Consider the following 57,671-nt stretch of genomic DNA (forward strand, 5'->3'; position numbering starts at 1 on the left):
ATTCCGATGACAGGCCGCAACCCAGATCAACCCGGCATATTCAAAGCTATCAGCCGCGCCCTGCTTCGCCTGGCGTATGGCGCTGCCGCGGCGCTATCCGGCGGCTGCACGGGGATCCAGTCCGCTTTTTCGGCTTTCGGCATCGAGGCGGAATCAACCCGCGCCCTCACCTGGGGCATGACCGCCGCCGCCACCGTGATCACGATCGGCGTGTTGTGGCTCGCGTGGCATGCCGCGCGCGCACCGGCCGGCCGGCTCGATCATCAGGGCGGAATGCGCGTGATCCTCTGGCTGGGCGCTATCGGCCCGACTGTGCTCCTTACGGCGCTGCTGGTGTCCTCGCTGACGAAAATGCGGACCCTGCCGACGGGTGCCGATGATCTCAAAATCGCCGTCGACGGCGAACAGTTCTGGTGGCGCGCGCGCTATCTGCCGGCCGGCGGCCAGCCCGTGGAAACGGCCAACGAAATCCGCGTGCCCGTAGGACACACCGTAACCTTTGCTCTGACGAGTCCGGACGTCATCCACAGCTTCTGGATACCGGGCCTGGCCGGCAAGGTGGACATGATTCCGGGCCGCACCAACGATCTGGTCGTGCGCGCCACCCGGACAGGCGTCTATCGCGGCGCCTGCGCGGAATTTTGCGGACTGAGCCATGCCCGCATGGCGTTCGACGTGGTGGCGATGGCGCCCGCCGATTTCGACCGCTGGCTGGCCGGCGCGGCGCGCCCGGCAGCCGGTATCGACAGTCCGGGCCGGCACTTGTTCGAGGAATACGGCTGCGGCGGCTGCCATACCATCCGCGGCCATGCCGAAGACAGCACGATCGGGCCCGATCTCACTCACGTCGGATCGCGCCTATCCCTGGGCGCCGGCACGCTGCCGATGACCCGCGACGCTCTCAGCCGCTTCATACGCGACCCAGCCTCGGTGAAACCCGGCGCCCTGATGCCGAGCTTCAAGGACATGCCCGGCAAGGACGCGGACGCGATTTCCAGTTATCTTGCGGAGCTTCGTTAAATGTCCGTCGCAGCGAACACTCAACCCGATCAGAACGACCCGGCCGTCCGCGCCGCGCAGGAAGAGCGGCTGCGCGCCGTATGGAGCCCGCCCAGGGGCTTGTTCCTGCGCTGGACCGATACCAACAACAATGCGGTCGGCATCTGGTACACCCTCACCGCCTTCGGGATGCTGCTGTTCGCGGGCGTGCTGGCGCTGATCATGCGCGCCCAGCTCGCCGTGCCCGAAAACGACCTCGTTTCCGCGTCGACGTTCAATCAACTGTTCACGCTGCACGGCTCGATGATGATGTTCCTGTTCGCGGTACCGATGTTCGAGGCGGTCTCGGTGCTGATCCTGCCGCAGCTGCTGGGCGCGCGCGACCTGCCTTTTCCGCGCCTGTCCGCTTTCGGCTACTGGAGCTTCCTGATCGGCGGCGTATTCGTGGCCGGTTCGATTTTCTTCGACGCCGCGCCGGACGGCGGCTGGTTCATGTACCCGCCGCTGTCTACCGAGCCTTCGACCGCGGGCATCGGCGCGGACATTTGGATGCTGGGCCTGTCCTTCATCGAGGTGTCGTCGATCGCCGCCGCGGTCGAGCTGATCGTGGGCGTGCTGAAATGCCGGCCGCCGGGCATGCGGCTAAACCTGATGCCGCTCTATGCCTGGTACATTCTCGTGGTGGCGGTGATGATCCTGTTCGCCTTCCCACCGCTGATCGCCGGCGACATCCTGTTCGAAATGGAGCGCCTGCTCGACTGGCCTTTCTTCGATGCGAAGCGCGGCGGCGACCCTTTGCTCTGGCAGCATTTGTTCTGGATTTTCGGCCATCCGGAGGTCTATATCATCTTCCTGCCCTCGATCGCGATTTTCGCGATGGTGATCCCGACCTTCGCGCAGCGCCATCTGCTCGGCTATCCCTGGATCGTGCTGGCGGCGGTCGGCACCGGTTTCCTGAGCTTCGGCCTGTGGGTGCACCATATGTTCGCCACCGGCATGCCGAACATCAGCCTCGGCTTCTTCTCGGCCGCGTCGGAGGCCGTGGCGATTCCGACCGCCGTGCAGATCTTCGTGTTCATCGCCACTATATGGGCGGGCCGCGTCGTCTGGTCGACGCCGATGCTCTACGGAGCGGGCTCGCTGGCGATCTTCGTGATCGGCGGGCTGACCGGCGTGATGGTGGCGGCGGCGCCGTTCGACTGGCAGGCGCACGACACCTATTTCGTCGTCGCCCATCTCCATTACGTCCTGATCGGCGGCTCGGTGCTGCCGCTGTTCGCCGGCCTGTATTATTACTGGCCACTGGTGACCGCCAAGAAACTGTCCGACCGCCTCGGCCGCATCGCCTTCTGGATGATGTTCGTCGGCTTCAATCTCGGCTTCTTTCCGATGCACATTTCCGGGCTGATGGGCATGCCACGCCGGGTCTACACTTATTCGGAGGCGCTCGGCGTCGGTACGCTCAACCTCCTGTCCACGCTCGGCGCCTTTCTGTTCGCGGCGGGCGTTGCCGTGGTGGTGGTCGATCTTTGCCTCTCGCCCCGGCGGCCGCGCGTCCCGCGCAACCCCTGGAATGCGGGCACGCTCGAATGGCTGGAGTTTTCGCAGCAGGAAAACTGGGGCGTTCGCTCGGTGCCGCTGATCGAGAGCCGCTATCCGCTCTGGGACCAGCCCGGTTTTCTCAGGCAGGTCGACGAGGGCCGCTACTTCCTGCCCGATGCCGAGGAAGGCTATCGCGAGCTGATGATCACCTCGGTTCTCGATGGGCGCCCGCTCCAGGTCGCGCGGATCGGCGGACCCACGCCCATTCCCATGCTGGCGGCGATCGCGCTCGGCGGCGTCTTCATCCTGACCACCTATCACCTCTACTGGAGCGCGTTGGCAAGCGGACTGGCCGCCCTGGCCGTGATCCTGTGGTGGCTCTGGACGGGGACTAGCCTCATCCCCGAAAAGCCCGAGAAGCACGCCGGCCTCGGCGTCGTGCTGCCGCTCTATGCGTCCGGCCCCGCTTCATCGGGCTGGTGGGCCATGTTCATCACCATGATCGGCGATGCGACGGCCTTCGCCGGCCTGATTTTCGGCTATTTCTTCTTCTGGACAGTGCATGCCGATTTCCCGCCTGAACCGCTGCCCGGCCAGGCCGGGCCCGGGGCGTATTGGCCGATGGTTGCGCTTGCCTTGATTCTGGCCGGGTGGGTACTGACCATCGCCGCGCGCGAAACCAATGCGCGCGGCCGGGTCGGGCTTGCCCGCGCCGCACTGGCCGTAGCGGCCGCGGCGACCGGCACCGGCGGACTGGCGGGGCTGGCCGGGCCATGGCGCGCCGGACTCGATCCCGCGCTGCATGTCTATCCGGCGATCGTCTGGGTGCTAGTCATCTGGACCGCGGTCCATGCGGCGTTTGGCGTCGTCATGCAACTTTTCGCGCTGGCCCGCAGTCTCGTGGGGCGTATGACCCCGGTTTATGACGGTGATGTGCGCAATATCACCGTCTACGGGCATTTCCTGGCGTTGAGCGCGCTCATCACGTTTCTGGTGATCGGTTTTTTCCCGAGGTTGGCATGATTCGCAAACTCCACAAACTCGCGCAACGATTGAAATCGTCTTTATGGATGCTGGTCGTACCGCCCACGGTCTGGGCGCTGCATTTTCTGTTCTCCTACGTTTACGCCGCCGTCCGCTGCGCCAAGAGCGGGTCGGCCGAGGTCATCGTCGACATCCGCACCGGCATCGCCGCCGCGACCGTTGTGGCGCTGCTGTTGGTCGTGGCTTTTGGCTATATCGCCTGGGCCCAATCGCGAATTCAGGGCGATCTGCCGCCGTATCAGGACAGCACCGACGAGGACCGGTTGCGTTTCCTCGCCGTATCGACGCTGCTGCTGGCGGGCTTAAGCTTTGTCGCCATCCTGTTCACGGCCCTGTCGGCTTTCGTCTTTGAGGATTGCAGATGAGACGCCCGGCTTTCGTCGCCGGCGTTGCCGTGCTTGCGGCGGCTTGGGCCACCGCCGCGTCGGACCATGGCATGACCGCGCATATGGCGGCGCACATGGCGGCCGTGGCGGCCGCGGCCCCGCTCATGGCGTTGGGGCTCGCCGGTACGCGGGCCGATCCTGCTTCGCGCTGGCCGCGGGTTGTCGCGCCTTTGCCGATGTCGCTGCTCGAACTGCTTGTCGTCTGGGGCTGGCATTGGCCGGCCGCGCGCGCCTTTGCCGCGGGCAGCGCGATCGGTCTGGCGCTGGAACAGACGATGTTTCTGGCCGCCGGCCTGCTGCTGTGGAGTGCCTGCCTGGAAACACGCGCCGCCGGCATTGTCGCGCTGCTGCTGACCACGATGCACATGACGCTGCTGGGGACGCTCATAACCCTGGCCCCGCGCACGCTGTTCGGCACGACCGGCTTTACCGGCTTCGGTGTCACGCTGTCGCCGGTCGCCGATCAGCAGCTGGGCGGCGTCATCATGCTGCTGGTAGGCGGCGGCAGCTATCTGTTCGGCGGACTGGCGCTGCTTTTCGGTCTGCTGCGGAGCAATCGCCCGGCGGGGGCGCGGCAATGGTCCTGAAGATTACCTGGAAGCGGGCGCTTGCCGCGGCGGCGGCGCTGTTCATGCTCGCCCTGGCGATCGCCTGGTCGGGCGTTCTCAACATCGGTGCCTCGACCGGCCATTGGGCGATCACCGACTGGTTTCTCCACTGGTCGATGCGCAACACGGTCCGCACCTATGCCGCGCTGACAGTGGACGAGCCCGCGGCCGACGCCGGCGGCCTGACCTCCGCCGCCGGCCACTACGCCGCCAATTGTGCCTTCTGTCACGGCGCGCCGGGCGAACAGCCGGCCCGGGTCATGAAAGACGCGACACCGGCGGCGCCCGACCTGGCCGCGACCGCTCATTCCTGGACCGACCGGCAGCTTTTTTGGATCGTGAAGCATGGCGTGAAGTTTACCGCCATGCCCGCCTGGCCCGCGCTGGACCGGGATGACGAAATCCGCCGCATGACCGCCTTCGTGCAGCGGCTGCCGGGCATGACGCCGGCCGAATATCGCGCGCTCGCCTATGGACCCGACGGGCGCGTCGCCGGCGGCAAGCCGATACGGTTGGAAGATGCCTTACCCGACTGCGAGCGCTGCCATGCTGACGACGGGCGCGGCCAGCCCGACATTCCGATATTAGCCGGACAACAACCAGCCTACCTGTCGGCGGCGCTCCGCGCCTACGCGGCGGGCAGGCGATCCAGCGGCGTGATGGGAGCGGCCGCCGCCCGGCTGGACCCCGATCTCATGCAGGCGCTGGCGAAGCATTACGCCGGGCTTCCTGGAGGGCTGACCAAAGCCAAGACTGCCGCTGCCGCCGACCCGACGGCGGATGACCGGCTGGCCGAACGCATCTTCGCAAACGGTTTGAGGGAAGCCAATCTGCCGCCCTGCTCCAGATGCCACGCACCGGGCAAACGCCCGGACTATCCGACGCTGGCCGGCCAGAAGCCGGAGTATCTCGCCGCCCGGCTCCGCCGATGGCGCGGGGACGGAACCATCGTCGATGCGCGCAAGCCGAATTTGCTCATGCCGGTGATCGCGCGCCGCATTCCCGAACGCATGATCGAACCCCTGGCTCGCTTTTTCGCGCGGCAGAGCGCCGTGCCCAATTCCGCAGCAACAGAACGATGAACACGTCATGGGAGTTATTATGAATTGGCAGACACAACCACCACGCAACAGCGACTCGGCACCCGACAGCCCAAACCGGCCTGAAGACGGCCAGCCGGAGAAACCGAAGGGCATTGGACAAATGAACATTCCGCCGCGCAAGACCTGGATGACATTCCTGGCCATCCTGCTCATCAACTACCTGCTGATGAGGATTATCTTTCCGGAAGCCGGCGAGTCTGTCACCATCCCTTATACCACCTTCAAGGAAGAGGTCGCGAGGGGCAACGTCAAGGCGATTTACAGCCACGGGACGAGCATCGAAGGCCGCTTTGTTGCGCCGGTTACCTGGCCGCCCGAAGGCGAAGACGAGACGGCCTCCGGCTCACGGCGCCCTCGACAACCCGAGCCCGGAACGGCGGACACCTTCACGACTGAACTGCCCGCGTTCGTGGACCCCGGACTGGAGGCGTTCCTGATCGACCGCAAGGTCGAGATCAGCGCGGTGCCTATCCGGGAGGGCGGCTTCTGGGCCACGCTCCTGTTCGGCTTCGGCCCTGCGCTGCTGATCATCCTGTTTTATGTATGGCTCTACCGTCGAGCCTCGCAGCAGGGTGGCATGGGCGGCATGGGCGGGCTCATGGGCATCGGCAGGAGCAAGGCGCGCCTCTACGACCAGACGGCGGGCACAAAAGTCACCTTCGACGATGTGGCCGGCATCGACGAAGCCGAGAACGAACTGGTCGAGATCGTGGATTTTCTGAAGTCCCCGGATAAATACACCCGTCTGGGCGGGAGCGCGCCGAAAGGCGTGCTGCTGGTCGGCGCGCCGGGAACCGGTAAGACCCTGCTGGCGAAGGCCGTCGCCGGGGAAGCCGGCGTGCCGTTCTTCTCGATGAGCGCCGCCGAGTTCGTGGAGATGATCGTCGGCGTGGGCGCGGCGCGCGTGCGGGATCTGTTCAAACAGGCGCGCGAGCATGCGCCGGCGATCATCTTCATCGACGAGATCGACGCCATAGGCCGCGCACGGGGACAGGTGGCGATCGGCGGTGCCAGCGAACACGAGCAGACGCTGCAGCAGATCCTCACCGAGATGGACGGTTTCTCCGGCCGCGAAGGCATCATCGTGCTGGCCGCGACCAACCAGCCCGAGGTACTGGACCGGGCGCTGCTCCGGCCCGGGCGCTTCGACCGGCGCGTGGTGGTGAACCTGCCGGACAAGACCGGCCGCGAGGCGATTCTCAAGGTCCACACCCGCCAGGTGCCGCTCGCCGGCGACGTCAGCCTGGGCGAACTTGCCGCGACGACGCCCGGCCTCTCGGGCGCCGACCTGAAAAACCTGGTCAACGAGGCGGCGCTGCTGGCGGCGCGCCGCGAGCGGAACGAGGTTTTTCAGCAGGACTTCCTGGACGCGCTGGAAAAGATCGTGCTCGGCCCCGAGCGCCCGCTGCTCCTGAGCCGCGCGGACAAGGAGCGCATCGCCTATCACGAGAGCGGACACGCCATCCTCGGACTGGTCGTGCCCGACGCCGATCCGGTGCACCGGGTCTCGATCGTGCCGCGCGGGCAGGCGCTCGGAGTGACCTATCAGCGTCCCCAGGCGGACCGTTACAACTATCCCGAAGCTTACCTGCGCGCAAAAATTGTCGGCATGCTGGGCGGGCGCGCGGCCGAGGAAATCGTGTACGGCACCCGGACCACCGGCGCCGAGAACGACATCGAGCAGGCCACCCAGCTGGCCCGCAACATGGTCACGCGCTGGGGCATGAGCGACGAGCTCGGGATGGTGCAGCTCGCGCCCCGCGAAAATCCCTACCTGAGTCCCATCGGTGGATACGGCGGCGCCAGGCCTTTCAGCGATGAGACCGCCCGCGTCATCGACGCCGAGGTGCAAAAAATCATCGACGAGAGCCACGCGCAAGCGACAAGTCTCTTGAAGGCGCATCGCCGGGAACTCGACGCGCTGGTCGAAGCCCTGCTCGCGCGTGAGACACTTAATGAGCAGGAAATCCTGGAAGTCACCGGACTGCCTCCCGCGCCCTCCGTGGAAAACCGGCCCTTGCCGGTTGCCGATGAAAACAAATGAGTGCACGCCTTTTCCGGAGCCTGGGGCCGCGTCGACAACGCGGTTTTGCAGGAGCGCGATGGGCCGGCACGATGCGCTATGCGCGGCGGTGCCGAGTTCGGTGCTGTGGCTGCGCGAGTTGAGCAAGCTGTTCACGTACGCGGGAAGACGAATATCGCGGCCGCCGCGGCCAAAAAGCGCTAGAGCGAAACTATTGCGCTGGTTGGGTTTCTTGAACGGGCACGAGAAGGCCGAAAAAGGTTGTGTGCGAATAAATTTGCACCTACAAAAGTGCGCGCTAGGAATGAGGACGACGCGTTGCGGCTCGCAAATGCGACCGATTACGGGTTCTCAAGCGCTGCTTATTGCGGCGACCTGGAGCGCGGTGTGCGCTTTGCGCAAGCGGTCGAGGCCGGCATGACCTGCGTCAACGACACGTCGTTGGGCGACGAGGCTCATGCGGCGTTTGGCGGCGAAAAAACTCCGGCATCGGACTGTTTGGCTGCGAGTGGATTATCGATGAATTCACTTCCACGCACTGGATTTCGGTGCAGCATACGCCGCGAGCCTATCCGTTCTGAATGCTGGCGCAGGATAACCTATGTCTTTCCGTTAACCTTCCATTATCCATAAGGAGCACGACATGCCCTCATCGATGACCCGTCAAGGCGTGCAGCGGACTTTCAAAGCCTGCGCCGTTCTTTCTCTCGCTTTGCTCTCGGCTTCTGCCTTCGCCAAAGACGGCGGCACTTGGGAAAGCGGGGAAGATGTCTACGCCAAGGTCTGCGGTTATTGTCATGACGTCGGGGTCGGCCCGGCGATCAAGGGCCGGCACTTGACGCCCGGGTATATCAGCGCCTGGGTCCGCCACGGCTGGGGGGCGATGCCGTCCTTTTCGGCCTCTTTTATTGATGATAAGGCTTTGCAGGACGTCGCCGATTATCTGTCCAAGCCCGCAGCACAGCAGAAATGAGGAGTCTGCCATGAATGTCTCGCGCCGCTTCATTCTCAAAGGTATCGCCCTGGGCGGTCTCGCCGGCATGACCCTGGGGCGCTGGAGCCTGTCCCTGGCCAATAACGCGGTCAGTGCCCAGGCCCAATCGACACTCCCCCTCCTGGTGCTGGTCAGCGGCGAAGCCGAACAGTCGGCTTTCCTTCGGGGCATCGCCGCGGCATTGCCGGACAAACGCCCGTGGGTGCAACGCACGGATCTCGGCATGGGCTTCGTGCAGGATTTCACCCGGCTGCTGCGCTCCGGGCCGCCGATCCGGATCATCGGTCTGGTCGATGACGCCAGCGCCGCGCTGATCGTCGAGCTGGCGCGTGCCTCGGACGCCCGTTTGCCGTGGCTGGGGTATCATTCGGCCAGTCCTGGACAATCCCGTCATCGCCTGCTCGGCGGCCAGGCGTCTTCTGAACTGGCGGCCCGGCTCGACTCGCGGCAGTGGACCGCGATCCTCGGTCTCGCCCTTGCCTCGCGGGGTTCCGCGCCCACGGGTCTGGCACCGCCGGCCGATGCCGCGCAGTCACCTTTGACCGGGCATTTCGTTTCTTTCGCGATCGAGACTTGAAGGAGTCCACCCCATGACCGAACCAAACCAGGCCATACTTCCGCGCGGAGTTGTGCAGCAAGAGTTTCAAAAAGCCATCGAGAAGTTCCGTAAACTGCTCGGTGCCGGGAACGTCCTGGACCAGGACGAGCAGCTCGTGCCCTACATGAAGATCATGATGCCGGTGGAGGAATCCAGGCATGCGCCTTCCGCCGCGCTGATCGCCACTAACGTGGAACAGGTGCAGGGCGTCGTGGCGATCTGCAACGAGCACAAGATCCCGGTGTGGACTGTGTCCACCGGCCACAACCTGGGCTACGGCTCGTCCGCGCCCCACCACCGGGGGCAGGTGATATTGGACCTGAAGAAGATGAACAAGATCATCGATGTCGATCCGGAGTTGTGCACCGCCCTGGTCGAGCCGGGCGTGACCTACCAGCAACTGGTCGATTACATCAAGGAAAAAGGCTACAAACTATGGGTCGATCCGCCGGCGCCGTCAGCCATCGTAGGTCCCGTCGGCAATACCCTGGACCGCGGCGTGGGCTACACGCCCTACGCCGAGCACTTCCTGTTCCAGTGCGGCATGGAAGTGGTGCTGGCCAATGGCAAAGTGCTGCGCACGGCCATGGGCGGCGTCAAGGGCTCCAATACCTGGCAGGTGTTCAAATGGGGCTACGGCCCTTATCTGGACGGCATCTTCACGCAGTCCAATTTCGGCATCGTGACCAAGATGGGCCTCTGGCTGATGCCGCAGCCGGATGTCTTCAAGCCGTTTGCGGTCAAGTATCAGAAGGACGAGGACATAGCGGACCTGGTGGAGCTGTTCCGCCCATTGAGCATCAACGGCATCATTCCCAACGGCGTGGTGTTCGTCGGCACGCTCTACGAGGCCAGCGCCACTGTGCGCCGCTCCGACTACACCACGGACAAAGGTGCGACCTCAAAAGAGACCATCCAACGCATCCGCGACGAGCGCAAGATCGGGGCCTGGACCGTCTATGGCGCCCTGTACGGCACGCAGGCGCATGTCGACATCAACTGGAAGATCGTCACCGAACTGGTTCAGGAATCCGGCAAGGGCGAGATCGTCACCGAGGAGCAGGCCGGCAGTGACCCGGCGTTCAAGTATCGGGCGGACCTCATGCGCGGCAACATGACCCTGACCGAATTCGGTCTGTACAACTGGCGTGGCGGCGGCGGTTCCATGTGGTTTGCGCCGGTGAGCCAGGCCAGGGGCTCGGAGACGCTCAAGCAGGTCGAGCTGGCGACCCAAATTCTCAACAAGCACGGTCTGGATTATGTCGGCGAGTTCATCGTCACTCAGCGCGCCATGCACCATATCATCGATGTGCTGTTCAATCGTACCGATGAAGAGGAGATGAAACGCGCCCACGACTGCTTCGCCGAACTGCTGGACGAGTTCGAAAAAAATGGCTACGGCGTCTATCGGGTAAATACCGCGTTCATGAACCGCGTCGCCGACAGCTATGGGCCGGTGCAGCGCGAAATCAACAAGACTCTCAAGCGCGCGCTCGATCCGAACAATATCCTGGCGCCGGGCAAATCGGGTATCGACCTGGACACGTAAGCGGCAAATCATGATGGCGATTCTGTCGCATTAACCGAAAAAATGTGGATTTCTGTCCCAGTAAGCAGCTTCGGGCCAAGTATGCTGCGTTTCAGGTGGCATCCAAGTCCTCTTGTTTTTTGGCCGTTGTCAGTTGCAGCATTAAATCGGCTGCGATGATGAATCGAACATTGACGCCACGCCTAACAGCTTATAGGCAGACTAATCGCCAAGTTGTTCTAAAAATTCAGCCAAGGCAGCCTGTTGAGCGGCGGCATGATCAGCAATGGCTATCGATTACGGCGGAATTTATTCAACGAAGTCATCCGCTGCCTTCATCGGCGCCTTTACGCCTTCAATGGCGCATTTGAATTCACAATTTCAATCAGGCGTCGATGAGTAACTCCAGCTGATTAATTTAACCACTATTTTATAGCCAGCATATCGTCCAGCGCTTTTTTAGCCAGCTTGGCGATATTGGCCGGCACGGAGATCTGGTTGACCACATGCCCGGCCGCCAGATTTTCCAGCACCCAGGCCAGATGCTGAGGATCGGTTCTGAACATGGTCGAGCACATGCACAGCATGGGCGACATGAAATGCACGTTTTTGCCCTGCGCTTTGCATTCCTCGCTCAAGCGATTGACCAGGTTCAATTCCGTTCCGACCAGCCAGCGGGTGTTCGGCTCGGCTTCACGCACAGTCTTAAGAATGTATTCCGTAGAACCGATGTAATCGGATTTCTGGCAGACTTCAAAACAGGCTTCGGGATGCGAAATCACCTTCGTTTCGGGATAACGCTGCAGGAAATTATCGATATGTTCCGGCTGGAATGCCTGATGCACGGAGCAATAACCGTTCCACAGGATCATTTTGGCATTGCGGATCTGCTCGACTGTCAGCCCGCCCATCGGCTTGGTGAAATCCCAGACGACCATTTCCTCCAGCGGAATGCCCATCCGGTAGCCGGTGTTGCGGCCTAAATGCTGGTCCGGGAAAAACAGGATTTTCTCCCGGCGCGCAAAGCTCCATTCCAGAATTTTCTGCGCGTTCGAAGAGGTGCAGACAATGCCGCCATGCTCGCCGCAGAAGGCTTTCAGATCGGCTGCCGAGTTAATGTAAGTTACGGGTGTAACCTGAGATTCCACATCCAGCACTTCCGCCAGCTCGTTCCAGCATTTCTGCACCTTGATCAGGTTAGCCATATCGGCCATGGAACAGCCCGCCGCCATATCCGGCAGAATGGCGATCTGTTCGGGCCTGGACAGGATATCGGCAACTTCGGCCATGAAATGCACGCCGCAGAATACGATGTATTCGGCATCAGACTGGGCCGCTTCCCTGGACAGCTTCAATGAGTCGCCGGTCAGATCGGCATGCTTGAAGACTTCATCGCGCTGATAATGGTGGCCGAGAATAACACAGCGTTTGCCTAACTTTTCCTTGGCCGCGACAATGCGCGCATCGCATTCCTCGTCGCTGAGCAATGCGTAATCTTGAATCGGTAATGCGGTATCGGTCATTTGAAGACAACCCTTAACAGAAAATAACTTGGTAATTCACCACGGACACGAGGGAACGAAGTGCTTAACTTTATAAGACACTTCGTTCCGGGTATAAGTTTTGTCTCCGCCGCATTATTTTGGGCGGAGGCAAAATAGTGGACAAGGCGGTTAAGACGCCTTGGCGGCAGTTGGTTTCAGCAAGCGGATGCCCAGCTCGCGCAGCTGCGTATCATCGACGGGAGCCGGTGCGTTGACTAATGGACAGGCCGCTGACTGCGTTTTAGGGAAGGCAATCACGTCGCGGATCGAATGCGAGCCGGTCATCAGCATGACCAGGCGATCCAGCCCGAACGCCAGTCCGCCATGCGGCGGCGCGCCGTATTTCAAGGCATCGAGCAGGAAGCCGAATTTTTCTTTGGCTTCGTTATCGTCGATCCCCAGAATTGTAAATACAGTTCGCTGCATGGCCGGGCGGTTGATACGGATCGAGCCGCCGCCGACTTCGGTGCCGTTCAGCACCAGGTCATAAGCGCGCGACAGCGCCGTGCCGGGATTGGCCAGCAATTCTTCAGCCGAGCAGCTTGGCGCCGTGAACGGATGGTGAATCGCGGCCCAGCGCTGGTTCTTGTCGTCCCATTCGAACATCGGGAAATCGACCACCCAGACCGGTTTCCACTCGCCTTCCAGCATGTTTAGGTCGTGGCCCAGCTTGACGCGCAACGCGCCCATCGCTTCGTTGACGACGCTGGCCTTGTCGGCGCCGAAGAAAATCAGGTCGCCGGTTTGCGCGCCGGTTTTGGTCAGCACTTTTTCCCAGACTTCGGCCGGCGCGAATTTGACGATCGGCGACTGCAAGCCGTCAATGCCACCATTGCGGTCGTTAACTTTAATATAAGCCAGACCTTTGGCACCGTAGATGCCGACGAATTTGGTCAGGTCTTCGATGTCCTTGCGGCTCAAATCGCCGCCGTTAGGCAGGCGCATGGCCACGACGCGGCCTTTCGGATCGTTGGCCGGGCCCGAGAAGACTTTGAAATCGACAGCTTTCATTTCTTCGGCGATGTCGACCAGTTCCAGCGGGATCCGCAGGTCCGGACGGTCGACGCCGAACCGGGACATGGCTTCCTGATAAGTCATGCGCGGGAAGGTCGCATCGAGTTGCACGCCGCTAACCTTGGCGAACAGCTGACGGATCATCTCTTCCATGATTTCCATGATCTCGTTTTCGTCCATGAAAGAGGTCTCGATATCGAGCTGGGTAAATTCAGGTTGCCTGTCGGCGCGCAGGTCCTCGTCGCGGAAGCAGCGCACGACCTGATAATAGCGGTCCATGCCGGAAACCATCAGTATCTGCTTGTAAAGCTGCGGCGACTGAGGCAAAGCAAAAAAGGCGTTTTCATGCGTACGGCTGGGCACGATGTAATCGCGCGCGCCTTCGGGCGTGGCTTTGGTCAGGTAAGGCGTTTCGATCTCGAAGAACTCGTGGTCATCGAGGAAATTGCGTAGCGTGCGCGTGACATCGCGGCGCACGCGCATTTTTTCCTGCATGGACGTGCGGCGCAGATCGATGTAGCGGTAGCGCAGACGCATTTCCTCGTTGACTTCGATGTCGCTCTCGATCGGGAAAGGCGGCGTTTCGGACTCGTTCAGCACTTCCACGCCGGTGGCCAGCACCTCTATTTCACCGGTGCTCATGTTCGGATTAATCGTGCCCTCGGGACGATCGCGCACGATCCCGTTGACTTTTAAAACATATTCGCTGCGTACACTTTCGGCGACCGCGAAAGTTTCGGGAGAATCAGGATCAAATACGACTTGCACCAGACCGGCGCGGTCTCTCAGATCGATAAAAATAACCCCGCCATGGTCCCGGCGGCGGTGAACCCAGCCGCATAATTCAACCGTTTCGGCTAAATGTTTTTTGTTTAATTCTCCACATTTGTGGGTACGCATAAGTTTTCTCTGTTAATCCAAAAAATTTGTCGATATTACGTGCTTAGACTGGCAGATGCAAGCCGGTTTCTAATGGCTGCTCTTGCAGCTTCCGCCGCAGCAACTGGCGGCACTGGGCGCGCTGGCGCTGGAACTGCCGCTCTCGCCTGCTACGTTTTTCTTGTTGCCGCTTTTAAAATCGGTTTCATACCAGCCGCCGCCTTTCAGTCTGAATCCGGCCGCTGAAATCTTTTTCATGAGCTCCGGCTGACTGCAGGCCGGGCAGTTGATTAATGGCGCGTCGCTGAGTTTTTGCAAAGCTTCATGTTCATGACCGCACGCTTGACATTGATATTCGTAAATTGGCATTAGCCCCTCCGATAACAAAAAATAATACCCAAAATAGGGGACAGTCTTAGTTTTTCAAGGTCCTTCCTATAAAATAATTGCCTATTTTACAGAAAGATGACATCCAGAATGAAAAAATTAACCATCAAACGACCCGACGATTGGCATTTGCATGTCAGAACCGGCGCGATTTTAAAAACTGTCATGCCGCATACCGCACGGCGATTCGCCCGCGCCATCATCATGCCCAATCTGAAACCGCCCGTGACGTCCGTGGCGCAGGCCCTGGCCTATCGGGAGGAAATCCTGCAGGCTGTACCGGCGGACCTGGATTTTACACCGCTGATGACGCTATACCTGACTGGCGCGACGACGGCGGATGAAATCCGGAAAGCCGCCGAATGCGAACACGTCCAGGCGTTCAAACTGTATCCGGCCGGTGCCACGACGCACTCCGATGCCGGCATCAGCGATATCAAAGCCGCCTACCCGCTGCTGGAAGCCATGGAAAAACACGATGTGCCTTTGCTGATCCATGGCGAAGTCACCGATGAGGCTTGCGATATCTTTGACCGGGAGCGGGTGTTCGTCGATACTGCTCTGGCCGACATCGTCAAAAACTTCCCGGAACTGCGCGTTGTGGTCGAGCATGTGACAACGGCGGAAGCCGTGCAATTTGTACAATCGACCGGCGCGCGCATTGGCGCCACCATTACGCCGCAACACCTGATGTTCAACCGCAACGCCCTTCTGGCCGGCGGCATACGGCCGCATCATTACTGCTTGCCCATCATCAAACGCGAACACCATCGCCAGGCTTTGGTCGCCGCCGCTACCAGCGGCAATCCGAAATTTTTCCTGGGCACGGACAGCGCCCCGCATCTGACTTCGTTGAAGGAAGCCGCTTGTGGTTGCGCGGGCTGTTACAGCGCCCATGCCGCGCTGGAACTGTACGCGGAAGTCTTCGAGCGGACCGATGCGTTGGACAAGCTGGAAGGTTTTGCGAGCTTTCATGGCGCCGATTTCTACCGTTTGCCGAGAAATTCAGGCACGATCATCCTGGAAAAAACCACCTGGAAAGTGCCGGCCGCTTACGGCGATGATTCGGTATCGATCACGCCGCTGAGAGCCGATGAAGAACTGACTTGGCAGATAGCACAGTAAACTCATTCAGACCGCAAACAGGCGGGATCTGTCGTCTGTTTGCGGTCTGAGCGCAGGCTAATGAAGGATCAATCGGCTATGGATTATTTTCGTCCAGTTCCAGTTCATCCTTCTCCTCCTCCGGCACATTGCCGTCGTGGACCAAATAATTGCGCCGCTGCAAATAGGCGTTTTTGAAAAACTCATACCTGTCCAAAGCCGCTTCATCCGCTGCTTTTTCAGTCCCCAAATTGTCTGCGCGAAAATCAGTCCAATTCGCCGCGAACAGTGAGCCGCTGATAATGCCGCTATCAAGATAGCTGATGGGATTCATGGCCGTATCGCCGATCAGGCCGCCTATGCCGCGCGGAGAACTGGGCCCTAAGAGAGGCAAGACCAGATAAGGCCCTGTAGGCAAGCCCCAAACACCCAGCGTCTGGTCAAAATCCTCTTCGTGTTTGGGCAGATCAATCATCTCCGCAACATCGATGAATCCGCCGATACCGGCCACCGTATTGACAATAAAGCGCGATCCATCCATGCCGGCCTGCGATAACTTGAACTGTAAAAGATCATTTATTGTGACGCCAATATCATTAATATTACTGAAAAAATTAGTCACGCCGCGATCGGCGAATGACGGCATAATCCACTGATAGCCATTGGCAATAGGCTTTCCTACATACTCATCAAGGTTATCATTGAATAACTGCACATCCCTGTTCCAGTTTTCCAGCGGATCTCTGGTATCTCGTGTACTGGTTGCGCATCCCGCCATCATGCCCAATAATATAAAATTTGCCAATCGTGTTATTGATCTGTTCTTGTGCATGGCTTTGCCTTTAATTTAGCTATTATTTTTATTCTGACTTAAATTTCGCGTAACATAGCATAAACGGCTTCAGCTATCGATATTCGCCATTATGTTACTTAATTCTTCCCATACCCCTGATTCCGCTCAAATTTAATGGATATACCCAAAATTCCTTTAGACAAACGCTTTAGAGGCTATCTGCCTGTCATTGTCGACATAGAGACAGCCGGTTTTAACCCTAAAAAGCATGCATTGCTGGAAATCGCCGCCGTAATTGTCGAACTTAACAGCCAGCACGATCTGGAAATCACTGAGCGCTACTCGACGCATGTGATTCCGTTCAAAAACGCCGAATTCGATGAATCCGCCCTCAAATTCAATGGCATTGACCCGCATCACCCTTTCCGTATGGCTATTGATGAGAAAGAGGCGCTTGACATGCTGTTCAAGCCCATCAAGGAGGCGGTAAAGCGCAACAATTGCACACGGGCGATTTTGGTAGGCCATAATCCGGCTTTCGACATCAATTTCCTGAATGCGGCCATCCATCGCACGCAAATAAAAAGAAGCCCGTTTCATCCGTTCAGTACATTTGACACGGCTACGCTGGGAGGATTGGCGTATCAGCAAACCGTGCTGGCAAAAATTGCCAAATCAGCCGGCCTGGAATGGGATAATGAAAAAGCGCATTCTGCGCTATACGATGCGGAGAAGACAGCCGAGTTATTCTGCAAGATAGTCAACCGCTGGAAACGGCTCGAATCACTCGCCCTCTAGGACAAAGACTATCATACCCGCGTCCCGGGTATGATAGTCTCTACAAATCATTCTGCAATGGCACCGACTGCTGCCAGCATTTTGCTCAACTCGCCCTTGTTGTACAGATCAATCATGATGTCGCAGCCGCCTACGAGTTCGCCGCCGATGTAAAGCTGCGGATAGGTCGGCCAGTTTGAATATTCCTTCAGCGCCTCGCGAATCTCAAGATCTTCGAAGATATTGACGTACATGTATTTCGCATGGCAGGCATCCAGCACCTGAACAGCCTGGCCGGAAAATCCGCATTGTGGAAAATCAGGCGTGCCTTTCATGTATAAAACAACCGGATTATTTTCAATCTGGTCTTTGATTCTTTCAATTACGTTCATAGTAGCAGTTACTCACTCGAGAAATAAAACTGACTGATTTTATCAACAATTATGGCGTTAAAAAAGCAAATCTTGCAAGCCTGCGCTTGCCTGAGAGCTGTTTGAAAACTATAATCGAACATTTTTCCAGCGGGCGACCGACTTTCCACTATTTTTGTTTATAGGCAGAATTAATGACTAGCCATATTATGCCAACTTATGGACGCTTACCCGTGACTTTTGAACGCGGCGCCGGCGCATGGTTGTGGGACACTAACAATAAACGTTATCTGGATGCCTTATCCGGCGTAGCCGTATGCAATCTGGGCCATGCGCACCCGGCAGTGCACAGGGCTATCTGCAAGCAAAGCGAAACCTTGCTGCATACGTCAAACGTGTATGTTATCGCTGCCCAGGAGCGCCTGGCCGATAAATTGATCGCAAAAAGCGGCATGGATAACGTTTTTTTCTGCAATTCCGGCGCTGAAGCCAATGAAGCCGCCATCAAACTGGCTCGCCTATATGGACATCAACAAAATATAGAAAACCCGGCCATCATCGTCATGGAAAAAAGCTTTCACGGCCGCACGCTCGCCACATTGAGCGCCACCGGCAACGCGAAAGTACAGCAAGGCTTTGCGCCACTGGTCGAGGGTTTTGTGCGCGTACCTTATAACGACATCAACGCCATCGAACAAGCGATTAAACAAAATGCCGATATCGTTGCCGTATTGGTTGAGCCCGTTCAAGGTGAAGGCGGCGTCAACGTTCCCGCTGCCGATTACCTTAACCAAATTCGCAATCTGTGCGATCAGCACGGACTGCTGATGATGCTGGATGAAATCCAGACCGGCATAGGCCGCACCGGAAAATTTCTTGCCTATCAGCATAATGAAATCCTGCCTGACGTTTGCACACTGGCCAAAGCATTAGGCAATGGCGTACCGATCGGTGCCTGCCTTGCTCATGGCAAAGCGGCTCAATTGTTTACCACAGGCGCCCACGGTTCGACATTCGGCGGCAATCCTCTGGCATGCAGCGCAGCATTAGCCGTGTTGGAAACACTGGAGAATGAAGACCTGATCGGACAAGCCGAACAAAAAGGCGCCGCTATCAGCACCGGATTCAGCAAGCAATTGGCTGATAACCCGCATGTTGTCGACGTTCGCCATAAAGGCCTCATGATCGGCATCGAACTCGACGCGCCTTGCGCAGACCTTGTGAAATCAGCCCTGGAGCAAGGTTTACTGATCAATGTCACCAGCGAGAAAACCATCCGTCTGCTGCCGCCATTGATCATTGATGACCAGCAAATCAATCAACTTGTAGAAACCTTATCCGCTCTTATTCAAGCGCACACAAAACCATGCCTATGAAACCCAGACACTTCATCAGCCTGTTAGACTTATCAAGCGACGAATTTCGCGGCTTGATCAGCAGAGCCATAGCGCTGAAAAATCACCGAGATCCTGATTATCAGCCTTTAAAAGGCCAAGTTCTGGCGATGATCTTTGAAAAATCATCGACGCGTACCCGTATTTCATTTGAAGCCGGCATGATCCATTTTGGCGGCAGCGCATTGTTTCTGTCGCCTAGGGACACCCAACTGGGACGCGGAGAACCGCTGCAGGACAGCGCCAAAGTTATTTCCAGCATGGTCGATTGCATCATGCTCAGAACCAACAAGCATGAAACGGTAACTACATTCGCCGAGCATTCGCGGGTACCCGTGATCAACGGATTAACCGATTTGCAGCACCCGTGCCAATTACTGGCAGACATGCAGACTTATTTTGAGCATCGCGGCGACATTCAGGGCAAAACCGTCGCCTGGATCGGTGATGGCAATAATATGTGCCATTCCTATATTGATGCCGCAACCGTATTGGATTTTAAATTGAACATTGCCTGCCCGTCCGGTTATGAACCCGTAAAATCCATTGTTGACGCGGCGGGCGAACGCGTCCGTTTTTTCTCCACGCCTCTGGAAGCAGCTAAAGGCGCAGATTTGCTTGTCACTGACGTCTGGGCCAGCATGGGACAGGAGGAAGAACAAAAACAACGTGAAATAGCCTTTCAAGATTATCAGATCAACGCAGACATTATGAAAGCGGCAAATCATGATGCCCTGTTTATGCACTGCCTCCCTGCGCACCGCGGTGAAGAAGTCTCTGCTGATGTTATCGACGGCCCGCAGAGCGTTATCTTCGATGAAGCCGAAAATCGCCTGCACGCACAAAAAGCGCTGCTGGAATTTCTAATGTGTCGTAAATAACGCTAAAATTCATTTTTTCGGACGATCAAGAACAGAGATTCAAGTGAAAAAAATATTAAGTTCGTTTTTTATTTTAATGCTGGCTTTCGGTTCAGCGCAGGCCGATACTGTCTATGTAACCGACAATCTGGATCTGGCATTTAGAAGCGAAGAAAACACGCGTGGTAAAGTTATAAAAATGCTCCATCCGGGCACGCCTCTGACAGTGCTCAGTCAAAACAAGGAAACCGGTTTCATCTATGCACGCCTTGATGACGGCACAGAAGGCTATATTCTGGCCCGCCATACCAAAAAGGAACCCCCCAGCCGTTCTCAACTGGATGCCGCCAATAAAAAACTGGCGTCATTGGAAAAAGAAAACACGACACTTAAAACTGAATTTGAATCGCTGAGAAGTTCATTGACACCGGGAACAACTCTCGAACAGTCTCTCGCAACGGAACGCGACCATTTGGCCAGAGAACTCAGCGAGCTGAAGCAAACCGCTTCCAACGCCGTGGAGTTAAAAAATCAACGCGATGAACTTCAAGAGCGCGTGGTCAATGTTGAACGAGAACTGGAACAGCTTAAACTGGAAAACAAGGCGCTGGCGGACAGCAGCAAACAAGACTGGTTTTTATACGGCGGTATTCTGTCCCTGGTCGGCGTCATCTTGGGATTCATCCTGCCCAAATTGGGCTGGCGCCGCAGAAGCAGCAGTTGGGATACTTACTGAGATCAGGCAAGCCCTTGCCTTCTCATATCCCACATTTTAAACCCATAACTTTCGGGAATTGCTTACATGGCTAATTCAGGTGACAAAAAAGTCCGCACCTACTCTTCTTCTCAAGGTGTTGACGGCATGGAGCGTGCACATCAACAGACTGGCCGAAGATGCCACTTGCGGCGTACTGACGAAATATGCCAAATCAGTCAGTTCAGCTTCCCTGGGCGCCGTTACCGATAATCTGAATTAACTCCAATCCCAATGCTGGGTGTTCCGACACCCAGGCTTCCCGCTCTTTCAAAAATTCTGTAAGTGCTATTATGGAATCACATCACTCATTCGTCAGCTGGTTCAGAAACTCATCACCCTATATACATGCGCATCGCAACAAAACGTTTGTGATTTCGTTCGGCGGCGAGGCAGTTCTTGACGATGACTTCGCCAATCATGTTCACGATTTTGCTCTAATGAACAGCCTGGGGATACGCCTGGTGCTGGTCCACGGCATACGCCCGCAGGTAGATCAACGCCTTAACAACACTACCCCCCCGCCCCGTTTTCATAACCATTTACGCATTACCGATGATCTGGCCCTTCAGTGCGTAAAAGAAGCGGCCGGACTGGTGCGCGTGGAGATTGAAGCCCTCCTGTCGATGGGCCTTGCCAACTCGCCGATGGCGGGCGCTAAAATCAAGGTGGCTTCCGGCAATTTCGTTACCGCCAAACCGATAGGCGTCATCGACGGCATCGATTACTGCCATACGGGCGAAGTCCGGCGCATCGACAGCGCGGCAATTCATCAGCAATTGGACCAGAACAATGTCGTGCTGATTTCGCCTATCGGCTATTCACCCAGCGGAGAAATTTTCAATTTGTCCGCCGAGCAAGTCGCGACGGCCGTCTCGATTGCGTTAAAAGCCGAAAAGCTCATTCTATTGACCGAGCAAAGCTGCTGCCATCCTGATAGCAACGCACAAATTCAGCAAATGACCACCGCTGAAGCCAGCTCTTTTCTGGAACAGCACCCTGACCTTGCCGACACGGTCAGCCTGCCTCTGAAAGCGGCTATTCAGAGCTGCCAATCAGGCATCGACCGAGTGCATCTGATCAACCGCAACCATAACGGCGCCCTGCTGCTTGAACTTTTTACCCGGGACGGCATCGGTACTTTGATCAGTTCCATGCCGTTCGAAGAATTGCGCCCCGCCACTCTGAACGACATAGGCGGCATACTGGAACTGATTAAGCCGCTGGAACAACAAGGTAAATTGACCAAGCGTTCTAGGGAAAAAATCGAGATGGAAATCGCCGATTACATCGTGATCGAAAGAGACGGTTTGATCATAGGCTGCACCGCACTGCATCCAAATGAGCAGGAAAAGTCCGGCGTCATTGCCTGCATGGCTGTTCATGCGGATTATCAAGGCTCCGCCAGAGGTAATCGCATGCTGGAATATGCCTACCACAGAGCGAGCGGACTGGGCTTGAAAAAATTATTCGTGCTGTCGACACAAACCATGCACTGGTTTATCGAACGGGGTTTCTCGCCGTCGGATATCAACAGCCTTCCTGACCCGCTCAAGGCGTTATACAATCCGCAGAGAAATTCCAAGATTCTCTGTAAAAACATTGAATAGGATTTTGCCATGACTCATACCCCTGATCGCCTGTCGATACTGCAAATATCTGATTCGCACATTCTGCCTAATCCCGGCGAGACACTCTTGGGGATCGATACGGACTATTATTTCCGGGCTGTTCTTGAGCAGGCTTTTGCATCGGAGCACCGGTTTGATTTGATTCTGTTCACGGGCGACCTGGCCCAGCATCCCGGCCGGTCAAACTATCAACACATCCTGAACACGCTTGAAGCGTATAAGACGCCTTGCGTCTGCCTGCCCGGCAATCACGATGACTATGAGTTGATGCAGGAAATACTGAACACGGAGCTGGTCAATTGCCGCAAGCAGGTTTTTTTAGGCGATTGGCAGATCATCAGTTTGAACAGCCAGGTTCCAGGCACACCCGATGGCTACTTGTCGACCCAGGAACTGACATTTCTTGAACACTGCCTTGACACCCACCCGGATAGCTACGCATTGATTGCCATGCATCATCATTGCCTGTCCGTCAACAGTCCCTGGATGGATACCATGATGATAGGAAACGCGCAGGAGCTGTTTGCGATAATCGACAAGCATCCGAATGTCAAAGCCGTCACGTTCGGCCATATTCATCAAGCTATAGAGCTTGAAGCAGGCTCAATTCGCGCATGGGGGTCGCCCTCTACCTGCTTCCAGTTTCAGCCTGCAAGCACACAGCTCGTGGTCGCCGATACGCCACCGGGTTACCGGTTGATCCAACTGTCTGCTGACGGCCGGCTCGAATCAGAAGTTCATCATTTACCCGAGCCGTTAACCGGGCTGAAAACAGATGCACAGGGCTATTGATGGTTGGCCCCGTTGTATCTTTTTTCTTTCGATAAATACCCTTCCGCGTTAACCGGCACGGAATCGACAGTCAGCAGCGCGCCCAGTTCGGTCATCGCCTTCTGATACACTTTGCGTTTGAAATAGACAACATCCTTCAGCGGTTCCCAATAATCCACCCAGCGCCAGCCATCAAATTCCGGCTTGGCGCAGCGGTCGAAGCGCACATTGGATTCCTGCGTTATCAGCCGCAAGATAAACCAGATCTGCTTTTGCCCGATACAGACTGGGAGTGAATTCTTGCGTATATAACGCTCAGGCAATTGATACCTCAGCCAGTAACGGGTACGCCCAAGCACCTGTACATGTTGTTCCTGTAGCCCCGTTTCTTCCCACAATTCTCGATACATCGCTGTTTCAGGATCTTCATTCTGATGAATTCCGCCTTGCGGGAACTGCCATGAGTTCACGCCCATCCGTTTTGCCCAAAACACGCGACCCTCGTCATTGCAAAGGATGATGCCGACATTGGGCCGATATCCTTTAGAGTCGATCATGTTTAAAAACCTATGTCTTGTCCTTTCCTATGTTTAATCTTGCGTGTGGTAGAATTGCAAACTATAGGTCAGGTAATAAATTAATTGCCTCCATTGTTCCATAAAAAATGTACAGACGCCATAGGGCAATATTTTTTTAATTATTTCAGACAGGTTTACCCGTGAGTTTAGCGATTTTTGATTTAGATAATACTTTGATTGCCGATGACAGTGATTACTTGTGGGGACAGTTTCTTGTCGAACAAGGCATTGTCGATAAAGATCAATACGCAAGCGCTAACGCTAAATTCTATGACGATTACAAGCAAGGCACGCTGGATATAGAGGCATTCCTGCGCTTTTCTCTGCGGCCTTTGGCCGATAATCATCCCGAACAGCTTTACCAGTGGCGGGCGCAGTTTATCGAAGAAACCATCAAGCCATTGTTATTGAAATCCGCACAAGAGTTGATCGCCAAACACAGGGATCGGGGCGATACCTTGCTGGTCATTACCGCTACTAACCGTTTCGTTACCGAACCGATAGTCAAACTGTATGGCATTGATAACTTGCTGGCGACTACACCGTCATTCACAGAGGGCCGATATACTGGAGATTTTGATGGCATTCCCTGTTTCCAGGAAGGCAAAGTGAAGCTGCTGGAAGCGTGGTTAAAAGACTCGACGGAAACCATGCAGGACAGCTGGTTCTACAGCGATTCACACAACGATCTGCCATTGCTTAAGCTGGTCGATAATCCCGTCGCGGTCGACCCGGATGAAAAGCTGCGCCAGTTCGCGGCAGCGGCCAAATGGCCGATCATTAGCCTAAGAAACGATCAATGCCCGACGCATCACTTCCATAAATAGCCTGACTGAATAGGCCAAGGTGTCAGCTGATAGCACTTAAGAAGTTATCCCGCAATGCGCCTTGGTTCTTCCCGGCCAAAAACGCATACAATCCGACGAAGTTGAAAGCGGGCTGAGCCCAAAGCATTTAACCGCAGATTTCCTAATCAAACGCATCCAGGTAGCGAGCCACTATCTGGACTTACATATTTCACTCTTCTGCTACCGGCCATTTTAAAAGTGTGGTGGCGATTAAAATCGCCCCACAGGCTTGCGTAAGTCCTGACTGTTAGTCAGAAATCACGGATAGAAAAGTATCCGTTAACTGTCGGAATCTCATTCCCAGATCAGTAGCATGTATAACGTTTGAGCCTGCTTTCTGCTGCTTGCTGGCACTCTCACGGCACCAGTTCGGCAATCCGTATTGTTGATGCTGACAATACCCAACGCTTGTGATAACTTTAAAGTCAACTCATAAATTTTGTTAGATTCATAAAAAATGACATTATCGCAGATAATGAGTTATTCAACTGCTGAAACTGTTGAACTTTCATCATATTTAACAATCAGAGCCCCATACTCATCAAATATTAGATAAGAGGGAAAATATGAACTTCACGTCAATAAAGGATTTTAAAATATTTATCATCATGCTCGTTGTTTTAGCCTTGCCGGCTACATTAACGATGTTGACTGTCAAAAAAGCTCAAGAAGTCATTGCTCCTGTTGCCGGCATTTCTCCATTGGGATATACCTGGAGCTTACTGCTTTTCATTGTCCCGGCATTAACGATCATCACTTGGCTTCATGTCAGCCACAACGAAAAATTAATCCGTAAGTCTTTCTGGCTGGCCTTAATCATGCTTGTACCTCTGGGTTTTATCCTGGATATTTTTTTTGGTCTTAGCTTTTTTACTTTTGCAAACCATGAAGCCACACTTCAGGTATATCTGCCTGGCTTTGACTTCGATCGGATGATGTGGCGCCTGGCATTGCCGATCGAGGAATTTGTTTTTTACCTCTCCGGATTTGTCACGGTTCTACTGGTTTATATCTGGTGCGATGAATACTGGCTTGCCGCTTACAATGTGCCTGATTATTCTGCGGAGACTAAAGAGATAGAAAAAATCGTATTTTTTCATCCGAAATCCCTTGCTTGGGGGCTGATATTGATTCTCTGCGGCTTTATTTATAAGAATTTTTTTACTCATCACTATCAAGGCGGATTTCCGGGCTATTTTACCTTTCTTACAGTCGCCAGCTTTATCCCTTCCGCGGCTTTCTTTAAGACGACTTACCGATTTATCAATTGGCGCGCTTTCAGTTCTACATTCTTTTTTATTTTATTGATCAGCCTGATATGGGAAGCGACTCTCGCCTCGCCATATCAATGGTGGGGATACAACCATGATCAAATGCTGGGCTTAACAGTCAGTGCCTGGGCCTCGCTGCCCGTTGAAGCCGTATTGGTATGGATGGCCGTTACATTTACGACGGTCATTGTCTATGAAGCTATTAAAATCTGGCTGTCTTCCGGCAAACGCCTTAAGAAAGCTTTCTTGGGAACAGATTGACATTCACTTACATCGCGGCCAATAAGGCGGGCAACAACAATCTTGAACTAAGACAGATAAGCCTGACTTTCAAAAGTCCAGGCTTATCTGTCCAAATATGCTGCGCTGTACTTCTATAACAGGCATATTCCTTATCAAGGCTTTGAATTCGGCATGACTGCTGTCCAACAGATTTCTGCCGGAAATGGATAATTCGATATTTTTCACAGGCTTCCATCCCAAGCGCACATCCATTTCCAGATAGCTGGCGATTCCCCGCTCAGGGTAATAGTCTCTATAGCGCAACTTGTCCACATACCGTAAAAAGGCATCCAATTGTACATTGTGCGGCAGGTCCATCGAGGATCTGAAATTGAATTGATGATGGGGTGATTGTCCTTCCTCGACATCATTGAACAGCGAAGCGGAATCAGTATGAAGCTGAATTTGCAGATAAGAGTAGTTTGCCTGCAGACGCCACCACTTTAACGCCTGCCATTGCGCTGCCGTCTCCAAACCGTAAGTTTCGCTACGGGCATTATTTCCATAAGTAACAGGATAAACTTTATGGGATATACCATTAGTCGTGTCATCAAAAGGCATTCCGGCTTCAACACTCCTCAGTTTGTCATACACATTGTAAAAAGCCGTGATGTCGATGGATATATTCTCTTTGGGTGCTATTCGATAGCCTAATTCGTAAGCAATCAGTTCTTCCGAATCAAAATTCCGATTACCTCGAAAGGCACTAAAGTCATTAGCACTTAACTGGCTGAAATAGAGCAAGTTTGTATCCTGATCTAAACGATTGGGCGTCCGCACTGCACGAGACACCGCCGCCCATAATGCCTGTTTGTTATCGGGCGTATAGATGAAGCGGGCATTGGGCTGAATTTGAAAGCCGCTAAAATCATTATGTTCAAATTTTGAGCCAAACAGGAACTTTAGTGTATCTGGGACCAGCGTCACCTGATCCTGTATAAATGCGCTATATAGCAGATAATCGCGGCTTGCAGGCGCAAATGAAAAATTGACGGCATTGTCCTGATCGTCCTCTATATACCGGAATCCCAGCCCCCAGGTCACTTCCTGCCGGGTGCCAAGCTGGAAATAATGCTGCAGATCGGCATCGTATGTGTTTATAACGGCTTCCGATGCATCGTTAAATGCGGAATAAGTAGTCCTATCCTGAGTCCGGTCAAAGTAGAGCTGTAGCGACAAATCCGATGTATCGGAAAACCGGTGCCGCCATCGGCTCAAAATATTGCCGCCGGAAAAATCTTCACCTACATTGCTCCGAGAAGTAAAAGGAGCTACCGGTGCTGTAGCGTCCCTCAAGCTGCCGCCGTTGCCTTTGTACAGATCGCCTTGCAAGGTCAGTGAATCATGCGGCGTCAAATCGCCATCGATTCTGAAGCCCCCCTGAAACTTTTCCCAATTGTCATTAGGGTTGCCGCCGCCTTCAAATTTTAAGTTATCCCTAGCGTTATATTTCATATAAGTCCGGTAATGCAGATTATCCGCCAGTTTTCCGCTGTAGCGGACAGAGCCTAGGCCTTTATCCTCACTGCCTCCTCCGGCTGTTACCGATAAGCCTTGATAAGTATTGGCTGCATTTCTGGTGATCACATTGATAACGCCGTTTACGGCATTGGCGCCCCACATGGCTGCACCCGGCCCCCTGATGACTTCAATCCTTTCTACATCTTCAAGCAGCACATCTTTTGTCCGCCAAAGCGTTCCCGAAAAGGTAGGATGATAAACCGTTCTGCCGTCGATCATCACCAGCAACTTGTTTGCATTCTCTCCGTTAAATCCCCGCGCTGTAATTGCCCAGGTATTCGCATTCACTTGGGCGACCTGAAGCCCTGGAGCCATGCGCAAAGCGTCGGGAATGGAAGTAACGCCGGAGCGGCGTATATCGTCATTGCTGATAACGAATACAGCGGCGGATGTTTGCAAAACTTTTTGTTCTCGCCGGGATGCGGAAAAGATGACCGATTCCTCCTGAAGCCAGCCTAACTCTTCATCTAACGAAGCTTCTATGTTTTCTTTTGACATCATCGGAGGCGCAGCGGCAGATGCGAGAGATATGTGAAACATTGAAACCACGCACACGAACAGAATAAGAAATTCTTTTCTCATAGCCATGCGAATTACGAATGCTTCATTAAAGGGAAATATCGCCGTTGCTCCGGTTCAGGAATAAGGAGCAGAGGTTTATTGCACATCTCATAGCGCATCTTTAATTCCAGTCAATTTTGCACCAACCTGATTCCGGCCGTTTTCTTTCGCCATATAAAGCGCAGCATCGGCGGTCTTTATCAGGTCTTCGGGCAATATGTCTGCAACAGGTATTACACTGCTCACGCCAAGACTCAACGTTATCCGATCGGCTACTTCGGAATAGGCATGAGGAATATTGGAACTGGCGACATTTTTACGCATGCTTTCAGCCATCTCCACCGCTTCGTCCAGATTCATCTCCGGTAATACAGCGACAAACTCCTCACCGCCATAACGCGCCACAAAATCAGTAACCCGCTTAAGCGTATGCTTCAGTATGGCGGCAATATTCTCCAGGCAGCGATCCCCTTCCGCATGGCCGTAGTTATCATTGTAAGCTTTGAAGAAGTCTACATCCATGAAGATGAGAGAGATGGGCGATGCCGAACGCATGGAGCGGCGCCATTCTCTGGCGAAATACTCATCGAACATGCGGCGATTGGGAATGCCTGTCAATGCGTCCACGCTTGCCAGCTGTTCTAACAAGTCGCGTTGCTTTTTAAGCGCCAGATGAGTCTGAACCCTGGCCTGAACGACTGATATATTGAACGGTTTGCTGATGTAATCGACGGCTCCCGACTCAAAGCCCGCCATCACTTCGGAAACTTCGTCGTGGCCCGTAATAAAGATGACCGGAATATTGCGTGTTTTTTCAGTTGTTTTCAGATGTCTGCAAACCTGCCACCCATCCATGTCGGGCATTTCAATATCCAGTAAAATCAGATCGGGAGGCTGATCTGACTGAGCTATAGATAAGGCTTTTCTTCCATCTACGGCCGCCACAATATCGTAACGAGACCTCAGGACTTCTCCTAATGTCAGGATATTTACAGGCATATCATCGACAATCAATATCTTTTGTCTGTTATCAGTTTCTGAGGATACAGTCGCTTGCGTTAATTTCTTATCAAATAAAACCAGCACAATATCCTGTAAGACAGATTGGGCAGCAGCAAAATCAAATTGATTGATCGCCTTCTCAAGTAATCTGAGATTATTACTATGCCGTGAATTTTGGATAATCTTTTTCAGTTCTTTAAAATGATAGTCTGCATCCAGACGGCTTCCATTCAAGGCGTCAAATAAATCATTCAATAAAGATTCAACCAGCGATAAATCGGGCTCGACAGCATTGTTATTGTAATCCGGCAACTCTGTAGACTCATAAGTTTTCAACCGGGCAACTGACTCAAGCACTCTATGTTGAGCCCTGGAAAATTCAATCAATAACCCGGGAACCGATGCTTGCTGCTTTGCGATGGCTGTTTCCAGTGCGTTTGCTCTATCTTTCAATTCAGGCATGGCAAGATTGCCCGCAACGCCTTTCAATGAATGCAGTAATGCCAAAGCCGATTCGTTATCGCCTGTTTGCAGAAATGCCTCCAGTCGAGTTGCCGCATCGCCAAAATCTTCATGAAATTTCAGCAGCAGCTCATGAAATAATTGAGCATTGCCTGCAACGCTCTTCAACCCCAACCGCCAATCGATGCTGGGCAAGTAGGCCGGTAATGTCTTTGCTTGCGTATCGGCTGTCTCCAAAGTGGAATCCGGCATTTTCCGCATTTCCGGTTTGATTGAATCAAGCAGGTTTGCCACTAACTCATCGACATCTATTGGCTTGGCTATATATCCATTCATGCCGATGCTCAAACACTTCTCCTTGACATCGGTCATGGCATGAGCCGTCATGGCAATAATCGGCAGATCGTCAAACTGTGGCTCGGAACGTATAATGCGTGTCGCCTCATAACCGTCCATCATCGGCATTTGCAAATCCATCAATACCGCATCGAAGCGTTTGGCTCGTATTTTTTGCACGGCTTCCAGTCCATCTGCAGCAATGTCGATGTCAAAACCTTCCTTTTCCAGTATTTCTTTCGCAACCTGTTGATTAATTTCGTTATCTTCTACCAGCAGCAGTTTTTTTCCTTCAGTTTTATATAATTTTTTATCATTCATTGCCGCATCAAGAACGTGCTGGACAGGATTTTCGTCAAAACGATTTTGAACGAATACATCAATAACTGCATTAAGCAGCACCGACGGATGCACCGGCTTGATAAGAAACCCGTCCAGGTTGGCGTCATTTGATTGCTGAATGATATCCTCTCTGCTATAAGCCGTTATCATGATAATGTAAGGAGTATGAATAATCTTGGGATCATTCTTAATATGGCGTGCCGCTGAAATGCCGTCTATTTTGGGCAGTTTCCAGTCCATGATGACAAGGCGATAAGGATCTTCAACGGGAGCATTTTCCAGCATCTGAATCGCCTGCTCGCCGGTATTGGCTTGATCCACTTGAAAAGAAAATGACTCCAGGTAAGAACGTAGAACATTCCGGGATGTCGCATTATCATCCACGACTAATGCCTTCATGCCCTGAAAATCCTCAAGCGAGGCAATACATCCCTGATCAACTCCCTGGTACTGCTCGAAGGCGGCGGTAAAGGAAAAAATACTGCCTTTTCCCACTTCGCTGGTAACGTTGATGCGCCCTCCCATCATGTCCACCATCCGCTTGCAGATTGCCAACCCCAGGCCTGTCCCGCCATATTTGCGGGTAGTTGATTTATCGGCTTGGCTGAAAGATTCAAATAAACCGCTTATTTGTTCTTTCGTTAAGCCTATGCCGGTATCTTTGACAGAGAACTCAAGCACTACCTGACCATTTCTTTTGACTTGCCGGCCATCGTCTTCAGCCAATGCAACATTAACGACGATTTCGCCATATTGGGTAAATTTTACTGCATTATTGACCAAGTTAAGCAATACTTGGCCTAGTCTGAGCGGATCACCTATCAGATACAAAGGCACATCACGGCCAGTGGTAAAATGTATCTGAAGACCTTTTTCTTCGGCTTTAACACTCATCAAATTGGCAAGATTATTCAGCACGTCATCCAGATTAAACGCGATGGCCTCCAGTTCCAGTTTCCCGGCTTCGATTTTCGAAAAATCCAGGATATCGTTAATGATGCCGAGCAGCGTATGAGAGGAGGTTTGAACTTTAGTCAGATAATCGCGCTGTTTGGCTGTAACTTCCGTCTGCAGCGCCAACCGGGTCATGCCGATAATGGCATTCATCGGCGTGCGAATCTCATGACTCATGATTGACAGAAACTCCGATTTGCTTTTATTAGCAGCAATCGCTTGATCCCGCGCTTCAGCCAGTTCGGAGGTGCGCTCAAAGACTTTCTGCTCTAACGTCCGGCTGTATTCTTCAAGCTTGTCGTAAGAAACCCTTAGGTTCCTGGCCATTTGTACAAACGCTGTCGTTAAAGCGCCGATTTCACCTTCCGGGGTTCCTTTGATATAGTCGCTGACCTCAAAATCGCCCCGGGCTAGCTGGTTTGCCAAATGAGTCAATTGCAACAGCGGCCTGGACAGGCGTTCGGATATGAATAACACGATACCGGCACCTATCAGAATGAAAGCAATCGTAATCATTAATAGCCGCGTTATCATTACACGAATCTGCTCGGCGCTTTCCTTTCGCGAGTTAGCGATTTCCTGATTAAGAAGATCCAGTGAAAACCCCAGCCTGAGAACACCCCAAGGTTCCGCACTCACCTGAATCGGCATGATGAATTCCATAACAGATTTACCGTTGCTGACATATTCATTAACCGTTGCGGTATTTTGGCTGGCTGCAAACACGTCTTCTTTCTCGGCAAGGATCTCCATTTCAAGCTGTGGTTTTAAAGTATGAATGTACGCCATGCCGGAGGACTGCATCAGGATTATGTAATAAAGCTCTCCATTCTCCTGCACTGCATTCCTTAACAGATCGGAAACGTGTGAAAGATTAACCGAAGCGATGCCGTCTTTAACCTGGCCGGATAAGCTGTCGGATAGAATTTGTCCTCTATCTATCAATTTTCCTTTCATCAACGCAATGCGTTTATCCAGTTCCTTTTCAAACATATCTTTTTGAAACTTGATTTGAACAAAGGTCAACATGGTCAACAAGGCGATAATTAAACCCACCATCGTCACAAGCAGCTTTTTGTAAATACTCCGTTTAACCATTTGTTCTATTCTCAGGTTGATCTATCAAAGATTATTCGATAATTTGATTAACCGAACCCAAGGCTTCGTTATTCAAATCTAATCCATATTCCTTCACTTTCTTCATGTTAAGCATAATATAAGAACCGGCGGGATCAACCACGGGTCGCAAAACCTCTTTATGCTCCAGCAAATCTCTCGTCAGAGTTGCCGCCTGCAGGCCCATCGTGGAAATATCAGCCGATATCACCAGCGTTGCGCCCAATGTAGAAAATATTTCAGCATAAGCGATGACCGGCTTTTTCGCCGTCGCGCTCCGGTTAAAGATTTCAAGCGCAGATTCTTGATCAGCAAGAACGACTGGATCGGAAATAAGCCATAGCACATCCACTGACGGCAAAAGTTTTTCCAGGGTAGAAGCCAGCTCTGCCGGTTCGACAATGGGTATGCTAACGATTTCCATGCCCACATCTGTTGCGGTTTCAGCTGCTGCCGACAACCATTCCTTATTAAATTTCTCACTATAAATGATCCCGATCTTTTTCAGCTTCGGGAAAAGATAACGGTAAGTCATCAACTGCATGCCCGACGATAACTCATTGGAAACACCATAAGAATGCTTACTCATCGGCAAGCGCTGCCAATTCAGTACGGATGAAAAAATTATTTTTCTATCTTCCGCAATATCATGTGCCAGCAAGTAAGCTTTTGAACCAATTGCATAAATTGCATCAGGATTGACTTGCCGAATCCGTTCTCTGACTGTATCGATATCGTTTGAACTATCCCCAAGATTTATTTTGGCCTTTATTTCTGCCGAATTTGCTACAAACGCCGCTTGGGCCAATTCATAGTTTTTTACCGCGGAGTTCGAATTAAGAATCAATATGCCTCTGCTTTCTTCCGCCCTCGCTTCACCTGCCTGAAATAATGCCAGCACTGACATAGACAATAGCACGCATATTCTCCTGGCGAATGCTGCTCGCAAGATTAAAAAACAGTCTGCAATAGTGCTTGCCATATTTATCATCATACTAGGGCTCAAGCTCCTTGAGCTCAGACTGAGTGAGCTTTCGCCAACCATCAAGACCAAGCATTCTCAACTTACTTTCTCCCTCAGGGGCTTTGCTCATGCCCTCTAAAATTTCAAGCAAGGCAGCGCTATTCATAGCCGTCTTTTTCGGCACCACAGCCAATGTGAGAAATTGTTTCTCGCTTGCTCCCAAACGATTCAGCATGCTGTACTGCTTCTGATTAATTTTCGCGAGATTTTCAAGACTGTCTTCTGTGGTTAAAGCTGCATCGGCCATGCCAAAGCCCACTGCCATTAAGGCATCAATATCTTTCGGCACCAGAATCAACTCTATCTGTGCAAGAATCTCTGCACTTTTCGCGCCCAGAATCTGGCTAAGAATGGTTCGGGTATAGGCTTCATTAGCTGCCGAAGCAATTTTTCCGCCCTTTAATAACTCAACTTTCTCAATCTGATTTCTTGCAGACAGAACCTTGCGCTGAGTCGATTTACCGTGCGACACCCCCACCAAAACCGGCGTCATCGGTATTTTTTTTTGTAAAATGCGGTAATGCCAGCTGGAAAGTAAAAATCCCCCGTCTTGCTTCTCTATGAGAGTTTTCTCAAAAATATCCTTGTCGCTGAACGGCTGAAAATGGAAAGCCCCAAATTTTGCAAAATAGGTATCAAATGCAATTTTCAATGAAACATAATTATTTATATTGGTCTCCGAATTATAAAAATACAGTGTATTGCCGTCTAAGTGGGCATTAGTTTCAGGCTCGGAGTACCCTATAGGGCTGATGATAACCAGCAATAATGCAAAAATGGCAAGCGCTAAAAATCTGATGACGGAAGGCATCTTGACAATTGCGGATAGTCCGAATTTCTCATAGCGCATAGGATATGCAGAATCGGCTAAATAGATGATGAATCAAGCCATGAAATCATATGAATTCGCCTGATAACATTGAGCAGATGTCTACATTCTAGGTTATGGATACATGCAATTGAGCACTAAAAACCGGCGATGCAGAGGCTCACCTGGAAGAAATCTGATTTTCACTATGTCCATCTTTATTGCAGCTCCCCATTTTATTATTTGTTATACCTACGGTTCGGGATCAGTCGGATACCCCGCCCTATCTGCCGCCAAGCTGATCATTTCTTCTTGATGTAAAAAATCTGTCTTTCCGATTCTCTTATAAATTTAACGATTTGATTGCCTGTTTGGTCAGAATAAACGCCAAAATCCAAATGCGCAGCAGGATCTGTCGCAATTACCTTGACAACATCTCCACTGGTCATTTCCGTCAATGTTTTTTTCAGGCGCAACAAAGGCAGGGGGCAATTTAAGCCGCTGGCATCTAATTCGAGGTTAAATTCAATCATTGCTTGGTTATAAAAGTTCTTAACTTGCTTCAGAATGCTTATAATACCATTCTCTACTTAATCCGCGAATCATAGTAATACAATGGATTATTTTCCAATTTTCATACAACTTAAAGATCAGAATTGTCTCGTTGTCGGTGCTGGCGAAGTCGCCGCTCGCAAAATTGATTTATTGGCTCGAGCCGATGCAAAAATCACTGTCATCGCCAGTGAAATAAGCACCGCCGTTGCCAATCTGAGAGAGCCTCACAATCTGAACATACTGAAGAAAACTTTTTCCCCGTCCGACCTGCATGGATTCAGACTGGTCGTATCGGCTACCGACAATGCCGATACGAATAAATTAGTTGCCAAAACAGCCTCTGAACAAAATATCCCCGTGAACGTGGTCGATAGTCCCGAACTTTGCAGCTTCATCTTTCCTGCCATTATAGATCGTTCGCCTGTCGTTGCCGCCGTATCATCCGGCGGCGCTTCGCCGGTTTTAGCTAGGCTGCTTCGAGCTAAAATAGAAAGCCTGATTCCGCCGTCTTACGGCCGACTGGCTCATATTGCCGAAAAATTCAGATCACGCGTTAAAGAAGTCATTAAAGAGCCGGCTCAGCGCAGGATTTTCTGGGAGAATGCATTACAAGGCTCCATTGCCGAATTGATTTTCTCCGGCAAAGAACAGGAAGCTGAACAAAAGCTCGAGCAGACGCTCACTAATCAGAAAGAAAACATTAATGTTGGCGAAGTCTATCTGGTCGGAGCCGGCCCCGGCGCAGCCGACTTGTTGACTTTTCGCGCTCTGCGGCTGATGCAACAGGCTGACGTAGTCGTCTACGACCGGCTGGTCTCGCCCGAGATCCTCGATTTAGCCCGTCGAGATTCGGAAAAAATCTATGTCGGCAAACAACGCTATAACCATGCGCTCCCGCAGGAATCCATCAACATCCTGCTGGCGAATTTGGCGAAAGCAGGGAAACGCGTGGTCCGACTAAAAGGCGGCGACCCTTTTATTTTCGGCCGCGGCGGCGAGGAAATAGAAACCCTTATGCAACAGGGAATCAATTTTCAGGTTGTGCCAGGCATTACCGCCGCTTCAGGCTGCGCCACATATGCCGGCATTCCGCTGACACATAGAGATCATGCCCAGTCCTGCACTTTCGTGACTGGCCATCTAAAAGACAATTCCATCAATCTGAACTGGAAACAATTGGCGGCTCCCAATCAAACCATTGTCATCTATATGGGGCTGGTCGGACTGGAAAAAATATGCCAATCTTTAATTGAGCACGGCAGTCCTAAAGATTTGCCAGTTGCCTTGGTGCAACAAGGCACCACAGCCAACCAACGGGTTATTACCGGCACATTGGAATCCTTGCCCGGTTTGGTAGCTGGCCAAGACATCAAACCCCCAACATTGATCATTATTGGTACTGTCGTGACATTACACGACAAATTGGATTGGTTTCATACGGAGCATTTTTCTTAAGAATTACTATCCGGTTATTGACGATGGCTGAATACAAACCTAGACGAAACAAATTTCAGAAAATTAATTTTGGCCCATTGAAATAGCTCAAAAACCTCACACGGTTACGGCGTGCTAAATTATCAGCTAATGGTTTTCTGCGCTTACAGAATGAAATAATCTGAACAATTCAGTTATTATTCACATAACTTAATGATAATGGATTCCAAGTAAATAATAACCATATAAATTAAATAAAAGGATTGAATTTTACTGCCAAATTCCCTATCCTTTGCGGCTTTAACTTTTTAATTGGGCTGTATTTGTTAAATAAATGATTACAGTCTTTTTTAATCACCAAGAGAGGTCAATATGAAAAAATCATTAGGTTCATTAGCGGGCGTTGCCTTAATCGCTTTAAGTTCGCAAGCATTTGCTTCAGAAGATGTCGAAATCGGTCAAAAAATTTATGAGCGCGCTTTCGGTCGTGGTTGCGGCACTTGCCATGACATCGCATCAAACCCACAACTGTTCGACTTGGTTAAATCCGGCAAACTGGACAGAGCAAAATTCGAACAAGTTATTAAAGAAGGCAAAGGCGGCATGCCAAAAGCTATGGAAGCCATCATGGCTGTTGGCCCTGTTAAAAAAGCCGGTTACGGCGAAGATCAAGCGCTTGACGCTTTATACAAATACCTGGGCAGCAAATAAGTTTTTACTAGCTAAACCGGTATAAAAAAAGCCGCCGTAATCACAGATTAGGGCGGCTTTTTAGTATGTATAAGATTGGAAAAATATTTAATTTCTGCCTAAATAACTTCTTTTGATTTCTTTATAAGGCAATCGATTACGATTTTTGATCCAGATTCCAGCCAATGCGGCCAACATTAACCCACAAGAGGCGAGAGTGAGATAAATAAGATTTTTTAATTGCGACATTTCCAGCATGATCTGCTCACTATCGACAGCCACTTGCTCTTTTTGAGCAGGGTCTGAATAGGAGCGCAGCACTTTAACGTCATTCTTTAAATCTTCTATCGTACCTAGAGAACTGGAAACAGCGCCTAAGCGTATACTCTCTTCCAAAGTTCTTAATTTGCTTTCAATTGAACCACTGATTAAACCAATAAGCTGACCTTTGAGCGTATTAACTTCGGCAGATAATACTGAATTCATTTCAGCGGCATAAATCTCAGATGGAGTAGCTTTTCTATAATTGGGCACAACATCATGCGTTGGAAATAACAAAAAGCCCAATATCAAGACGACAGTCATCAAGAAAAACACTACAGTCAGCAACAACTTGTTGGTTTTTATTAATCCCTGATGCGACGGTATTGTTTGCAGAATCACAGGGCGCCCTCTCTGGTCATCAACAATCTCTGAATTTATCTCTCGCATATCGCTCATTATCCACTTCCCCTCAACCAGAAATCCATAAATAGCGACATTCCGGCTGAAAAAATATTATTTTTATAATTGGCAGCGCCACTACCTGATCAGGCAATTATACAAGTTTAATGAAATTTGTCGTGCGTTTTATAAGAGAAACTTGCCGTCTCAAACTGCAAAACACAGCCGCACGATTCTAAAGATCGTGCGGCTGTGTTTAATGATTAGCGGTTTCTTTTAGCTGCTATTCTCATTCTCAATGCATTCAGCTTGATGAAACCTTCGGCATCTTTCTGATTATAAGCACCGCCATCTTCTTCGAACGTGGCAATACTTTCATCGAACAGACTGTCTGTTTCAGACTGACGGCCGACTACGATTACATTACCCTTGTAGAGCTTCAGTCTGACTTTGCCGTTGACATGTTCCTGAGACGCATCGATCATTTGTTGCAACATTTTGCGCTCCGGACTCCACCAGTAACCGTTATAAATCAGCGAAGCATAACGCGGCATCAACTCATCCTTTAAATGCGCCACTTCGCGATCCAGTGTTATTGATTCAATCGCACGATGCGCTCTCAGCATGACCGTGCCGGCCGGCGTCTCATAGCAACCGCGCGATTTCATACCGACATAGCGGTTCTCAACGATGTCGAGACGACCAATGCCGTTCTCGCCGGCTATTTTGTTTAATTTCTGCAGAACTTCGGCAGGCGTATGCGGAACATCGTCAATCGCGACAATATCCCCCTGACGGTAAGTCAATTCGATGTAGGTCGGCTGATCAGGGGCTGCCTCAGGGGATACGGTCCAGCGCCACATATCTTCCTCAGGTTCTGTCCAAGGGTTTTCCAGAATACGGCCTTCATAAGAAATATGCAGCAGATTGGCATCCATTGAATAAGGCGATGCCTTGCCTTTTTTCATTTCAACGGGAATGCCATGCTTTTCAGCATAGTCCAGCAGCTTTTGCCGGGAAGTTAAATCCCATTCGCGCCAAGGCGCTATGACCCGGATATCTGGACGCAGCGCATAAGCGCCTAACTCGAAGCGCACCTGATCATTACCTTTGCCGGTTGCGCCATGAGCAATCGCGCTAGCGCCCGATTCATTGGCGATTTCGATGAGGCGTTTGGCAATTAAAGGACGGGCAATTGATGTACCGAGCAGATATTCGCCTTCGTAAATCGTATTGGCCCTGAACATCGGAAAAACATAATCGCGCGCGAAATCCTCACGCAGATCTTCAATATAAATTTCCTTAATGCCCAGCGCTTGCGCTTTGGCCCGGGCCGGCTCAACCTCTTCGCCCTGACCTAAATCGGCGGTGAAAGTGACAACTTCGCAAGAATAGACATCCTGCAACCATTTGAGAATGACGGAAGTATCCAAACCTCCGGAATAAGCCAGTACTACTTTATTGATTTCCGACATAACGCCTTAACCTTGAGTTAAAAATAGGCAAATTATACCGGAAAATAAAGTTTGCGGCAGAAACGTAACAGGCGATTTTCTAGACGCTGTTACGTTTCTGCAAAGCAATGCTTAAAAAGCACAGCCAGGCTTGACGCCCAGCTTTTTCAGTATCATGGCTAATGGACAAAAGCCAGTAAAAGCAGATTGAAATAAATTTGCCCCGACAAATGCTGTAAACCACAACCAGTTTTCAGAATGCAAATGCGCCAGCAGCAAACTGATCAGAATAAAACTGCCTGCCACGGCAAATACCACACGATCAATAGTCATCTACTCTCCTCTATTTCAAGCGTACGACACCCATCAGTTTAAGCATCATTCTTTCATACAATGGCTCACTGATGCCTTTTCTGATCTTACGCATAAAATACTTTTCGAAACCGATTTTCGCCAGATGCACCCACTTGCCTTCTGCTGACCAGGTCACATTGCGCGGCGGAATTTGCGGCTTGGCCATAAATGCGACACCGGAATCGCCAAAGTCAGCCAGACATAGCGCATTCCAAGTAGCCTCATAACTAGGCTCCTTACCGTCCAGTTCACTGGCGATGTTATGCGCCGTAGCCGTTACCATAGACTCAATCATATAGCCGGTTTTGGGCGCGCCTACTGGCACTGGTGTTGGCTCTACCGGCGGAATCGCGATGCAGACGCCGACCGAGTAAATATTTTTGAAAGTCGGATTGCGCTGATACTTATCCACCAGAACAAAACCGCGCGGATTAACTAATCCCGCCGCATCGACTTTTCGCACCGCATCAACACCGGTAAAGGCGGGCAACATCATCGAATGCTTAAACGGCAGCTCATGTTTTTTCTTGTCTTTGCCTTCATCATCGACTTCCGTGACATACATCATGCCATCTTCAATCTTGTCGACTTTGGCATTGGTTATCCATTTAATACTCTTGTCACGCAATGCGCTTTCCAATAAACCTTTGGTATCGCCTACGCCGCCCAAGCCTAGATGACCGATGTATGGCTCTGCCGTCACAAAAGTCATTGGCACCTTGTCGCGAATCTTGCGTTTACGCAATTCCGTTTCAATAATCATTAAATATTCATATGCAGGACCATAGCAGGATGCTCCCTGAACCGCACCGATAACGATAGGCCCCGGATTTTCCATGAATTTATCCCAGTCCCGAGCCGCAACTTCGGCATGATCCACATGGCAGACAGATGATGTATAGCCCTCGGGACCTAAACCCGGCACCTCATCGAATGCCAAGCGAGGACCGGTCGCAATGACCAGGAAATCATAAGGCACTGCAGAGCCATCTGCCAACTGCACCTGATTGTTTACAGGATCTACTTTTGACGCCGCTTTTTGAATGAATTCAATACCTTTCTTTTTCATAATCGGCGCTAATTCAATCTTCAGCTCTTCCGGCTTACGCCACCGCGGTGGAACCCAAGGATTTGACGGCACAAAATGAAACGTAGGCGTATCGGAAATCACAATCACATCATGTTTTTTCCCTACCGTTTCTTTCATTTCATAAGCCATTGGTACACCGCCAATGCCGGCGCCTAAAATTACTATACGAGCCATGTTACACCCTCATTATTAGTTGCTTTGCATTTTGCCTAAATGATCACCATCACTTAAGGATATATTGTGCGTGTTACACTACAAGAACAATATTTGAAAAGAATATTAGCATATTCTAATTTTAATTACAATTTTGTATCGAGTCCCTACCTCTTTTTATCTAAATATCTGATGGAATTTCACTTGACTTCCATCTCTGTGAACCATGGAGCCTGATATAGGCCTTATCAACAACTAACAGATACTAGCTGTTTTGTAAATGACAGAAAAATTTAGTCATCCGAAAATAGTCATGTGGACCATTCGCTATTTAATTTTGGTACTAAAAATGCTATTTTATTCCGCTTAACAGCTGACGTGCCGCTCCTTTTAGCCATCGCCAGCGTATTTTGGCCTAGTTTACAGTCATGTCATTTTTGATTTGTAGTTTTAAGTCTGTTAAATCGCGCCGAAGCCACTGAATAGATTTTCAATAATAATTTTAATAAGCATGCATACCCGCTCCAATTAGGAACAGACATGAACAAAACTTCAATTACAGAGATTACCGGGCAGGATGATGTCGATCCGGCAGAAACCAAAGAATGGCTTGAAGCTCTGCAAGCAGTATTAGAGCGGGAAGGCGGTGCTCGTGCACATTTTCTTATTGAGCAATTAGTAGCCGCAACCCGTCATGCAGGCCTGGATATCCCATTCAGCGCCAACACTGCCTACATCAACACCATTCCCGTCGAACGGCAGCCACCGTTCCCTGGCAATACTACAATAGAATATAAAATCCGTTCCTATGTACGCTGGAATGCGATGATGATGGTGCTGAGAGCCAATAAACATACTAATGTTGGCGGCCACATTGCCAGTTTCGCCTCGGCATCGACTTTATACGATATCGGTTACAACCATTTTTGGCACGCGCCTTCCGATAAGCACGACGGCGACTTGATTTTTACTCAAGGACACTCGGCTCCGGGCGATTATTCCCGTGCATTCCTGATGGGGCGATTCACTGAAGAGCAGCTGGATAATTATCGCCAGGAAGTCAACGGAAACGGTTTATCTTCGTATCCGCACCCCTGGCTGATGTCCGACTTCTGGCAATTCCCGACCGTGTCTATGGGCTTAGGCCCCATTATGGCCATTTATCAGGCCCGTTTCATGCGGTATCTGCAAGATCGCGGTTTGACTAATACGGAAGGGCGCAAAGTTTGGGCTTTCCTCGGCGATGGCGAAACGGACGAACCGGAATCACTGGGCGAGATCGGCATGGCCGGCCGTGAAAAACTGGATAACCTTATTTTCGTCATCAACTGCAACCTGCAGCGGCTAGATGGCCCGGTACGCGGCAATGGCAAAATCATTCAGGAATTGGAAAGTGAATTCCGCGGCGCCGGCTGGAATGTAATCAAACTGATCTGGGGCCACCGTTGGGATGCACTGCTGGCGCGCGATAAAGACGGCCTGCTGGTAGCACGCATGATGGAATGCGTCGACGGCGATTATCAGACGTTTAAAGCCAAAGACGGCGCTTATGTGCGCGAGCATTTCTTTAACACGCCTGAGCTGAAAGCTATGGTCGCCGACTGGTCTGATCGTGACATCTGGGAGTTAAATCGCGGCGGCCATGATCCAATCAAGATTTTTGCAGCCTTCAACGCTGCAGTCAGTCATAAAGGGCAGCCAACCGTCATTCTGGCCAAGACCATTAAAGGCTATGGCATGGGCGAGTCTGGACAGGCGCAGAACATCACCCATCAGCAGAAGAAAATGAGTGTAAGTTCACTGAGCCGTTTCCGTGATCGTTATGACCTTCCTGTTACTGATGAACAGCTGAATGACCTGCCTTACCTGACTTTCCCCGAAGGCTCGAAAGAGCTGGAATACATGAAGCAGCGCCGTGCTGACTTAGGCGGGTATTTACCGTCCAGAAGAACCAAATCCCATGCCCTGGATGTGCCGGTGCTGGCAGATTTCAAACCATTGCTGGAAGCCAGCAGTGAAGGACGCGAATTCTCGACAACCATGGCTTTCGTGCGCCTGCTCAACATACTGATCAAAGACAAGAACATCGGCAAGCGCATCGTGCCTATCGTACCTGATGAATCGCGCACCTTCGGTATGGAAGGCATGTTCAGACAGCTGGGCATCTGGTCGCAGGTTGGCCAGCTATATACACCGCAGGATGCCGACCAGCTCATGTTCTACAAAGAAGACAAGCATGGCCAAGTACTGCAGGAAGGCATTAATGAAGCGGGTGGCCTCTGCGACTGGATTGCCGCAGGCACCTCCTATTCAACCCATGGCGTGCCGATGATTCCGTTTTTCATCTACTACTCCATGTTCGGCTTTCAACGTGTCGGCGACCTGATCTGGGCCGGTGCAGACCAGTGTACCCGAGGCTTCCTGATGGGTGGCACAGCCGGAAGAACGACATTGAATGGCGAAGGCCTGCAGCATGAAGACGGACACAGCCATCTGATTTCAGCGACTGTACCCAACTGTGTCTCTTATGACCCAACCTACGCCTATGAAGTGGCCGTCATCATTCAGGACGGTTTGCGCCGCATGTATGTCGAACAGGAAAATGTGTTCTATTACATTACCGTGATGAATGAAAACTATGCCCATCCAGCCATGCCCAAAGGCATAGAACAGGATATTATCAAAGGCATGTACTGCTTCCGCCGTGGCGCCGATCAAAAGAAAAAGACCCCACGGGTACAGCTACTGGGCTCAGGGGTCATTTTCCGTGAAGTTGAATTTGCCGCTGAATTACTACGCAATGATTGGGGCGTTGAATCCGACCTGTGGAGTTGCCCAAGCTTTACGGAGCTAGCAAGAGATGGACGAGCCTGTGAGCGCTGGAACCGCCTGCATCCAACTGAAACTCCAAAGCAATCGCATGTAGATCACTGCCTCGGCAATGCGCAAGGACCGGTCATTGCTGCAAGTGATTATAACCGTGCCTTTGCCGATCAAATTCGGGCTTATATTAAAGCGCCTTATACCGTACTTGGCACCGATGGCTTCGGCCGTTCCGACACGCGCGAGCAATTGCGCCGCTTCTTTGAAGTCGATCGCTACCATGTTGCCGTCGCGGCCCTAAAGAGCCTGGCGGATTTGGGACAATTTGACCCGGCAAAAGTAGAGGTGGCCATTGCCAAGTATGGCATAGCCTCTGACATTACACCTCCCTGGTTATCTTGAGAAAAGGAATTAAAATGGCTTCTCTAATCGAATTAAAAGTGCCAGATATTGGCAATTTCACTGATGTCGATGTCATTGATGTCTTAGTTAAACCAGGTGACGTTATAGCAGTTGATCAGACTCTGGCAGTACTGGAAACCGACAAGGCCAGTATGGACCTGCCTGCCAGCGCAGCGGGCACTGTACAAGAAGTCTTTATCAAGGTCGGCGATAAAGTCTCTGAAGGCTCATTGATCGCTACCGTATCGGCAGAGGCCGAGCAGGCTGGCGCGGCAAAACCGGAGGAAAAGCCTGAGCCAAAAGAGGCTGCCCCGGAAGAAAAGGCGCCTGAACAGCCAGCTCAAGCCGCTCCGCAACCTGCGCCAGCGCCAAAACCTGCATCAGCTCCTGAGCCAGCTGCACAGCCGGCCTCTGGCAAAGCCGCGCATGCCACTCCGGCTGTCCGGCTTTTTGCGCGCGAACTGGGCGTCGATATCAGCAAGATCACTGCCGGCAGCGGCCGGAAAGGCCGCATCTTAAAAGAAGATGTAAAAAACCACGTCAAGCAGATAATGACGGAAGGCTTTGCCCAAGGTGGCGCGGGGATTCCTCCAATACCGGCAGTCGATTTTTCTCAGTTCGGCGCCATTGAAGAGCAAAAACTCAATAAGATCAAGCGCTTGACCGGACAGAATCTGAGCCGCGCCTGGTTGAATCTGCCGATGGTCACCTATCACGAAGAAGTCGACATTACCGAAATGGAAGCATTCCGAAATGCGCTCAATGCCGAAAAAGCCGCAGGGGATACCAAAATTACCGGACTGGTATTCATTATCAAGGCCCTTATTGCTGCCATGCAGCAATTCCCTCAGTTCAACTCGTCTTTATCGACCGATGGTGAAAAGCTGATCTATAAGAAATATTTCAATGTCGGCATTGCAGTCGACACGCCAAACGGCCTGGTCGTACCCGTAATCCGTGATGCCGACAAAAAAGGCATCAATGAACTGACAGCAGAACTGGCGGATAAAAGCGCAAAAGCACGTCAAGGCAAACTCATGCCGGCCGACATGCAAGGCGGCTGTATCACCATTTCCAGCCTGGGTGGCATAGGCGGCACGGCTTTCACGCCTATCGTCAACGCTCCTGAAGTAGCCATCCTTGGTATCACCCGATCCAAAATGCAACCGATATGGGACGGACGTGAGTTTGTACCGCGCCTGATGCTGCCTTTGGATCTGACCTATGATCACCGCGTGATCGACGGCGCGGAAGGCGCACGCTTCATGGCTGTCATCAAACAATATCTGGGCGATATTCGCCGCTTGCTACTCTAATCAGGGGAAATAATATGGATGCTAATCCGGCGATTAATGAATCGACTCTGCATGCAGAAGTTCTGGTGCTGGGCGGCGGACCGGGCGGCTATACAGCCGCTTTCCGTGCGGCTGATTTAGGCAAACAGGTGGTACTGGTCGAGCGGCATGCTGTTTTAGGCGGTGTTTGTCTGAATGTTGGCTGCATACCCTCCAAAGCCCTGCTGCACATTGCCCAAATCGTCCATGAAGCGGAAGAATTCGAGCATCATGGCGTCCACTTCGGCAAACCAACGTTCGATCTCGACAAGATCCGCGCATGGAAAGAGAGTGTATCAGGCGCTTTGAACAATGGTCTGGCTCAACTGGCAAAACAGCGAAAAGTCAACGTGATACAAGGCGTGGGCAAGTTCACCTCACCCAATACGCTTGAGGTACAAGCCGAATCCGGCACACAGACTATCCGCTTTGATCAGGCCATCATAGCCGCAGGATCACATGCAACCAAAATACCAACCTTCCCTAACGATGATCCGCGCTTATGGGATTCGACCGCCGCCTTGGCGTTAAAAGAAATTCCGAAAAAACTGCTGATTGTCGGCGGAGGCATCATCGGACTGGAGATGGCTACGGTTTATCACGCCTTGGGGTCGGAAATCAGCGTGGTTGAACTGATGAATCAAATCATACCCGGCTGCGATAACGATCTGGTTACACCTTTATACCGGCGCATTAAGAAGCAATACAAAAACATCTGGCTGGAGACGCGTGTAACTTCAATTGAAGCGCTTGATGAAGGTCTGAAAGTCTCCTTTGAAGGCAAAGGCGCACCGGATTCAGACATATTCGATGCGGTTCTGGTTGCAGTAGGGCGCAGACCAAACGGCAAATCAATCGGCGCCGAACAAGCCGGCGTCAATGTCGACGACATGGGGTTTATCGCTGTCGATAAACAGCAGCGCACCAATGTCCCGCATATCTTTGCCATCGGCGATATAGTCGGCAACCCTATGCTGGCCCATAAAGCAAGCCATGAAGGCAAAGTTGCAGCGGAAGTGGCAGCTGGCCATAAAGCCGGTTTTGACGCCTTAACCATACCGGCCGTTGCCTATACAGATCCTGAAGTGGCCTGGATGGGACTGACTGAAAACCAGGCTAAGCAGCAGGGAATTGCCTATGACAAGGCGACCTTCCCATGGGCGGCCAGTGGCCGTTCCTTAAGCCTGGGACGCAAGGAAGGCTTGACCAAAATAATTTGTGATAAAGAAACTGGCAGAATTCTCGGCGCAGGCATAGTCGGCACCAATGCCGGTGAATTACTGGCCGAAGCGGTATTGGCTTTGGAAATGGGCGCCGATGTGGAAGACATCAGCTTAACTGTACATTCTCATCCGACGCTATCTGAAACTTTTGCTTTTGCGGCTGAAATGATTGCCGGCACGATTACTGACCTTTATATAAAGAAGGATTAAGATTCAGAAAAGGTGTTATTCATCTTGTATTCATCTTGCCTGCTGAAAATATGCTTCCTGAATTAGCTCATGTAGTTATTGTCGGTTTATTGATAGTCCTGCCGGTTGGCCTGATCTATAGAAAAGCGGGTTTTCATCCGGCATGGGCATCACTGGTATTCTTGCCAGGCTTCGGTCTATTGTTGATATTTTTACAGCTTGCCTTTGTGCCCTGGCCTAACCAACAAGATAATAAAACGGATCTATAATGGAAGCTTTTCTGATAGCCGTATTTGTCGTTTTTGTTTTATGGCTGGGGTCTAGAATACTAGACAAAGCGGGCCTTCATAAAACCTGGGTTTTCTGTCTGTTGATCCCGGTCGTCAACATTATCATGATCTGGATTTTCGCCTTCAGCCGCTGGCCTAATTTAAAACCCGATGTGAAGCAGGACTTATAGCCGTCGGTAAAAAGGGATTCTTTCCAGTTTTAGAGCAGCATAAAGCAGTGCTTAAACCGACTTCGAGCTATTTAACGGATTAAAAACCATAGACGACAATCGTCTTCATTTTATAATGAAAATGGTTGTATTTTTTCGGCTTATGGTTAAGCTTGCGTAAACAATAGTCCTATACCCTACACGGCCCTCAAACCAAAAAATTTTTTCGCTTTAGCGTTAATTTTCGAGCAACTTAATGAAAAAAATAATTACTGTAATTGCACTCGCCTTGCTGGTCGTCATAAATTTCAGTATTTGGAGCTACACCAATAACCCGCTGCAGCTAAAGTCATGGAACAAGCCCATGATGGGGGTGACTTTTGATCCCAGACGGAAAAACCATTCACCGGAAAACAACCAATTCCCCACTGCAGAACAGATTGAGGAAGACTTGGCTCTGCTTTCCGGAAAAGTGCACGCCGTCCGTACTTATAGCGTGCTGAGAGGCCAGGACAAAGTCCCCGAACTCGCCGCCAAACACAAACTGAATGTATCGGTCGGCGCCTGGATTGATGATGATCTGGAAGCGAACCGGCAGGAAATCGAAACGCTCATTCAAGTCAGCCGCCAGGATAATCCGAAAATCGTCAGACTCTTGGTCGGCAACGAGTTTCTGCTCCGTCACCAGAAGAATGAAGAGCAGCATTTACAAGCCAAGCAACAATTAATTGAGTATTTGCGCGAAGTGCGCAAACGCACCTGGCGACCGGTCAGTACTGCTGAAACCTGGGATATATGGCTTAAACATCCGGACTTGGTTAACGAGGTGGACTACATCGCGGTCCATATCCTGCCTTATTGGGAAGGAATCGATATCGATGAAGCGGTTGATTATGTTTTCTATCGCTATCACGAACTGCAACAGCACTATCCTAACAAGCCTATCGTCATTACTGAGGTAGGCTGGCCTTCCAATGGCCAGCCATTCAAACATGCAACAGCGTCGTTGTCTAACCAGGCAAAATTCCTGCGCGAATTCCTTAACCGTGCCACAGAGGAAAAACTTGCTTACTATATCGTTGAAGCCTTTGACCAGCCATGGAAAATGGCTATAGAAGGTTCAGCGGGTGCCTATTGGGGTGTTTTTGACGCCGACCGCAAACCGAAATTTCCGTTAGATGGCGATGTATTAGCCTTACCTGCATGGAAACACTGGGCCACAGGCGCTGCTGTTTTCAGCGCTGTGTTAATGGCCATCTTCCTGTTTACACGTCGTAGTATAAAACTGCCCGGCATGGTGTTTTTCGGCGTCATGGCCAATCTTGCCGCATCGGCAATTTTCTGGTCCGCATCAATCGGCGCCCAACAATATCATTCGCCTCTCACCATCGCCTTCTGGGTCATACTGATATTGATGCAGATATTGGCTGTGATTATCCTGATGATCGAAAGCCTCGAAATTGCAGAAGTGATATGGCACAGAAAAACCGCCAGAACTTTTGAGCCACTGGCACCGGGACCTGATTTCAGATACCCGAAAGTATCGCTGCACCTGCCTATTCACAATGAGCCTCCCGCCATGGTGCGTAAGACACTTGAAGCCCTGGCTGCGGTTGATTATCCCAATCTGGAAGTGCTGGTCATGGACAATAACACCAAAGACCCAGCCGTTTGGGAACCGGTGCGCGATGACTGCGAACGTTTAGGGCCGAAATTCCGTTTCTTCCATCTGGAAAACTGGCCCGGTTTTAAAGCTGGCGCGATCAATCACGCTCTTGAACAGACAGCGCCGGATGCGGAAATTATCGCCGTTATCGACAGCGATTACATTCTCTCGCCTGACTGGCTCAAGTGCATGGTGCCTTATTTCGATAATGAAAATGTCGGATTCGTCCAGTCGCCCCAAGACTACCGCGACCTGCATGTGAGTACATTTAAAGCGTTCTGTTACTGGGAATATGCCGGCTTCTTCAATATCGGCATGGTACAAAGAAATGAATACAACGCCATTATCCAGCACGGCACGATGACCATGATCCGGAAGTCGGCTCTAGAGAAAGTCGGCAACTGGGCTGAGTGGTGTATTTGCGAAGACAGCGAGCTCGGCCTGCGCCTTTATGAGGCGGGCTATGATTCGGTCTATGTGAAAGATTCTTTCGGTCGCGGATTGATGCCCGACACCATGTCCGGCTATATGACGCAGCGCTACCGCTGGGTATATGGCGCTATGCAGATTATTAAGGCCCATTGGCGCAGCTTCCTGCCTACCCAAAAATCGCCGCTCACATCCGCGCAACGGTATTATTTTGTGGCCGGCTGGTTGCCCTGGTTTTCAGATGCATTGGCTTTATTGTTTACAACAGCAAGTTTGATACTGACCGGCTTTATTGCGCTGGATCCGACGCATAGCGAGTTGCCAGTCAATGCCTTCCTGTTGCCGACTATCGGTATATTCAGCTTTAAAGTCCTGCGCGGTCTGTGGCTGTATCAGGCGCGTGTCCCCTGCTCAGTTTGGCATTCGCTTGGTGCGGCCTTATCCGGATTGGCCTTGACGCATACGGTCGCCAAGGGCACGATCCAGGGGTTGTTCACATCCAGTAAACCGTTTATGCGTACGCCTAAGTACGAAAAACAAGGCCCTCTATTCGAAGGCTTAATGACGATACGTCATGAATTGATATTGCTGATTTTACTAGGTGCAGCTATTACCTTGATGTTGTCTTTAGATCATTTCGATAATCTAAGCGGCAGACTGTGGACAGCTGTATTATCGGTACAGGCGGTTCCCTATGCGGCCACTTTAGTGACGCTATTGATCAGCATAGCCCCAAGCTACAGATCGAAAAAAGCCCTACAGACTGCCGAGGAACTTGACGACGCAGTTTAGTCCTATCCGCAGTAACCAGCTATGCCTCTTGAAACATCGGAGGCATGGCTGTCTCTCTTCAGCTCAGATTTATCGAACGATATTTTCCATTGAGCAACTATCCTATAAAATGAGTCGATATATTGATATTGGTCCACAGCAAGGGATAGCATTCCAAGTTACAACAAGCTTATGAATACTGATCTCGCACCGTTTTCGGCACTGACCCCCGATATAATTTTAAATGCGCTCGATTGTGTCGGTCTACAGACTGATGGTCGCCTGCTCGCGCTCAATAGTTATGAAAATCGTGTTTACCAGGTCGGCATAGAAGGCGGCCCAGCTGTTGTCGCGAAATTTTACAGACCCGACCGCTGGAGCGATGCGGCTATTCTCGAAGAACACGCTTTCATAAAAGAACTGGCTCAGCATGAAATCCCCGTTGTGCCCGCAATGACATTCAATGAAAACAAATCATTACACCAAATAGAAGGCTTTCGTTTTGCAGTGTTTGCCCGCCAGGGCGGCCGGGTTCCTGAACTGGAGGATCCTGAAAAACTTGAATGGATGGGGCGGTTTATCGGCCGCATACATGCAATCGGTGCTTTAAAGCCTTTTAAGAAACGCCCTACTCTAAACATCGACAGCTTCGGTCATGAATCGAGAGCCTATCTGTTGGCCAATGATTTTATCCCGCTAGATCTGATCGATGCTTATAGTACTGTCACAGCCCATGCGCTTGATGCCGTGGGACGCTGCTTCGAACGCGCAGGCAAACTGAATACCCTGCGGCTGCATGGCGATTGTTATCCGGGCAATATTCTATGGACCGAAGACGGTCCGCATTTTGTTGATTTTGATGACAGCCGGATGGGCCCCGCTGTTCAGGACTTGTGGATGTTATTGGCAGGAGATCGTGCCGATATGACTGTGCAATTAAAGCACCTGCTCACCGGTTACAGAACTTTTTATGATTTTAACGTCGCGGAGTTACACCTCATTGAAGCACTGCGCACGTTACGTTTGATTCATTATTCCGCCTGGATTGCACGACGCTGGGACGACCCGGCGTTTCCCTTGGCGTTTCCCTGGTTCAATACGCCCCGTTATTGGCAGGATCGTATCATTGAGCTGCGCGAACAGATAGCGTTGATGAATGAGGAGCCTCTGGAAGCGGTTTAACCCCAAAACGGCCGGGTTAAAATCTATTTCATCCCATTGGCTATCATGGATTTTACCGGATTAAATGATCTTCTATGCACGCTTAAATAACCAAATTGCTCGATTTCGGCCAGATGTTGCTTGGTGCCGTAAGCCTTGTGCAGATGAAAGGAAAAATCAGGATATTTCTTGTGGTAGTCATACATGATCTTATCCCGCTCGACTTTCGCCAAGATAGAAGCTGCACTGATGGCTTTCACTTTGCTGTCGCCTTTGACAATGGCCTGAGCGGGCACGAACAAATCCGGGAGCTGGTTGCCGTCTACCAGAACCTCATCCGGTCTTACAGACAAAGCATTTATAGCCCGCTGCATGGCCAGCAGTGTAGCCTGAAGAATATTCAGTTCATCAATCTCTTCAACACTGGCTTCAGCCACTGCCCAACTTAAAGAGGCTTCCTTGATAATCCTGCACAGACTGTCCCGCCTGCTTTCACTCAGCTTTTTTGAATCGTCCAATCCGTCGATGGGCCGCGACGGATCCAAAATGACAGCTGCCGCCACAACAGGCCCCGCCAGAGGTCCCCGGCCGGCCTCATCAACGCCTGCGATCTTGAAATTGAAGGGACGCTTTAATAGATAGTGGTCATCCATAACGAATAGCCCAGTTGAAATTAAAAAGTCATGGCTTAATCCGCATTTGCGTCGATAGTTAGCGCAAAATGCCTCTGGTCACATTGCGCAGAAAACTAACCATATCGGATAACTGTTTGCTGTCGCCGGCCATGTCTTCCATTTGTTCAATTGCATCTTCCAGGCGCAAGTTCATTTTATAAATGATTTTATAAGCCTTTCTGATCAACCGAATGTCTTCCGGAGAAATACCGTTGCGTTCCATGCCGACAGAGTTTATGCCATGCGGCCGGGTTGGCTTGCCGCCGACCATGACAAATGGAGGGATATCCTGTGTAATTGCACTGCCCATGGCGGCAAAACTGTATTGCCCTATTTGGGTAAACTGATGCACCAACGTAAATCCGCCCAGGATAGCGTGACTGTTTAAATGCACGTGGCCGGCTAACGACGCGCCATTCGCCATAATGACATGGTCGCCAATAATACAATCATGCGCTACGTGCGTATAAGCCATGAACAGATTGTCACTGCCAATCTGAGTCACTCCCTTATCCTGTTTGGTGCCTCTGTGCATGGTGGCGAACTCCCGAATCGTGTTCCTGTCACCGATCTGAAGCCGGGTCACCTCGGATGCATATTTCTTATCCTGAGGATCTTCACCTATTGATGTGAACTGGTAAATGCGGTTCTGCTTGCCTATTGATGTAGGCCCTTTGATAACCACATGAGGGCCGATGACTGTTCCGGAATCAATCTTGACATCAGGCCCTATAACGGAGAAAGGGCCTACAGTTACATCTTCCGCTAGCTCAGCTTTAGCATCAATAATAGCTGTTGGATCAATCAAGGTTATTCTACCACTGCCGCACATCTGATTTCGGCACTCGCGACAAACTCGCCGTCTACCTCGGCGCGACAATCGAAAGCCCAAATATTACGTTTGCTTTTAAGGAATTTAACTTCCAGCATCAATTGGTCACCTGGTACAACCGGGCGTTTAAATTTTGCCTTATCAATACTGGCCAGATAATAGATCATGCCTACCAATTCATCGGGGGCTGTTTCCGATGCCAGCAATCCGGTAGCCTGAGCTAAAGCCTCCAGAATCAGCACGCCGGGCATAATGGGTTTTTGCGGAAAATGGCCTTGAAAAAACGGTTCATTATAAGTAACGTTTTTGACGCCGACTAATCTTACTCCGGGTTCACACTCAATGACTTTGTCAACCAATAAAAAAGGGTAACGATGCGGTAAGAATTCTTGTATTTGTAAAATATCTAGCTTAACAGACATAGCAGAGAGTGCTTCATTAAAGAGTTATAATTATATGCATGAAAAATTTAATGAATTATTCTGGCGATCTTGACAGTTTTTCTTGAACTTGACTGGTGACATCAATCTGTTCACTCGCGTAGATCACGCCATCTGTCAGCAATAAATCGAAATTTTGATCTTTGGCTATTTCACGAATAACTTCAACTATACGGCGTTGCAACTTACCTAACTCATCATTGCGGCGAAGATTGAAGTCTTCACTGAATTCCTGCTGAGCTCTTTTTGCATCTCTCTTTTTGTTTAAAATATCTTTTTCTAGATTTCTTCTTTCTGACTCGCCCATAACGGAAGAATCTCTAGCCATTTTTTCTTCCATATTTTGAATTTCTTTTTGTTGGGCAACCAATTGCTTATCACGAGGCGAAAATTCCTGCTCCAGACGTTTTTTAGCTTTTTCGGCCTGAGGCGCTTTTTCAAGAACAGCAGGAATGTTGACAAAGCCTATCTTTAAGTCGGCAAAGCTTACATTCGCAGTCAGTAACAGTCCTAAAAATAAAGCAATTTTTGTTTTCATTGTCAAACCTATCTCCGGTTATAGTTAAAATTAAATAATTGATAAAAATTGTTAATGTATTAGTTAAATTATAGGTGATAAGCCAACCAAACCAAAAACTTCTTCTAAAAGTTTTGTCCAAAGTTGAATTGGAAGTACTTTTTGTCATCTTTTTGTTCATGGGGACCGTTAGCGTCTGTGTATGTAGTTGTACCCGCATTTAAAGGCATTGCAATACTGACAGATAGAGCACCGAATGGTGACAGCCACTCGCCCGACAGGCCCGCTGCATACCTTAAGTTATCTATTTTGAATCCATTGTTGACGGTTCCGGCATCAAAGAAAGTCCCCAGCCGAACCGATTTTGTTTCCGGCATGAAAGGCACAGGAAAAAACACTTCGGCATTGCCGATTATTTTGCTTGACCCCCCAAAAGGTCGCGCTCGGGAATCCCGCGGACCCAATGTATTGGTATCGTAACCGCGCACAGACCCCCAACCGCCAGCAAAGTAATTTTCGAAGAAAGGCAGTTGATCTGTCTTGCCATAACCGTCGCCATAAGCAATTTCCCCGTGCAGGCGCAACGTAAGATCCTTGGCCAAAGGAAAATAGTGCTGCTGCTTGTAACTGACTTTGTAATACTGAAGATCACTGACTTCTGGAACCGTAACCAAAGCAGAGAATCGTTGCTGTCCCCCTCTGTCAGGAAATATCGCCCGATTAAGCGTATCGTGCGTCCAGCCCAGAGACGGCAATAAGGTTAGATACTTGTCGCCTTCTTTATTAATAAAATCTGTGATTTGTTGAGACGAAAAGTTAGGGTTAGCTTTTAATTTAGTATGTCTCAGATCCGTATTAAACTGTAACCGGTCAAATTCATTGAATGGAATGCCAAAATTGATGCCGGTATTAATGACGTCAGTCGAATAGTTGGCGAGGTTGATTTGCGTTGCATCTCGCGTCGTATAGCCAAGGTCATAACCAAAACTTACACCATCCAGCGTAAAATACGGGTTATAAAATCCGAATTGGTACTGCGTGAGGTAATCACTGTTATTAAAGGCCAGATTCACTCGCTTGCCGGAACCGAAAACGTTGTCCTGGGAAATATTGGCGTTCAAAACGATGCCTTGCGTTTGAGAAAAACCTATACCGGCCATCAGGTTACCGTTGGGTTTTTCCACCACTGAATAATTCACGTCGATCTGATCGGAAGTTCCGGCAACAGGCGGTGTTTCAACATTAACCTCTTCAAAGTAGCCTAAACGCTCCAGGCGCGTTTTCGACCGTTCAATTTTTGAGCTCGATGCCCAGCTTGACTCCATTTGCCGCATTTCCCGCCGCAGGACCTCATCACGGGTTTTAGTATTACCCTTCATATTGATGCGCCTTACATAAACGCGCTTGCCCGGATCAACAAAGAAAGTCATATCAACGGTTTTATTGGCCTCGTTGATTTCCGGCACCATGTTAACGTTGGCAAAGGCATAGCCTTCATCGCCTAAACGGTCGGAAATCGCTTTCGAGGTTTCCGTGGCGTTTTTTCTGGAAAATACTTCCTTCGGCCCGACTTTGACGAGCTTTATAAGCTCTTCAGGCTTGACGACCAGATTACCGGCCAGTTTTACTTTTTCAAGCGTATAAACGTCGCCTTCTTTGACATTGATCGTCACATAGATATCTTTCTTATCCGGCGTAATCGCTACCTGCGTGGATTCTACCGAAAAATTGATATAACCGCGGTCAAGGTAATAAGAACGCAATTTTTCCAGGTCCGCGGATAATTTCTGCTTGGAATACTGGTCGTTTTTTGTATAAAAAGACAAAAGATTTGAGGTGCTTAATTCAAACTTGCCCAACAGCGTTTCATCATCGAATACAGTATTGCCGACAATATTGATCTGTTTGATTTTGGCAACTCGGCCTTCTGAGATCTTGATATGAATGCCGACCCTGTTCCGGGTCAGATCGCTTACTTCCGTGTCGATTTTTAAACCGTACTTGCCGTGACTGTAATACTGGCGGCTCAATTCCTGCTCAACTTTATCGAGCACCTGCGGATCGAAAACCTTGCCTTCGGATAAACCGATCTTATTTAGAGCTTTTGTCAAATCATCCTTGCTCAGGTCCTTGTTGCCTTCAAAGATGATTTTTGCTATCGATGGACGTTCCACGACATTAACAATCAGCGTTGAGCCATCCCTTTCCAGTGAAATATCCTTAAAAAACCCGGTTTTGAACAGGGCCTTGATTGCCGGACCGGCATTATCCAGAGAAAATCTTTCGCCTACATTGACGGGCAGATAGTTATAGACCGTGCCTACCGAAATACGCTGAAGACCTTTGACCTGGATGTTATCAACAACAAATTCTTCGTCACCTTTAACCGCTTGGGAAACGAGTAGTAATAGCAACAGCAAGCGTGAAAAAGTATTTGATCTCATGTAAACGTCTAATAAAACATAATGTCCGGTATTAAAACTCGCAGGATTATAGCACAGTAACAGCTTTAAACGAGTTAAGCCCTATTGACAGGAAAGCCAAGCACATCTTCAATCGATGCGCTATCCGACAATAGCATCAGTAAGCGGTCCAAACCTATGGCCATGCCCGAACACTCCGGCAGGCCGGCCTGCAATGCAGCAATAAGACGTTCATCCTTGACCGAAGCAGGCAGATTTCTTTGCCGCCTGATATCCAGTTCCTTGTCAAAACGTTCACTCTGTTCCTTGGCATCGGTCAACTCAAAATAACCGTTGCCCAATTCAACGCCATCAATAAACAGCTCGACCCGATCTGTAATTAGCGGATCATGTTCACTGATTCTCGCTAATGATGACTGGCAAACAGGAAAGCCGTACACCATGCATAAAGCATTCCGGCCTAAATAGGGTTGAACCTTATGGCTGAAAATAAAATCCAGCCAGATAGCATGATCATTTCCGCAGATACTGACGGCTTCCGGTAATTGATTATCCAGCGCATAAGCGCAATACTGCGGATATGAAAACTCGAGCGGATCCAGCCCGGTATAACGTTGAAATATGGCCTGGTAAGTGAATCTTTCTGTTTCCATCAGCGGCTTGCGGTGATCGAACAACCTGGCTATCAGGTCGGCGCACTCATCCATTAATTCCGCCAATTTGAAACCGACGTGATACCATTCAAGCATCGTGAATTCAGGATTGTGAAATCGTCCGGATTCGCCGTTCCTGAAGGCTTTGGCTATTTGATAGATGGAACCGCTGCCGGCCGCAAGCAGCCGTTTCATGGCGAACTCGGGCGAAGTTTGCAGAAACAGCGTCTGTTTCTGAGGAACCAAAGAATATTCGGTAGTAAAAAACGCCAGCTGCGGGTCAGTTCCGATCCCCTGGCTCAACAGAGGCGTCTCCACCTCGAGCACAGACCTTTCAGCAAAAAATTTACGTATATCGGCGAGCACTTGCGCCCTCAGGCGCAAGTGCTCTACGGAACACGTCGGCCGCCAATCACCCAGCACTAGTCTTTGACGCGTGAAACATATTCACCGGTACGCGTGTCGACTTTGACGACTTCACCGATTTGCACAAATAAAGGCACTCTGACCACGGCGCCTGTTTCCAGCGTAGCCGGTTTGCCGCCGCCGCCGGAAGTATCGCCGCGTACGCCGGGATCGGTTTCGGTAATGGCCAATTCGACAAAGTTGGCTGGCGCCACAGACAGAGGCACGTCATTCCATAAGGTTACGGTGCAAAGATCCTGATCTTTGAGCCAGTTCTTAGCTTCGCCGACAGCTTTTTCATCGGCTTGATACTGTTCAAACGTATCTGGCACCATGAAATGGCGGTATTCGCCATCGTTGTACAGGTATTGCATTTCCACATCGACAACGTCAGCACCTTCCAGAGACTCGCCAGATTTGAATGTTCTTTCGATCACGCGGCCAGTCTTGAGATTTCTGATCTTAACCCGGTTGAAGGCTTGGCCTTTCCCCGGTTTGACGAATTCATTTTCAATAATCGCGCAGGGATCATTATCCAGCATGACTTTCAACCCGGCTTTAAATTCATTGGTACTATAACTAGCCATTTTATCCTCGAGACTACAAACAATAATTAAAATTTAACCATTATAATAGATGGCCCCAACTGATAGAAACTCTAAATAACCCATTTCATGTTAGAACGACG

General features: G+C 51.0%; 53 protein-coding genes (2 of these 53 cut by a window edge). 31 read left to right on the plus strand and 22 right to left on the minus strand.

Translation table 11 applies throughout. The annotated features are described in order from the left end of the window. The 11 genes from IT781_RS03025 to IT781_RS03075 form a co-directional block, all read left to right on the plus strand. Nucleotides 1–10 carry the end of a ferric reductase-like transmembrane domain-containing protein gene (locus IT781_RS03025; protein ID WP_228778876.1) on the plus strand. 1,256 nt of this gene lie to the left of the window's left edge, so 10 of the gene's 1,266 nt are visible here — the last part of the coding sequence; its start codon lies off the left edge, out of view; its stop codon occupies nucleotides 8–10. Beyond that, on the plus strand, nucleotides 7–1,020 hold the full coding sequence (gene coxB / locus IT781_RS03030; RefSeq protein ID WP_194968655.1) for a cytochrome c oxidase subunit II: 1,014 nt from the start codon (nucleotides 7–9) through the stop codon (nucleotides 1,018–1,020). The genes IT781_RS03025 and coxB overlap by 4 nt, the downstream gene beginning before the upstream one ends. Then, nucleotides 1,021–3,564 carry a cytochrome c oxidase subunit I gene (ctaD, locus tag IT781_RS03035; protein ID WP_194968656.1) on the plus strand — a complete coding sequence of 848 codons (2,544 nt, stop codon included), beginning with the start codon at nucleotides 1,021–1,023 and terminating at the stop codon, nucleotides 3,562–3,564. Continuing rightward, on the plus strand, nucleotides 3,561–3,950 hold the full coding sequence (locus IT781_RS03040; protein WP_194968657.1) for a hypothetical protein: 390 nt from the start codon (nucleotides 3,561–3,563) through the stop codon (nucleotides 3,948–3,950). The genes ctaD and IT781_RS03040 overlap by 4 nt, the downstream gene beginning before the upstream one ends. Beyond that, nucleotides 3,947–4,558 carry a cytochrome c oxidase assembly protein gene (locus IT781_RS03045; protein ID WP_194968658.1) on the plus strand — a complete coding sequence of 204 codons (612 nt, stop codon included), beginning with the start codon at nucleotides 3,947–3,949 and terminating at the stop codon, nucleotides 4,556–4,558. The genes IT781_RS03040 and IT781_RS03045 overlap by 4 nt, the downstream gene beginning before the upstream one ends. Continuing rightward, nucleotides 4,549–5,661, plus strand: coding sequence for a c-type cytochrome (locus tag IT781_RS03050; RefSeq protein ID WP_194968659.1), 1,113 nt, complete (start codon nucleotides 4,549–4,551; stop codon nucleotides 5,659–5,661). The genes IT781_RS03045 and IT781_RS03050 overlap by 10 nt, the downstream gene beginning before the upstream one ends. A 19-nt stretch (nucleotides 5,662–5,680) precedes the next feature. Beyond that, nucleotides 5,681–7,726 (plus strand): ATP-dependent zinc metalloprotease FtsH, encoded by a 2,046-nt coding sequence (gene ftsH / locus IT781_RS03055; protein ID WP_194968660.1) that lies wholly within the window; start codon nucleotides 5,681–5,683, stop codon nucleotides 7,724–7,726. A gap of 270 nt (nucleotides 7,727–7,996) precedes the next feature. Further along, complete coding sequence (locus IT781_RS03060; protein WP_370526904.1) at nucleotides 7,997–8,338, plus strand: aldehyde dehydrogenase family protein; 342 nt, start codon at nucleotides 7,997–7,999, stop codon at nucleotides 8,336–8,338. 10 nt (nucleotides 8,339–8,348) lie between these two features. Further along, nucleotides 8,349–8,678, plus strand: coding sequence for a cytochrome c (locus IT781_RS03065; protein WP_194968661.1), 330 nt, complete (start codon nucleotides 8,349–8,351; stop codon nucleotides 8,676–8,678). Between the two features lie 10 nt (nucleotides 8,679–8,688). Next, entirely contained in the window at nucleotides 8,689–9,276 is a 588-nt protein-coding gene (locus IT781_RS03070; RefSeq protein ID WP_194968662.1) for a hypothetical protein, read from the plus strand. A gap of 13 nt (nucleotides 9,277–9,289) precedes the next feature. Next, nucleotides 9,290–10,846, plus strand: a complete 1,557-nt coding sequence (locus tag IT781_RS03075; RefSeq protein ID WP_194968663.1) for an FAD-binding oxidoreductase — start codon at nucleotides 9,290–9,292, stop codon at nucleotides 10,844–10,846. Nucleotides 10,847–11,250: 404 nt separating this feature from the next. On the opposite strand, the gene nadA is transcribed toward IT781_RS03075, so the two are convergent. From nadA to IT781_RS03090, 3 genes are all read right to left on the minus strand, one after another. Then, nucleotides 11,251–12,348 carry a quinolinate synthase NadA gene (gene nadA / locus IT781_RS03080; protein WP_194968664.1) on the minus strand — a complete coding sequence of 366 codons (1,098 nt, stop codon included), beginning with the start codon at nucleotides 12,346–12,348 and terminating at the stop codon, nucleotides 11,251–11,253. A gap of 150 nt (nucleotides 12,349–12,498) precedes the next feature. Continuing rightward, on the minus strand, nucleotides 12,499–14,283 hold the full coding sequence (aspS, locus tag IT781_RS03085; RefSeq protein WP_194968665.1) for an aspartate--tRNA ligase: 1,785 nt from the start codon (nucleotides 14,281–14,283) through the stop codon (nucleotides 12,499–12,501). Nucleotides 14,284–14,352: 69 nt separating this feature from the next. Beyond that, on the minus strand, nucleotides 14,353–14,631 hold the full coding sequence (locus tag IT781_RS03090; RefSeq protein WP_194968666.1) for an FmdB family zinc ribbon protein: 279 nt from the start codon (nucleotides 14,629–14,631) through the stop codon (nucleotides 14,353–14,355). A gap of 108 nt (nucleotides 14,632–14,739) precedes the next feature. Between IT781_RS03090 and pyrC the strand changes: the two genes are divergently transcribed. Continuing rightward, entirely contained in the window at nucleotides 14,740–15,774 is a 1,035-nt protein-coding gene (gene pyrC / locus IT781_RS03095) for a dihydroorotase (RefSeq protein ID WP_194968667.1), read from the plus strand. A gap of 76 nt (nucleotides 15,775–15,850) precedes the next feature. Here the strand turns inward: pyrC and IT781_RS03100 are convergent, their stop codons facing one another. Beyond that, on the minus strand, nucleotides 15,851–16,585 hold the full coding sequence (locus IT781_RS03100; protein ID WP_194968668.1) for a VacJ family lipoprotein: 735 nt from the start codon (nucleotides 16,583–16,585) through the stop codon (nucleotides 15,851–15,853). A 135-nt stretch (nucleotides 16,586–16,720) separates the two neighbouring features. Here IT781_RS03100 and rnt point away from each other — a divergent pair, with 135 nt between their 5' ends. Continuing rightward, a complete protein-coding gene (gene rnt / locus IT781_RS03105; RefSeq protein ID WP_194968669.1) occupies nucleotides 16,721–17,344 on the plus strand; it encodes a ribonuclease T in 624 nt (207 codons plus the stop codon). Nucleotides 17,345–17,391: 47 nt separating this feature from the next. On the opposite strand, the gene grxD is transcribed toward rnt, so the two are convergent. Further along, nucleotides 17,392–17,715 (minus strand): Grx4 family monothiol glutaredoxin, encoded by a 324-nt coding sequence (grxD, locus tag IT781_RS03110; RefSeq protein WP_194968670.1) that lies wholly within the window; start codon nucleotides 17,713–17,715, stop codon nucleotides 17,392–17,394. A gap of 173 nt (nucleotides 17,716–17,888) precedes the next feature. Between grxD and IT781_RS03115 the strand changes: the two genes are divergently transcribed. The 6 genes from IT781_RS03115 (at nucleotide 17,889) to cpdA (ending at nucleotide 23,125) form a co-directional block, all read left to right on the plus strand. Continuing rightward, nucleotides 17,889–19,070, plus strand: a complete 1,182-nt coding sequence (locus IT781_RS03115) for an acetylornithine transaminase (RefSeq protein WP_194968671.1) — start codon at nucleotides 17,889–17,891, stop codon at nucleotides 19,068–19,070. Further along, entirely contained in the window at nucleotides 19,067–19,969 is a 903-nt protein-coding gene (gene argF / locus IT781_RS03120; protein ID WP_194968722.1) for an ornithine carbamoyltransferase, read from the plus strand. The genes IT781_RS03115 and argF overlap by 4 nt, the downstream gene beginning before the upstream one ends. Nucleotides 19,970–20,012: 43 nt before the next feature. Beyond that, on the plus strand, nucleotides 20,013–20,684 hold the full coding sequence (locus IT781_RS03125) for a TIGR04211 family SH3 domain-containing protein (protein ID WP_370526905.1): 672 nt from the start codon (nucleotides 20,013–20,015) through the stop codon (nucleotides 20,682–20,684). Nucleotides 20,685–20,763: 79 nt separating this feature from the next. Further along, complete coding sequence (locus tag IT781_RS03130; protein WP_194968672.1) at nucleotides 20,764–20,925, plus strand: hypothetical protein; 162 nt, start codon at nucleotides 20,764–20,766, stop codon at nucleotides 20,923–20,925. Between the two features lie 70 nt (nucleotides 20,926–20,995). Then, complete coding sequence (argA, locus tag IT781_RS03135) at nucleotides 20,996–22,312, plus strand: amino-acid N-acetyltransferase (protein ID WP_194968673.1); 1,317 nt, start codon at nucleotides 20,996–20,998, stop codon at nucleotides 22,310–22,312. Between the two features lie 9 nt (nucleotides 22,313–22,321). Then, on the plus strand, nucleotides 22,322–23,125 hold the full coding sequence (gene cpdA, locus IT781_RS03140; RefSeq protein ID WP_194968674.1) for a 3',5'-cyclic-AMP phosphodiesterase: 804 nt from the start codon (nucleotides 22,322–22,324) through the stop codon (nucleotides 23,123–23,125). On the opposite strand, the gene IT781_RS03145 is transcribed toward cpdA, so the two are convergent. Next, nucleotides 23,119–23,661 carry an RNA pyrophosphohydrolase gene (locus IT781_RS03145; RefSeq protein WP_194968675.1) on the minus strand — a complete coding sequence of 181 codons (543 nt, stop codon included), beginning with the start codon at nucleotides 23,659–23,661 and terminating at the stop codon, nucleotides 23,119–23,121. The genes cpdA and IT781_RS03145 overlap by 7 nt on opposite strands. 161 nt (nucleotides 23,662–23,822) lie before the next feature. Between IT781_RS03145 and IT781_RS03150 the strand changes: the two genes are divergently transcribed. Together IT781_RS03150 and IT781_RS03155 are read left to right on the plus strand one after the other, a co-directional pair. Further along, nucleotides 23,823–24,509 carry an HAD family hydrolase gene (locus IT781_RS03150; RefSeq protein ID WP_194968676.1) on the plus strand — a complete coding sequence of 229 codons (687 nt, stop codon included), beginning with the start codon at nucleotides 23,823–23,825 and terminating at the stop codon, nucleotides 24,507–24,509. A gap of 587 nt (nucleotides 24,510–25,096) precedes the next feature. Further along, nucleotides 25,097–26,062 (plus strand): hypothetical protein, encoded by a 966-nt coding sequence (locus IT781_RS03155; RefSeq protein ID WP_194968677.1) that lies wholly within the window; start codon nucleotides 25,097–25,099, stop codon nucleotides 26,060–26,062. A gap of 69 nt (nucleotides 26,063–26,131) precedes the next feature. On the opposite strand, the gene IT781_RS03160 is transcribed toward IT781_RS03155, so the two are convergent. From IT781_RS03160 to IT781_RS03180, 5 genes are all read right to left on the minus strand, one after another. Further along, complete coding sequence (locus tag IT781_RS03160; protein WP_194968678.1) at nucleotides 26,132–28,105, minus strand: TonB-dependent siderophore receptor; 1,974 nt, start codon at nucleotides 28,103–28,105, stop codon at nucleotides 26,132–26,134. A gap of 168 nt (nucleotides 28,106–28,273) precedes the next feature. Beyond that, on the minus strand, nucleotides 28,274–32,359 hold the full coding sequence (locus IT781_RS03165) for a response regulator (RefSeq protein ID WP_194968679.1): 4,086 nt from the start codon (nucleotides 32,357–32,359) through the stop codon (nucleotides 28,274–28,276). Nucleotides 32,360–32,390: 31 nt separating this feature from the next. Continuing rightward, nucleotides 32,391–33,359: an ABC transporter substrate-binding protein gene (locus IT781_RS03170; protein ID WP_194968680.1), complete on the minus strand. Its 969-nt coding sequence runs from the start codon at nucleotides 33,357–33,359 to the stop codon at nucleotides 32,391–32,393. Nucleotides 33,360–33,372: 13 nt separating this feature from the next. After that, nucleotides 33,373–34,251, minus strand: a complete 879-nt coding sequence (locus IT781_RS03175; protein WP_194968681.1) for a PhnD/SsuA/transferrin family substrate-binding protein — start codon at nucleotides 34,249–34,251, stop codon at nucleotides 33,373–33,375. A 260-nt stretch (nucleotides 34,252–34,511) separates the two neighbouring features. Continuing rightward, on the minus strand, nucleotides 34,512–34,742 hold the full coding sequence (locus IT781_RS03180) for a sulfurtransferase TusA family protein (protein ID WP_194968682.1): 231 nt from the start codon (nucleotides 34,740–34,742) through the stop codon (nucleotides 34,512–34,514). An 82-nt stretch (nucleotides 34,743–34,824) separates the two neighbouring features. Between IT781_RS03180 and cysG the strand changes: the two genes are divergently transcribed. Together cysG and IT781_RS03190 are read left to right on the plus strand one after the other, a co-directional pair. Next, nucleotides 34,825–36,219, plus strand: a complete 1,395-nt coding sequence (cysG, locus tag IT781_RS03185; RefSeq protein WP_194968683.1) for a siroheme synthase CysG — start codon at nucleotides 34,825–34,827, stop codon at nucleotides 36,217–36,219. A 351-nt stretch (nucleotides 36,220–36,570) separates the two neighbouring features. Next, the gene (locus IT781_RS03190) at nucleotides 36,571–36,909 is read left to right on the plus strand and encodes a cytochrome c (protein WP_194968684.1); all 339 of its coding nucleotides are present in this window, start codon (nucleotides 36,571–36,573) and stop codon (nucleotides 36,907–36,909) included. A gap of 87 nt (nucleotides 36,910–36,996) precedes the next feature. On the opposite strand, the gene IT781_RS03195 is transcribed toward IT781_RS03190, so the two are convergent. From IT781_RS03195 to IT781_RS03210, 4 genes are all read right to left on the minus strand, one after another. Further along, nucleotides 36,997–37,608 (minus strand): hypothetical protein, encoded by a 612-nt coding sequence (locus IT781_RS03195; RefSeq protein ID WP_194968685.1) that lies wholly within the window; start codon nucleotides 37,606–37,608, stop codon nucleotides 36,997–36,999. A gap of 206 nt (nucleotides 37,609–37,814) precedes the next feature. Beyond that, nucleotides 37,815–39,026 (minus strand): argininosuccinate synthase, encoded by a 1,212-nt coding sequence (locus tag IT781_RS03200; protein WP_194968686.1) that lies wholly within the window; start codon nucleotides 39,024–39,026, stop codon nucleotides 37,815–37,817. A 111-nt stretch (nucleotides 39,027–39,137) separates the two neighbouring features. Then, entirely contained in the window at nucleotides 39,138–39,338 is a 201-nt protein-coding gene (locus IT781_RS03205; RefSeq protein WP_194968687.1) for a DUF2892 domain-containing protein, read from the minus strand. A gap of 10 nt (nucleotides 39,339–39,348) precedes the next feature. Continuing rightward, nucleotides 39,349–40,623, minus strand: a complete 1,275-nt coding sequence (locus IT781_RS03210) for an NAD(P)/FAD-dependent oxidoreductase (protein WP_194968688.1) — start codon at nucleotides 40,621–40,623, stop codon at nucleotides 39,349–39,351. Nucleotides 40,624–41,142: 519 nt separating this feature from the next. Here IT781_RS03210 and aceE point away from each other — a divergent pair. The 7 genes from aceE (at nucleotide 41,143) to IT781_RS03245 (ending at nucleotide 51,060) form a co-directional block, all read left to right on the plus strand. Then, nucleotides 41,143–43,827, plus strand: coding sequence for a pyruvate dehydrogenase (acetyl-transferring), homodimeric type (aceE, locus tag IT781_RS03215; RefSeq protein ID WP_194968689.1), 2,685 nt, complete (start codon nucleotides 41,143–41,145; stop codon nucleotides 43,825–43,827). Nucleotides 43,828–43,841: 14 nt separating this feature from the next. Then, nucleotides 43,842–45,143, plus strand: a complete 1,302-nt coding sequence (gene aceF, locus IT781_RS03220; RefSeq protein WP_194968690.1) for a dihydrolipoyllysine-residue acetyltransferase — start codon at nucleotides 43,842–43,844, stop codon at nucleotides 45,141–45,143. Between the two features lie 14 nt (nucleotides 45,144–45,157). After that, a complete protein-coding gene (gene lpdA, locus IT781_RS03225; protein WP_194968691.1) occupies nucleotides 45,158–46,594 on the plus strand; it encodes a dihydrolipoyl dehydrogenase in 1,437 nt (478 codons plus the stop codon). Between the two features lie 50 nt (nucleotides 46,595–46,644). Continuing rightward, on the plus strand, nucleotides 46,645–46,842 hold the full coding sequence (locus IT781_RS03230; protein ID WP_194968692.1) for a hypothetical protein: 198 nt from the start codon (nucleotides 46,645–46,647) through the stop codon (nucleotides 46,840–46,842). After that, nucleotides 46,842–47,033 carry a hypothetical protein gene (locus tag IT781_RS03235; protein ID WP_194968693.1) on the plus strand — a complete coding sequence of 64 codons (192 nt, stop codon included), beginning with the start codon at nucleotides 46,842–46,844 and terminating at the stop codon, nucleotides 47,031–47,033. The genes IT781_RS03230 and IT781_RS03235 overlap by 1 nt, the downstream gene beginning before the upstream one ends. Before the next feature lie 235 nt (nucleotides 47,034–47,268). Continuing rightward, nucleotides 47,269–49,899 (plus strand): glycosyltransferase, encoded by a 2,631-nt coding sequence (locus IT781_RS03240; protein ID WP_194968694.1) that lies wholly within the window; start codon nucleotides 47,269–47,271, stop codon nucleotides 49,897–49,899. Nucleotides 49,900–50,070: 171 nt separating this feature from the next. Next, entirely contained in the window at nucleotides 50,071–51,060 is a 990-nt protein-coding gene (locus IT781_RS03245) for a serine/threonine protein kinase (RefSeq protein WP_194968695.1), read from the plus strand. 23 nt (nucleotides 51,061–51,083) lie between these two features. Here the strand turns inward: IT781_RS03245 and rnhB are convergent, their stop codons facing one another. The 7 genes from rnhB to efp all read right to left on the minus strand — a co-directional run bounded on the left by rnhB (nucleotide 51,084) and on the right by efp (nucleotide 57,570). Further along, the gene (rnhB, locus tag IT781_RS03250; RefSeq protein ID WP_194968696.1) at nucleotides 51,084–51,692 is read right to left on the minus strand and encodes a ribonuclease HII; all 609 of its coding nucleotides are present in this window, start codon (nucleotides 51,690–51,692) and stop codon (nucleotides 51,084–51,086) included. Between the two features lie 58 nt (nucleotides 51,693–51,750). Then, nucleotides 51,751–52,527 (minus strand): acyl-ACP--UDP-N-acetylglucosamine O-acyltransferase, encoded by a 777-nt coding sequence (lpxA, locus tag IT781_RS03255; RefSeq protein ID WP_370526908.1) that lies wholly within the window; start codon nucleotides 52,525–52,527, stop codon nucleotides 51,751–51,753. After that, nucleotides 52,524–52,967 (minus strand): 3-hydroxyacyl-ACP dehydratase FabZ, encoded by a 444-nt coding sequence (fabZ, locus tag IT781_RS03260; RefSeq protein WP_194968698.1) that lies wholly within the window; start codon nucleotides 52,965–52,967, stop codon nucleotides 52,524–52,526. Before fabZ ends, lpxA begins: the two co-directional genes overlap by 4 nt. Before the next feature lie 55 nt (nucleotides 52,968–53,022). Next, nucleotides 53,023–53,523, minus strand: coding sequence for an OmpH family outer membrane protein (locus IT781_RS03265; protein ID WP_194968699.1), 501 nt, complete (start codon nucleotides 53,521–53,523; stop codon nucleotides 53,023–53,025). Between the two features lie 104 nt (nucleotides 53,524–53,627). Further along, nucleotides 53,628–55,946 (minus strand): outer membrane protein assembly factor BamA, encoded by a 2,319-nt coding sequence (gene bamA / locus IT781_RS03270; protein WP_194968700.1) that lies wholly within the window; start codon nucleotides 55,944–55,946, stop codon nucleotides 53,628–53,630. 74 nt (nucleotides 55,947–56,020) lie between these two features. After that, on the minus strand, nucleotides 56,021–56,998 hold the full coding sequence (gene epmA, locus IT781_RS03275; protein WP_228778883.1) for an EF-P lysine aminoacylase EpmA: 978 nt from the start codon (nucleotides 56,996–56,998) through the stop codon (nucleotides 56,021–56,023). A gap of 2 nt (nucleotides 56,999–57,000) precedes the next feature. After that, a complete protein-coding gene (gene efp / locus IT781_RS03280) occupies nucleotides 57,001–57,570 on the minus strand; it encodes an elongation factor P (protein ID WP_194968702.1) in 570 nt (189 codons plus the stop codon). Nucleotides 57,571–57,657: 87 nt separating this feature from the next. On the opposite strand from efp, the gene epmB reads away from it, so the two are divergent. Next, nucleotides 57,658–57,671 carry the start of an EF-P beta-lysylation protein EpmB gene (gene epmB, locus IT781_RS03285; RefSeq protein WP_194968703.1) on the plus strand. Its footprint extends 1,015 nt past the window's final position, so 14 of the gene's 1,029 nt are visible here — the first part of the coding sequence; it begins with the start codon at nucleotides 57,658–57,660; its stop codon lies beyond the right edge, outside the window.

Origin of the sequence: Methylobacter sp. BlB1 (assembly GCF_015476545.1) — a bacterium.
GTDB lineage: Bacteria > Pseudomonadota > Gammaproteobacteria > Methylococcales > Methylomonadaceae > Methylobacter.

Excerpts from the sequence above, each read along its gene's own strand:
- coxB (WP_194968655.1), top strand. The coding sequence starts at position 7 with ATGACAGGCCGCAACCCAGATCAACCCGGCATATTCAAAGCTATCAGC.
- ctaD (WP_194968656.1), top strand. The coding sequence starts at position 1,021 with ATGTCCGTCGCAGCGAACACTCAACCCGATCAGAACGACCCGGCCGTC.
- IT781_RS03040 (WP_194968657.1), top strand. The coding sequence starts at position 3,561 with ATGATTCGCAAACTCCACAAACTCGCGCAACGATTGAAATCGTCTTTA.
- IT781_RS03045 (WP_194968658.1), top strand. The coding sequence starts at position 3,947 with ATGAGACGCCCGGCTTTCGTCGCCGGCGTTGCCGTGCTTGCGGCGGCT.
- IT781_RS03050 (WP_194968659.1), top strand. The coding sequence starts at position 4,549 with ATGGTCCTGAAGATTACCTGGAAGCGGGCGCTTGCCGCGGCGGCGGCG.
- ftsH (WP_194968660.1), top strand. The coding sequence starts at position 5,681 with ATGAATTGGCAGACACAACCACCACGCAACAGCGACTCGGCACCCGAC.
- IT781_RS03065 (WP_194968661.1), top strand. The coding sequence starts at position 8,349 with ATGCCCTCATCGATGACCCGTCAAGGCGTGCAGCGGACTTTCAAAGCC.
- IT781_RS03070 (WP_194968662.1), top strand. The coding sequence starts at position 8,689 with ATGAATGTCTCGCGCCGCTTCATTCTCAAAGGTATCGCCCTGGGCGGT.
- IT781_RS03075 (WP_194968663.1), top strand. The coding sequence starts at position 9,290 with ATGACCGAACCAAACCAGGCCATACTTCCGCGCGGAGTTGTGCAGCAA.
- nadA (WP_194968664.1), bottom strand. The coding sequence starts at position 12,348 with ATGACCGATACCGCATTACCGATTCAAGATTACGCATTGCTCAGCGAC.
- aspS (WP_194968665.1), bottom strand. The coding sequence starts at position 14,283 with ATGCGTACCCACAAATGTGGAGAATTAAACAAAAAACATTTAGCCGAA.
- IT781_RS03090 (WP_194968666.1), bottom strand. The coding sequence starts at position 14,631 with ATGCCAATTTACGAATATCAATGTCAAGCGTGCGGTCATGAACATGAA.
- pyrC (WP_194968667.1), top strand. The coding sequence starts at position 14,740 with ATGAAAAAATTAACCATCAAACGACCCGACGATTGGCATTTGCATGTC.
- IT781_RS03100 (WP_194968668.1), bottom strand. The coding sequence starts at position 16,585 with ATGCACAAGAACAGATCAATAACACGATTGGCAAATTTTATATTATTG.
- rnt (WP_194968669.1), top strand. The coding sequence starts at position 16,721 with ATGGATATACCCAAAATTCCTTTAGACAAACGCTTTAGAGGCTATCTG.
- grxD (WP_194968670.1), bottom strand. The coding sequence starts at position 17,715 with ATGAACGTAATTGAAAGAATCAAAGACCAGATTGAAAATAATCCGGTT.
- IT781_RS03115 (WP_194968671.1), top strand. The coding sequence starts at position 17,889 with ATGACTAGCCATATTATGCCAACTTATGGACGCTTACCCGTGACTTTT.
- argF (WP_194968722.1), top strand. The coding sequence starts at position 19,067 with ATGAAACCCAGACACTTCATCAGCCTGTTAGACTTATCAAGCGACGAA.
- argA (WP_194968673.1), top strand. The coding sequence starts at position 20,996 with ATGGAATCACATCACTCATTCGTCAGCTGGTTCAGAAACTCATCACCC.
- cpdA (WP_194968674.1), top strand. The coding sequence starts at position 22,322 with ATGACTCATACCCCTGATCGCCTGTCGATACTGCAAATATCTGATTCG.
- IT781_RS03145 (WP_194968675.1), bottom strand. The coding sequence starts at position 23,661 with ATGATCGACTCTAAAGGATATCGGCCCAATGTCGGCATCATCCTTTGC.
- IT781_RS03155 (WP_194968677.1), top strand. The coding sequence starts at position 25,097 with ATGAACTTCACGTCAATAAAGGATTTTAAAATATTTATCATCATGCTC.
- IT781_RS03160 (WP_194968678.1), bottom strand. The coding sequence starts at position 28,105 with ATGATGTCAAAAGAAAACATAGAAGCTTCGTTAGATGAAGAGTTAGGC.
- IT781_RS03165 (WP_194968679.1), bottom strand. The coding sequence starts at position 32,359 with ATGGTTAAACGGAGTATTTACAAAAAGCTGCTTGTGACGATGGTGGGT.
- IT781_RS03170 (WP_194968680.1), bottom strand. The coding sequence starts at position 33,359 with ATGGCAAGCACTATTGCAGACTGTTTTTTAATCTTGCGAGCAGCATTC.
- IT781_RS03175 (WP_194968681.1), bottom strand. The coding sequence starts at position 34,251 with ATGCGCTATGAGAAATTCGGACTATCCGCAATTGTCAAGATGCCTTCC.
- IT781_RS03180 (WP_194968682.1), bottom strand. The coding sequence starts at position 34,742 with ATGATTGAATTTAACCTCGAATTAGATGCCAGCGGCTTAAATTGCCCC.
- cysG (WP_194968683.1), top strand. The coding sequence starts at position 34,825 with ATGGATTATTTTCCAATTTTCATACAACTTAAAGATCAGAATTGTCTC.
- IT781_RS03190 (WP_194968684.1), top strand. The coding sequence starts at position 36,571 with ATGAAAAAATCATTAGGTTCATTAGCGGGCGTTGCCTTAATCGCTTTA.
- IT781_RS03195 (WP_194968685.1), bottom strand. The coding sequence starts at position 37,608 with ATGAGCGATATGCGAGAGATAAATTCAGAGATTGTTGATGACCAGAGA.
- IT781_RS03200 (WP_194968686.1), bottom strand. The coding sequence starts at position 39,026 with ATGTCGGAAATCAATAAAGTAGTACTGGCTTATTCCGGAGGTTTGGAT.
- IT781_RS03205 (WP_194968687.1), bottom strand. The coding sequence starts at position 39,338 with ATGACTATTGATCGTGTGGTATTTGCCGTGGCAGGCAGTTTTATTCTG.
- IT781_RS03210 (WP_194968688.1), bottom strand. The coding sequence starts at position 40,623 with ATGGCTCGTATAGTAATTTTAGGCGCCGGCATTGGCGGTGTACCAATG.
- aceE (WP_194968689.1), top strand. The coding sequence starts at position 41,143 with ATGAACAAAACTTCAATTACAGAGATTACCGGGCAGGATGATGTCGAT.
- aceF (WP_194968690.1), top strand. The coding sequence starts at position 43,842 with ATGGCTTCTCTAATCGAATTAAAAGTGCCAGATATTGGCAATTTCACT.
- lpdA (WP_194968691.1), top strand. The coding sequence starts at position 45,158 with ATGGATGCTAATCCGGCGATTAATGAATCGACTCTGCATGCAGAAGTT.
- IT781_RS03230 (WP_194968692.1), top strand. The coding sequence starts at position 46,645 with ATGCTTCCTGAATTAGCTCATGTAGTTATTGTCGGTTTATTGATAGTC.
- IT781_RS03235 (WP_194968693.1), top strand. The coding sequence starts at position 46,842 with ATGGAAGCTTTTCTGATAGCCGTATTTGTCGTTTTTGTTTTATGGCTG.
- IT781_RS03240 (WP_194968694.1), top strand. The coding sequence starts at position 47,269 with ATGAAAAAAATAATTACTGTAATTGCACTCGCCTTGCTGGTCGTCATA.
- IT781_RS03245 (WP_194968695.1), top strand. The coding sequence starts at position 50,071 with ATGAATACTGATCTCGCACCGTTTTCGGCACTGACCCCCGATATAATT.
- rnhB (WP_194968696.1), bottom strand. The coding sequence starts at position 51,692 with ATGGATGACCACTATCTATTAAAGCGTCCCTTCAATTTCAAGATCGCA.
- fabZ (WP_194968698.1), bottom strand. The coding sequence starts at position 52,967 with ATGTCTGTTAAGCTAGATATTTTACAAATACAAGAATTCTTACCGCAT.
- IT781_RS03265 (WP_194968699.1), bottom strand. The coding sequence starts at position 53,523 with ATGAAAACAAAAATTGCTTTATTTTTAGGACTGTTACTGACTGCGAAT.
- bamA (WP_194968700.1), bottom strand. The coding sequence starts at position 55,946 with ATGAGATCAAATACTTTTTCACGCTTGCTGTTGCTATTACTACTCGTT.
- efp (WP_194968702.1), bottom strand. The coding sequence starts at position 57,570 with ATGGCTAGTTATAGTACCAATGAATTTAAAGCCGGGTTGAAAGTCATG.